The sequence below is a fragment of the Pseudooceanicola sp. NS-SX9 genome (assembly GCF_057380705.1).
The window spans coordinates 1,689,550-1,745,262 of record NZ_CM170818.1; the positions used below are offsets into that span (position 1 = coordinate 1,689,550).

At 65.2% G+C, this 55,713-nt stretch carries 53 protein-coding genes and 3 pseudogenes (1 of these 56 only partly in view); 41 read left to right on the forward strand and 15 right to left on the reverse strand.

The genetic code is table 11. From position 1 onward, the window contains the following. The 24 genes from AC2ITM_RS08060 to AC2ITM_RS08175 form a co-directional block, all read left to right on the forward strand. Positions 1–917, forward strand: the end of a protein-coding gene (locus tag AC2ITM_RS08060; protein ID WP_486469299.1) for a head maturation protease, ClpP-related. Its footprint begins 1,177 nt before the window's first position; only the last 917 of its 2,094 coding nucleotides appear in the window; its start codon lies beyond the left edge, outside the window; its stop codon occupies positions 915–917. An 85-nt stretch (positions 918–1,002) separates the two neighbouring features. Then, positions 1,003–1,335, forward strand: coding sequence for a DUF2190 family protein (locus AC2ITM_RS08065; protein WP_486469300.1), 333 nt, complete (start codon positions 1,003–1,005; stop codon positions 1,333–1,335). Beyond that, positions 1,335–1,661, forward strand: coding sequence for a head-tail joining protein (locus tag AC2ITM_RS08070; protein WP_486469301.1), 327 nt, complete (start codon positions 1,335–1,337; stop codon positions 1,659–1,661). Before AC2ITM_RS08065 ends, AC2ITM_RS08070 begins: the two co-directional genes overlap by 1 nt. Continuing rightward, positions 1,658–2,071 carry a hypothetical protein gene (locus tag AC2ITM_RS08075; RefSeq protein WP_486469302.1) on the forward strand — a complete coding sequence of 138 codons (414 nt, stop codon included), beginning with the start codon at positions 1,658–1,660 and terminating at the stop codon, positions 2,069–2,071. Before AC2ITM_RS08070 ends, AC2ITM_RS08075 begins: the two co-directional genes overlap by 4 nt. 15 nt (positions 2,072–2,086) lie before the next feature. Then, complete coding sequence (locus tag AC2ITM_RS08080) at positions 2,087–2,533, forward strand: phage tail tube protein (RefSeq protein WP_486469303.1); 447 nt, start codon at positions 2,087–2,089, stop codon at positions 2,531–2,533. After that, complete coding sequence (locus AC2ITM_RS08085; RefSeq protein WP_486469304.1) at positions 2,530–2,889, forward strand: hypothetical protein; 360 nt, start codon at positions 2,530–2,532, stop codon at positions 2,887–2,889. Before AC2ITM_RS08080 ends, AC2ITM_RS08085 begins: the two co-directional genes overlap by 4 nt. Positions 2,890–2,912: 23 nt before the next feature. Continuing rightward, the gene (locus AC2ITM_RS08090; RefSeq protein ID WP_486469305.1) at positions 2,913–3,203 is read left to right on the forward strand and encodes a hypothetical protein; all 291 of its coding nucleotides are present in this window, start codon (positions 2,913–2,915) and stop codon (positions 3,201–3,203) included. Beyond that, positions 3,185–5,659, forward strand: a complete 2,475-nt coding sequence (locus AC2ITM_RS08095) for a hypothetical protein (protein ID WP_486469306.1) — start codon at positions 3,185–3,187, stop codon at positions 5,657–5,659. Before AC2ITM_RS08090 ends, AC2ITM_RS08095 begins: the two co-directional genes overlap by 19 nt. Next, complete coding sequence (locus AC2ITM_RS08100; protein ID WP_486469307.1) at positions 5,656–6,309, forward strand: hypothetical protein; 654 nt, start codon at positions 5,656–5,658, stop codon at positions 6,307–6,309. Before AC2ITM_RS08095 ends, AC2ITM_RS08100 begins: the two co-directional genes overlap by 4 nt. Beyond that, positions 6,306–6,893, forward strand: coding sequence for a hypothetical protein (locus tag AC2ITM_RS08105; protein ID WP_486469308.1), 588 nt, complete (start codon positions 6,306–6,308; stop codon positions 6,891–6,893). The genes AC2ITM_RS08100 and AC2ITM_RS08105 overlap by 4 nt, the downstream gene beginning before the upstream one ends. Before the next feature lies 1 nt (position 6,894). After that, positions 6,895–7,341 (forward strand): DUF6950 family protein, encoded by a 447-nt coding sequence (locus AC2ITM_RS08110; RefSeq protein ID WP_486469309.1) that lies wholly within the window; start codon positions 6,895–6,897, stop codon positions 7,339–7,341. Beyond that, entirely contained in the window at positions 7,328–9,436 is a 2,109-nt protein-coding gene (locus AC2ITM_RS08115) for a phage tail protein (RefSeq protein ID WP_486469310.1), read from the forward strand. The genes AC2ITM_RS08110 and AC2ITM_RS08115 overlap by 14 nt, the downstream gene beginning before the upstream one ends. Before the next feature lie 12 nt (positions 9,437–9,448). Next, a complete protein-coding gene (locus AC2ITM_RS08120; protein WP_486469311.1) occupies positions 9,449–11,926 on the forward strand; it encodes a hypothetical protein in 2,478 nt (825 codons plus the stop codon). A gap of 9 nt (positions 11,927–11,935) precedes the next feature. Then, the gene (locus AC2ITM_RS08125) at positions 11,936–12,286 is read left to right on the forward strand and encodes a hypothetical protein (protein ID WP_486469312.1); all 351 of its coding nucleotides are present in this window, start codon (positions 11,936–11,938) and stop codon (positions 12,284–12,286) included. A gap of 2 nt (positions 12,287–12,288) precedes the next feature. Then, complete coding sequence (locus AC2ITM_RS08130; protein ID WP_486469313.1) at positions 12,289–12,549, forward strand: hypothetical protein; 261 nt, start codon at positions 12,289–12,291, stop codon at positions 12,547–12,549. A 453-nt stretch (positions 12,550–13,002) separates the two neighbouring features. After that, a complete protein-coding gene (locus tag AC2ITM_RS08135; protein ID WP_486469314.1) occupies positions 13,003–13,701 on the forward strand; it encodes a peptidoglycan-binding protein in 699 nt (232 codons plus the stop codon). 35 nt (positions 13,702–13,736) lie between these two features. Next, positions 13,737–14,093, forward strand: a complete 357-nt coding sequence (locus AC2ITM_RS08140; RefSeq protein WP_486469315.1) for a hypothetical protein — start codon at positions 13,737–13,739, stop codon at positions 14,091–14,093. Between the two features lie 178 nt (positions 14,094–14,271). Beyond that, positions 14,272–15,078: a DNA adenine methylase gene (locus AC2ITM_RS08145; protein ID WP_486469408.1), complete on the forward strand. Its 807-nt coding sequence runs from the start codon at positions 14,272–14,274 to the stop codon at positions 15,076–15,078. A gap of 237 nt (positions 15,079–15,315) precedes the next feature. Further along, positions 15,316–16,242 (forward strand): DUF4365 domain-containing protein, encoded by a 927-nt coding sequence (locus tag AC2ITM_RS08150; RefSeq protein WP_486469316.1) that lies wholly within the window; start codon positions 15,316–15,318, stop codon positions 16,240–16,242. A 296-nt stretch (positions 16,243–16,538) separates the two neighbouring features. After that, positions 16,539–17,909, forward strand: coding sequence for a hypothetical protein (locus AC2ITM_RS08155; protein ID WP_486469317.1), 1,371 nt, complete (start codon positions 16,539–16,541; stop codon positions 17,907–17,909). Between the two features lie 8 nt (positions 17,910–17,917). Continuing rightward, the gene (locus AC2ITM_RS08160; RefSeq protein WP_486469318.1) at positions 17,918–18,301 is read left to right on the forward strand and encodes a hypothetical protein; all 384 of its coding nucleotides are present in this window, start codon (positions 17,918–17,920) and stop codon (positions 18,299–18,301) included. Continuing rightward, a complete protein-coding gene (locus AC2ITM_RS08165) occupies positions 18,301–18,738 on the forward strand; it encodes a hypothetical protein (RefSeq protein WP_486469319.1) in 438 nt (145 codons plus the stop codon). The genes AC2ITM_RS08160 and AC2ITM_RS08165 overlap by 1 nt, the downstream gene beginning before the upstream one ends. 312 nt (positions 18,739–19,050) lie before the next feature. Continuing rightward, the gene (locus AC2ITM_RS08170) at positions 19,051–19,401 is read left to right on the forward strand and encodes a hypothetical protein (RefSeq protein WP_486469320.1); all 351 of its coding nucleotides are present in this window, start codon (positions 19,051–19,053) and stop codon (positions 19,399–19,401) included. Positions 19,402–19,510: 109 nt separating this feature from the next. After that, entirely contained in the window at positions 19,511–20,902 is a 1,392-nt protein-coding gene (locus AC2ITM_RS08175; RefSeq protein ID WP_486469321.1) for a PepSY-associated TM helix domain-containing protein, read from the forward strand. A 524-nt stretch (positions 20,903–21,426) separates the two neighbouring features. Here the strand turns inward: AC2ITM_RS08175 and AC2ITM_RS08180 are convergent. Further along, positions 21,427–21,861, reverse strand: a complete 435-nt coding sequence (locus AC2ITM_RS08180; RefSeq protein WP_486469322.1) for a toll/interleukin-1 receptor domain-containing protein — start codon at positions 21,859–21,861, stop codon at positions 21,427–21,429. A 2,392-nt stretch (positions 21,862–24,253) separates the two neighbouring features. On the opposite strand from AC2ITM_RS08180, the gene AC2ITM_RS08185 reads away from it, so the two are divergent. Both AC2ITM_RS08185 and AC2ITM_RS08190 read left to right on the forward strand, forming a co-directional pair. Then, positions 24,254–24,811: a hypothetical protein gene (locus AC2ITM_RS08185; RefSeq protein ID WP_486469323.1), complete on the forward strand. Its 558-nt coding sequence runs from the start codon at positions 24,254–24,256 to the stop codon at positions 24,809–24,811. Between the two features lie 508 nt (positions 24,812–25,319). Next, entirely contained in the window at positions 25,320–26,357 is a 1,038-nt protein-coding gene (locus AC2ITM_RS08190; RefSeq protein ID WP_486469324.1) for a PIN domain-containing protein, read from the forward strand. A 483-nt stretch (positions 26,358–26,840) separates the two neighbouring features. Here AC2ITM_RS08190 and AC2ITM_RS08195 read toward each other — a convergent pair whose 3' ends face one another. Then, positions 26,841–27,773 carry an IS5 family transposase gene (locus AC2ITM_RS08195; RefSeq protein WP_486468664.1) on the reverse strand — a complete coding sequence of 311 codons (933 nt, stop codon included), beginning with the start codon at positions 27,771–27,773 and terminating at the stop codon, positions 26,841–26,843. Positions 27,774–27,889: 116 nt separating this feature from the next. Then, positions 27,890–28,546 (reverse strand): type VI secretion system-associated protein TagO, encoded by a 657-nt coding sequence (locus AC2ITM_RS08200; protein WP_486469325.1) that lies wholly within the window; start codon positions 28,544–28,546, stop codon positions 27,890–27,892. Positions 28,547–30,357: 1,811 nt separating this feature from the next. Between AC2ITM_RS08200 and AC2ITM_RS08205 the strand changes: the two genes are divergently transcribed. From AC2ITM_RS08205 to tnpC, 3 genes and pseudogenes are all read left to right on the forward strand, one after another. Next, a complete protein-coding gene (locus AC2ITM_RS08205) occupies positions 30,358–30,780 on the forward strand; it encodes a transposase (protein WP_486466498.1) in 423 nt (140 codons plus the stop codon). After that, on the forward strand, positions 30,780–31,127 hold the full coding sequence (gene tnpB, locus AC2ITM_RS08210) for an IS66 family insertion sequence element accessory protein TnpB (RefSeq protein ID WP_486469385.1): 348 nt from the start codon (positions 30,780–30,782) through the stop codon (positions 31,125–31,127). The genes AC2ITM_RS08205 and tnpB (AC2ITM_RS08210) overlap by 1 nt, the downstream gene beginning before the upstream one ends. 54 nt (positions 31,128–31,181) lie before the next feature. Continuing rightward, positions 31,182–32,733 (forward strand): annotated as a pseudogene (gene tnpC, locus AC2ITM_RS08215) (IS66 family transposase). Positions 32,734–32,953: 220 nt separating this feature from the next. On the opposite strand, the pseudogene AC2ITM_RS08220 reads toward tnpC, so the two are convergent. The 6 genes and pseudogenes from AC2ITM_RS08220 to AC2ITM_RS08245 form a co-directional block, all read right to left on the reverse strand. Then, positions 32,954–33,292 (reverse strand): annotated as a pseudogene (locus AC2ITM_RS08220) (transposase domain-containing protein); the annotation flags it as partial. Positions 33,293–33,407: 115 nt separating this feature from the next. Beyond that, positions 33,408–33,761 carry an IS66 family insertion sequence element accessory protein TnpB gene (gene tnpB, locus AC2ITM_RS08225; protein ID WP_486469326.1) on the reverse strand — a complete coding sequence of 118 codons (354 nt, stop codon included), beginning with the start codon at positions 33,759–33,761 and terminating at the stop codon, positions 33,408–33,410. Next, positions 33,755–34,108: a transposase gene (locus tag AC2ITM_RS08230; protein ID WP_486469327.1), complete on the reverse strand. Its 354-nt coding sequence runs from the start codon at positions 34,106–34,108 to the stop codon at positions 33,755–33,757. Before AC2ITM_RS08230 ends, tnpB (AC2ITM_RS08225) begins: the two co-directional genes overlap by 7 nt. Before the next feature lie 930 nt (positions 34,109–35,038). Further along, entirely contained in the window at positions 35,039–35,239 is a 201-nt protein-coding gene (locus AC2ITM_RS08235; protein ID WP_486469328.1) for a hypothetical protein, read from the reverse strand. A gap of 621 nt (positions 35,240–35,860) precedes the next feature. Next, positions 35,861–36,361, reverse strand: a complete 501-nt coding sequence (locus AC2ITM_RS08240; protein ID WP_486469329.1) for a hypothetical protein — start codon at positions 36,359–36,361, stop codon at positions 35,861–35,863. A gap of 297 nt (positions 36,362–36,658) precedes the next feature. Beyond that, entirely contained in the window at positions 36,659–37,093 is a 435-nt protein-coding gene (locus AC2ITM_RS08245; RefSeq protein WP_486469330.1) for a MarR family winged helix-turn-helix transcriptional regulator, read from the reverse strand. Positions 37,094–37,192: 99 nt separating this feature from the next. Between AC2ITM_RS08245 and AC2ITM_RS08250 the strand changes: the two genes are divergently transcribed. The 3 genes from AC2ITM_RS08250 to AC2ITM_RS08260 all read left to right on the forward strand — a co-directional run bounded on the left by AC2ITM_RS08250 (position 37,193) and on the right by AC2ITM_RS08260 (position 40,339). Next, complete coding sequence (locus tag AC2ITM_RS08250; RefSeq protein WP_486469331.1) at positions 37,193–37,621, forward strand: ester cyclase; 429 nt, start codon at positions 37,193–37,195, stop codon at positions 37,619–37,621. A gap of 257 nt (positions 37,622–37,878) precedes the next feature. Next, positions 37,879–39,390 carry an N-6 DNA methylase gene (locus tag AC2ITM_RS08255; protein WP_486469332.1) on the forward strand — a complete coding sequence of 504 codons (1,512 nt, stop codon included), beginning with the start codon at positions 37,879–37,881 and terminating at the stop codon, positions 39,388–39,390. A gap of 10 nt (positions 39,391–39,400) precedes the next feature. Then, positions 39,401–40,339 carry a hypothetical protein gene (locus AC2ITM_RS08260; RefSeq protein ID WP_486469333.1) on the forward strand — a complete coding sequence of 313 codons (939 nt, stop codon included), beginning with the start codon at positions 39,401–39,403 and terminating at the stop codon, positions 40,337–40,339. An 18-nt stretch (positions 40,340–40,357) separates the two neighbouring features. Here AC2ITM_RS08260 and AC2ITM_RS08265 read toward each other — a convergent pair whose 3' ends face one another. Next, positions 40,358–40,888 carry a hypothetical protein gene (locus AC2ITM_RS08265; protein ID WP_486469334.1) on the reverse strand — a complete coding sequence of 177 codons (531 nt, stop codon included), beginning with the start codon at positions 40,886–40,888 and terminating at the stop codon, positions 40,358–40,360. A 478-nt stretch (positions 40,889–41,366) separates the two neighbouring features. On the opposite strand from AC2ITM_RS08265, the gene AC2ITM_RS08270 reads away from it, so the two are divergent. Continuing rightward, positions 41,367–43,778 carry a putative bifunctional diguanylate cyclase/phosphodiesterase gene (locus AC2ITM_RS08270; protein WP_486469335.1) on the forward strand — a complete coding sequence of 804 codons (2,412 nt, stop codon included), beginning with the start codon at positions 41,367–41,369 and terminating at the stop codon, positions 43,776–43,778. A 353-nt stretch (positions 43,779–44,131) separates the two neighbouring features. On the opposite strand, the pseudogene AC2ITM_RS08275 reads toward AC2ITM_RS08270, so the two are convergent. The 4 genes and pseudogenes from AC2ITM_RS08275 to AC2ITM_RS08290 all read right to left on the reverse strand — a co-directional run. Further along, positions 44,132–44,422: pseudogene (locus AC2ITM_RS08275) on the reverse strand (transposase); the annotation flags it as partial. A gap of 82 nt (positions 44,423–44,504) precedes the next feature. Beyond that, complete coding sequence (locus AC2ITM_RS08280; protein ID WP_486469336.1) at positions 44,505–45,830, reverse strand: TRAP transporter large permease; 1,326 nt, start codon at positions 45,828–45,830, stop codon at positions 44,505–44,507. After that, the gene (locus AC2ITM_RS08285; protein WP_486469337.1) at positions 45,823–46,338 is read right to left on the reverse strand and encodes a TRAP transporter small permease; all 516 of its coding nucleotides are present in this window, start codon (positions 46,336–46,338) and stop codon (positions 45,823–45,825) included. The genes AC2ITM_RS08280 and AC2ITM_RS08285 overlap by 8 nt, the downstream gene beginning before the upstream one ends. An 85-nt stretch (positions 46,339–46,423) precedes the next feature. Then, positions 46,424–47,431 (reverse strand): DctP family TRAP transporter solute-binding subunit, encoded by a 1,008-nt coding sequence (locus tag AC2ITM_RS08290; RefSeq protein WP_486469338.1) that lies wholly within the window; start codon positions 47,429–47,431, stop codon positions 46,424–46,426. 284 nt (positions 47,432–47,715) lie between these two features. Here AC2ITM_RS08290 and AC2ITM_RS08295 point away from each other — a divergent pair, with 284 nt between their 5' ends. The 8 genes from AC2ITM_RS08295 (at position 47,716) to AC2ITM_RS08330 (ending at position 54,741) form a co-directional block, all read left to right on the forward strand. Next, entirely contained in the window at positions 47,716–48,558 is an 843-nt protein-coding gene (locus AC2ITM_RS08295) for an IclR family transcriptional regulator (RefSeq protein ID WP_486469339.1), read from the forward strand. 62 nt (positions 48,559–48,620) lie between these two features. Continuing rightward, on the forward strand, positions 48,621–49,793 hold the full coding sequence (locus AC2ITM_RS08300; RefSeq protein ID WP_486469340.1) for an acetyl-CoA acetyltransferase: 1,173 nt from the start codon (positions 48,621–48,623) through the stop codon (positions 49,791–49,793). After that, entirely contained in the window at positions 49,790–51,403 is a 1,614-nt protein-coding gene (locus tag AC2ITM_RS08305) for an acyl-CoA synthetase (RefSeq protein WP_486469341.1), read from the forward strand. The genes AC2ITM_RS08300 and AC2ITM_RS08305 overlap by 4 nt, the downstream gene beginning before the upstream one ends. After that, positions 51,400–52,371 carry a PPC domain-containing DNA-binding protein gene (locus tag AC2ITM_RS08310; protein WP_486469342.1) on the forward strand — a complete coding sequence of 324 codons (972 nt, stop codon included), beginning with the start codon at positions 51,400–51,402 and terminating at the stop codon, positions 52,369–52,371. Before AC2ITM_RS08305 ends, AC2ITM_RS08310 begins: the two co-directional genes overlap by 4 nt. Positions 52,372–52,409: 38 nt before the next feature. Beyond that, positions 52,410–53,216 carry an SDR family NAD(P)-dependent oxidoreductase gene (locus AC2ITM_RS08315; RefSeq protein ID WP_486469343.1) on the forward strand — a complete coding sequence of 269 codons (807 nt, stop codon included), beginning with the start codon at positions 52,410–52,412 and terminating at the stop codon, positions 53,214–53,216. After that, positions 53,216–53,779: a gamma carbonic anhydrase family protein gene (locus AC2ITM_RS08320; RefSeq protein ID WP_486469344.1), complete on the forward strand. Its 564-nt coding sequence runs from the start codon at positions 53,216–53,218 to the stop codon at positions 53,777–53,779. The genes AC2ITM_RS08315 and AC2ITM_RS08320 overlap by 1 nt, the downstream gene beginning before the upstream one ends. A gap of 7 nt (positions 53,780–53,786) precedes the next feature. Further along, positions 53,787–54,353, forward strand: coding sequence for a PPC domain-containing DNA-binding protein (locus AC2ITM_RS08325; RefSeq protein WP_486469345.1), 567 nt, complete (start codon positions 53,787–53,789; stop codon positions 54,351–54,353). Then, complete coding sequence (locus tag AC2ITM_RS08330) at positions 54,334–54,741, forward strand: PPC domain-containing DNA-binding protein (RefSeq protein ID WP_486469346.1); 408 nt, start codon at positions 54,334–54,336, stop codon at positions 54,739–54,741. The genes AC2ITM_RS08325 and AC2ITM_RS08330 overlap by 20 nt, the downstream gene beginning before the upstream one ends. On the opposite strand, the gene AC2ITM_RS08335 is transcribed toward AC2ITM_RS08330, so the two are convergent. Further along, complete coding sequence (locus AC2ITM_RS08335) at positions 54,713–55,627, reverse strand: LysR family transcriptional regulator (RefSeq protein ID WP_486469347.1); 915 nt, start codon at positions 55,625–55,627, stop codon at positions 54,713–54,715. The genes AC2ITM_RS08330 and AC2ITM_RS08335 overlap by 29 nt on opposite strands. Positions 55,628–55,713 lie beyond the last annotated feature (86 nt).

Below are 55,713 nucleotides of genomic sequence, written 5' to 3' on the forward strand. Positions count from 1 at the left end.
CCGCCATGGGCGGCTATGCGCAGCGCGAGGACATCCTCATGCAGGCGATGCAGACCACCAGCGATTTCCCCAACATCCTGTCGACCTCGGTCAACCGCATCCTGGCCTCGACCTACGACCTGGTCGAGCCCACCTTCACCGCCGTCTCGCGCGAGATGTCGTTCAACGATTTCCGCGAACATGACGTGGTGCGCGCCGATGAATTCCCGACGCTGCAGAAGGTGACCGAGGCGGGCGAGATCAAGTTCGGCGCCATCGGCGACAGTGCCGAGGTGGTGGCCCTTGGCGCCTATGCCACGGGGCTCGCGATCTCGCGCCAGGCGCTGGTGAACGACGACCTGGGCGCCATCCAGGCGGTGATCGACAGCGCCGGTGCCATCGTGCCCGAGTTTGAGGAAGCGACCTTCTGGTCCTATTTCCTGTCGAACGCCAAGCTCTCGGACGGCAAGGCGATGTTCCATGCCGATCACGGCAACCTCGGCACCGCCGCCGCGATCAGCGTGACCTCGGTCGGGGCGGGCTACAAGGCGCTGCGCACGATGAAGGCGGCGGATGGCAAGCGCAACATCCTGTCGAACGCGCCCTCGATCCTGCTGGTGGGCCCGGCGCAGGAAATGGCGGCCAAGCAGTTCCTGTCGCAGAACCTGCTGGCGACGAAGAATGCCGACATCAACATCTTCTCGGGCGAGCTGCGCCCCGTGGTGACAGAGCAGATCGAGGACAATTCCTGGTATCTGCTGGTCGATCCTCAGAAGCGCACCCACAACTTCAAGCATGGCTATCTGGCGGGCCGTTCGGCGCCGCGGGTGCGGGTGGATGAACCTTTCGGCACGCAAGGTATGCGCATGACGCTGGAACACGACTTCGGCGTCGGCGGCGTGAACTATCGCGGCGGCTACAAGAACGCCGGCGCCTGATCCGGGCATCGCAATCCTGACCTGACGAACGGGCGGCCCTGGGCCGCCCGTCGTCGTTTCCGCATCCCTTGCAAGGAGATCCAAGATGAAGACCTTCATCCAGCCGGGCCATGCCCTGACGCTTGCCGCCCCCTATGATGTCGCCTCTGGCGGCGGCGTGCTGGTCGGCGGCCTCTTCGGCTTTGCCCAGCACGACGCGCTGTCGGGCGAGGCCGTCACCATCGAACGCCGCGGCGTCTTCACCCATGCCAAGACCTCGGCCGAGGCTTGGACCCTGGGCGCCAAGGTCTATTGGGACGACACCGCCAAGGTGCTGACCACCACCGCGACCGACAACACCCTGGTCGGCGCGGCCACCGCCACCGCCGCCAACCCCTCGGACACCGGCGAGGTCCTGCTGGACGGCACGGTGCGCTGATGGCGCCGGTCTTCGACGGGGTGGCCGGGGTCATGAACAACCTCTTCGGCGATGCGGTCACCTACCTGCCGCAGGGCGGGAGCTCGCGGGTGGTGCAGTCGATCTTCCGCCGGATGCCGGTCGAGGCCATCGACCCCGATCACCACCCGGTTCTGGTCACCAGCCCAAGCTGGTCGGTGCCCCGCGACCTGGTGCCCGAACTGAAGCGCGGCGACCAGATCCGGCCTGGCGACGGGCGCACCTACGAGGTGCAGAACGTCTGGCCCTCGGGGTCGCCCGCGACCGACGCGCGGGTCATGTGCGAACTGTTCGAGGTGGACGGATGAGCCATTACCGCGCCGATTACCGCGCGGCGGCGCTGGCGGCGCTGCAGGCGGCGCCGGGGTTGCCCGGCATCACCGCGCTGTCGGCCTGGGCCGAGAACATCGACGCCGCGACCCTGCCGGTGATCGGCGTCGCCACCCCCTCGGAACGCAGCACCCGCAGCGGCCATGGCGGCACGCTGGAAAAAGCGACGCTGCTGCAGGTGGTGCTGAAGCGGCGGGGCGATGCCGACATCGAGGACCAGCTCGACGCCGACACCGCCGCGATCGAGGCGGCGATCACCGCCGCGCTGAGCAGCCCGACCGTCCAGTGCCTGCTGGAAGAGGTCACCACCACCGTCAACGGCGAGGGCGCCCGCCGCATCGGCACCGCCACCGCCAGTTTCCGCGTGACCAGCTGGCGCGCGGCCTGAACCTAGGAGAACGACATGAGCACCACGGGCGTAGGTCTTGGCTATGGCGCCAAGATCCGGATCGGGCGCGGCGCGACGCCCGCCTGGACCGCATTGACGGGCATCGGCGATTTCGACCTGCCCACGGGCGAGGCGGATGAGGTCGATGTGACCTCGCATTCCTCGCCGAACCGGACGAAGGAATATATCCCCGGGCTTCTGGACAACGGCACCCTGTCGGCGCCGCTCGACTACATCCCGGAAAGCCCCCAGGACATGCTGCTGCGCTACCTGCGCGCGGTGGGCGAGCTGATCCAGATCGAGATCACCGCCGCCGGTGCCACCACCCCCGAGGTCTACGCGGGCTTCGTCAAGTCCTACGGCCGCTCGGCGCCGGTGCAGGGCAAGGCGACCGCGACGGCGGTCTTCCGCATCAACGGCATCGTCTCGGGCGAAGCCACCGATCCGGGGGCCAGCGCATGACCTCGATGAACGGCGACTATACCTTCGAAGCCCTCGGCCGCAGCTGGACGATGCGCATCGACTTCAACGCGCTGGCGGATTTCGAACAGCACTCGGGCCGCACGGCCGGGGCCTTCCTGGCCGAGATCGACCGCGACCCCGAGGCGCTGAGCCTGTCGGACATGCGCATGATGATCTGGGCGGGGCTGCTGCAGCACCACCCCGAGGCCACCCTGCGCGACGCAGGCCAGATCATCGGCGAAGCCCCCGAGGCGATGATGCTTGCCCTGGGCGCCGCCATGCCGGAGCCATCGAAGGACGGCCCGAAGGCCCTGCCGGGAAAGCCCAAACGCCGGAAGCGTCGCCGCTCGGGCTGAGCGGCCTGCAGCGCGCCTGGGTGATGGCGGGCTTTGCCCCCGAGGCCTTCGGGCGCCAGACCCCGCGTGCCTTCGCGCTGCAGATGGAAGCGGTGGCCGCGCGCCGCCGCGCGGCCCGCCAGCACCTGATCGAACAGGCCTGGCTGACCGCCATGCTGGGCCGCGCCGACAAGATCGTGCCCCTGCACGAGCTGCTGGCCGATGTCCATCCCCGTGACCCCGCAGAGGTCGCGGCGGAACAGCGCGCCCGGCTGCGCACCCTCTCTGCAACCCTTCAGAAACGGAGCTGGTCGGAATGGCTGGAACACTCGTAGGCCGGATGCAGGCGGTCCTCGGACTGGATGCCGCGGGCTTTAAACGCTCGTTGGAAGAGGTCCGCGGCAAGACCTCGGGGTTTTCCCGCGAGCTGATCAGCACCTCCGTCAAGGTGGCGGCGGGGCTCGCCGGGGTCGTGGGCGCCGTTGGCGGGATCACTGTGGCGACGGTATCGGCTGCGACCGAGATTTCGCGGCTGTCGCAGGTGGCCAATGCGACGCCCGCCATCTTCCAGAAATGGGCGGCCGCAGCGCAGACGGTCGGCGTTGAGCAGGACCAGCTGGCGGACATGCTGAAGGATATGAATGACCGGGTGGGAGATTTCCTGATCACCGGCGGCGGGCCGATGGCGGATTTCTTCCAGCAGATCGCGCCGCGGGTGGGCGTGACGGCGGACCAGTTCCGCCGCCTGTCCGGTCCCGAGGCGCTGCAGCTTTACGTCTCAAGCCTGCAGAAGGCGGGCGTCAACCAGCAGCAGATGACCTTCTTCATGGAGGCTCTTTCGTCCGAGGCGACGAAGCTGGTGCCGCTGCTGCAGGACGGCGGTGCCGAGATGAAACGCCTGGGCGAGCGGGCCGAGGCGGTGGGCGCGGTTCTGGATGACAAGACCATCGCCGCCATGGCCGACACCCGCAAGGCGCTGACCGAGATCCAGATGTCGATGACCGGCCTCAGGAATCGCATCGCCACGGCGGCGCTGCCCTCGTTGCAGATGTTCGCCGACATGCTGGCGCGGAACAGCGGGCAGGGCGGGGTGCTGACGCAGGTCGTCACGCTGCTGGCCGGGAACCTCGACCGGATCGTGGCCTATGCGGGGGCGGCGGCGGTGGCCGTTGGCACCTACCTGGCGGGCGCCTTCGTGGTGGCGCGGGTGGGTGCGCTGTCGCTCGGCCTGTCGATCACCCGGCTGAGGGCGGCGCTGGTCGCCACGGGGATCGGAGCCGCCGTCGTTGCAGCCGGAGAGCTGGCCCTGCAGTTCACCCGGCTGGTGCAGGGCGCGGGCAGTGTCAGCGGGGCGCTGGCGCTGCTGAAGGATCTGGGCACCGAGGCGCTGCAGCGGCTGGGCCTTGCGGGGCAGGCGCTGTGGTCCGAGCTGAAGGCGGTCTGGCTGGGGATCAAGGCGGCTGGCCTCGATGTCTTTGCGGCCATCGTCAGCGGTGGCGTGACCTTCGCGAACCGCTACATCGGCATCTACCGGGGGGCCTTCGGGGCCATCAAGGCGCTTTGGGGCGGGCTGCCGGCTGTCCTGGGGTCTGTCGCCTACAGCGCCGCCGATGCCATCATCGGCGGGGTCGAGGTGCTGCTGAACGGCGTGGTCGACCGCATCAACGGCTTCCTCGGGGCGGTGAACGACAAGATCCCCGACAGCCTGAAGGAGCGGTTCTCGATCGGGCTGGTGGGCCAGGTCGAGCTGGGCGGCATCGCCAATCCCTATGCCGGCGCCCTGGGTAAGGCCGGGGCGGCGGCGAAGGGGGCGTTCCTCGACGGCTTCAATACCGACACGATCCCGCAGCTCGATACCTCGGGCCTGACGGGGGCGGCGGATGCGGCGCGGGACGCGGCCGGCAATGCCGGGCTGGCCGCAGGCGCGATGGGGGCGCTGGCCACGGCGCCGCTGGCCTCCTGGGCGAAGCTGAAAGAGGCCATGGCGGGCGGCCGGGCCGAGGTCGATGCCACGACCGATGCGGCCGGGCAGCTGAACACGACCTTCCAGACCGCGGGCACCGCAGGCGCCGCGGCGGGCGCCAAGGCGGCCGAGGGCGCGGCGAAGGTGCTGAAGGGTCTGAAAGACCAGCTGGCCGAGCTGAAGGCGACGGCCGGCATGACCGATGCGCAGACGCTGGCCTGGCAGAAGATGCACGAGGCGGGGGTCTCGGCGACCTCGGCCATCGGTCAGGAAATCGGCGGCCTGGCCGAGGGGATTACCCAGATGCAGAAGCTGAAGGCTGCCACCGACAGCGTGAAGGACGCGGGCCGCAGCGCCTTTGCCAGCCTGGTCACCGGCGCCCAGAGCCTCAAGGGGGCGCTGGCGAGCCTGCTGAGCAGCGCGGCGAACTTCTTTGCCAACAAGGCCTTCAACAGCCTGTGGAACACCGCGGCCAGCAGCAGCTTGGGGGCCAGCCTCGGCGGGCTCTTCAAGTCGCTGGTGGGCGCCAACGCGAATGGCACCAGCGACTGGGCCGGGGGCTGGACCACCGTCAACGAACGCGGCGGCGAGATCATGAACCTGCCGAAGGGGACGCAGATCATCCCGAACGACATCTCGAAGCGGATGGCGGACGGGGCGGCGCGGCAGGGGGCGGGGCAGACCTCGATCCAGGTCGAGGCCTCGCCCTGGTTTGATGTGCGGGTGGCGCAGACCTCGGGGCAGGTGGCGAGTGTCTATACCAAGCGCAGCGCGCGGTCGCTGGACCGGGCGTCGCGCAGCTATGATGCCCGGGGGACCACGGTATGAGCCGCGCCATCATCGACATCCCGCGCTTCCTGCTGCGGGCAAGCCTGGTCGACTGGGACATCGACTGGCGCGGCCAGTCGGCGGGCGGCGATACTGCGGGGGGTGAACAGGTGGTCTACAACGCCTTTCCCCGTTGGGTGGGGTCTCCGACGATCCTCCTGCCGGGGCCGATGATCGGGGTCTGGCGGGCGATCCGCGCCCAGGCCGAGGGGCGGGTCAATGCCTATCGGGTGCCGATGGTCGATCCGGTCTCGGTCCGGCCGCAGGCGCGGGACTGGCGGGCGGATCTGCAGGCGTATCAGCGCGGGATCTACCGGCCGCACCGGCCGGTGGTCACCTGCACCGCGGCCGTGGCGGCAGGCGCGACCTCGATCACCGTGAACGAGGCGGTCGCGGGCCAGCCGGTGCGGGTGGGCGCGTACCTCAGCTACGACGACTGGCCCTTCGTGGTGACGGGGCGCGCGGGCGCGGGGGCGGCGGTGACGCTGCAGGTCAAGATGCTGCGCACCGCCATCCCGGCGGGCGCGGCCATCGATTTGGCGGCCTCGGGGGTGTTCCTCGGGACCTCCGACACGATGGGCAACCCCGCCTACGACCTGAGCGGGGTGGCCTCGGTGGATCTCGACTTCAGGGAATGGATCGGACGATGAGCTTCTTTCCGGCGGGGTTCGACCCCCGCGCACCGGCCGCCCGGGTGCTGCGGCTGGCCAATCTCAGCACGCCTGACGGCGACTTCGGCTTTATCGTGGGCACCGAGGGGCGCTTCACGGATATCAACGGCAAGGCGTGGGTCGGCTCTACGCTGATCACCGCAGGCGATACCGAGATGTCGCTGAACGGCACCGCGCCCAGCGGGTCGGTCACGCTGTCGTTCCTGCAGGACCCGGAGGCGCCGGACCTGGGGGCGCAGATCCGCGCGCTTGGCCCCGACTACGTGGCGGGGCGGGCGATTACCTTCTGGATCCAGCCCTTCGCGACCCTGGAAGAGATGTATGCGCCGGTCTTCGCCCCCTGCCTCTATGCGACGAGGGTGATGCGCAAGATCAGTATCACCGCCTCGGGGGCGCAGGACCGCGCGATCAGCCTGTCGTTTGAAGGCCCGTTCGAGTTCAGGAAGGGCGCCCGGCGCATGATCTACAACACCACCGACCACGGCCAGCTCTTGGGCGCGGCCAACCCGAGCCTGACCTACATCCCGACCGACAACCGGCGGGACGAGAAGATCTGGGGATGACATGACACCACTTTACCGTTTCCTGCACCGGCAATTGTCGGTGCCCTTCGTCTGGGGCGGCTTCGGCGGCGGATCGGACTGCATGCTGATGTTGGCCGACTGGTTCGCGGACCGCCATGGCTATGACCCGGCCGAAGAGCTGCGGTTCAGCTACGACAGCGCCCCGACCTGTCAGCGCGCGACGCGGTTCTTCTCTGATCCCGTGGCCGTGGTGGCCCATGTCGCGGAACGCCGCGGGGGGCTCGCCCGGGTGGCCGCGCCGCAGAAGGGCGACATCGCCGTGCTGCGCTTTGTCGATGCGGGGCGGGCGGTCTCGGTCGGCGGGATCTGCCTTGGCGCCGCCTGGGCGATGAAGACGGAAGGGGCGCGCGGCGGCGGGGTGCACACCCGCGACGCGGCGCTGGTCGAGGTTATCGCAGCATGGGGTATGAACTATGTCGATCCGTAAGGGGTTGATCCTGGCCGCGCTTCTGAGCAGCACCGCACTGCCCGCCCGCGCGGATCCGGTGACGGGCTTCGTGGCCCTGGCCTATGCGGCCTCCAGCGCGGCGACGCTCTATGCGGGCTATATCGGCAGCGCGGCGCTGGCGACGGCGGCCATCGCCACGACGAACTTTCTGGGCCAGGCGCTGCTGGCCCAGGGGCTGGCCTATGTGGCGGGCAAGCTGACCTCGAAGACCAGCAATCCCTATGCCAGCACCCTGCAGAACTATGCCCAGCCGATCAGCTACATGCAGCGCGGCTACGGCACCGTACGGGCGGGCGGGGTCTTTGGCTTCACCGGGTTCGTGGACAACCGGCGGCATTACACCATCCTGGTCGCGGCGCATTCCACGGCGGGGCCGGTGACGCATTATCTCTCGGCCCGCGAGGTCGAGATCGACGCCGAGGGCAATGTCACGACCGACAGCATGGACGGCTACGGCAACATCCGCCCCTTCACCGGCCAGGCCGGGCAGGCGGTCGATGCAGTGCTGATGGACGCCTTCCCCGAGATCACGTCGGACTTCGACTTTGCGCAGCTTTCCGGCGCGCATCTCTGGGCGAAGCGGGTGAAGGTGTCGGACCTGACCACGGTCTATCCCGATGGCGACATCTGGGCCTATGCGCCGGTCTGGAAGATGAACGACCAGATCCTTGATCCGCGAACGGACGCCACCGGATGGACGGACAACCTTGCGCTCTGCTTCGCGCATGAGATCGTCCATTACCTGGGCGCCGGGGTGGACTGGGATGAGGTGGCCGAGGAAGCAGACGCCTGCGACGTGACTGTGACGAACGCCGAAGGTACCACGCAGCGCAAATGGACCTTCAACCGCAGCTATACCGACGATGCGGCCTGGGACGACATCTGCGCCGAGTTCATCGCGGCCGGGGATTGCTTTGTCTATGAGCGGCCCGACGGCAAGGTGGGCTTCAAGGTCGGCCGCTGGCTGGACCCGCAGGTGACGCTGGAAGCGGATGACTTCATTAGTCTTTCGCTGGATATGGGCGAGGATCTGGGGGCCAACAGCCAATATACGATCAAGTATGTCGAGCCGCTGAACCGCTACCAGGAAACGCCCTCGGGCGTCTGGGTGCAGGATGACACCGTGAAGCGCGTGGCCTCGGAGCTGCAGGTCTACCCGATCACCTCGCACAACCAGGCGTCGCGCATCAACAAGCGCCGGGCCCTGGCCGAGCATGCGCAATGGTCGCTGAGCGGCACGGTCAAGCTGATTGGCTTCGAGCTGATCGGCCAGCGATTCTTCCGCGTGGTGCACCCCGAGTTGGAGCTGGATGCCCTGTTCGAGATCGGCAAGCTGCAGATCAATGCCGATGGGCTGACCTTCGACATCGAGGCGCGGTCTGTGACCGAGGCCGACTTTGCCTTCGATGCCGCGACCGAGGAACCGGAGCGGCCCGCCTATGCCGAGGTCCAGAGCGATGACAGCGTGGATGATCAGACCGGCTTCGCGGGCGCGGTGCTGTCAACCTCGAACGGGGCGGCGGCGATCACCTGGAGCTGGGACGCCGCCGACGGCAGCCTGCACCAGCAGGTGCGGATCATGTCCTCGGATGCCGGGGTGGACTGGCAGACCTACACCTTCACGGAAGGCCAGACGAGCTGGGTGGCGACGGGGTTGGTGGATGGCGCGCAGTACCAGGCGCAGGTGCGCAACCAGACCGGGGCGGGCCGCGTCGGGGACTGGTTCCCCGAGGTGCCCGTGGCGGTGACGGCCATTGCCAACACCACCGCGCCGGGGGCGCTGTCGGGCTTCGATGCGGTCGCGGACGGGTCTGACGTGGCGCTGTCCTGGACGGCGCCGAACGATGCCAATTACTTCGCCACCCGGATCTGGCGCGCGAGCTACGACGACGCGACCACGCCGGACTTTGCCGATGCCTCGGCCATCCACGTGGAATACGGCACGGCCAGCGTGGCCGATGCCTTCACCGATCCCGGCCCCGGCGCCGGGGCACAGTATTACTGGGCCGAGGCGATCAACCGCTCGGGGCTGGCGGGGACGCGCGCCGGGCCGGTCCAGGTCCTCATCTCGTAAACGGAGGCCGTCATGGCTGTATCGCAAACCCGGATCACCGGCCCCGTCGTGCTGCCTGATGGCAGCGCGGCGACCACGGGGCAGGTGGTCTTTACCCTGCGCGGCTGGGACAAGGAGGGCGCCGCGCTGGTGATGCATGGCCCCGTCGTGGCCGAGATCTCGGATGGGGCCATCGACGTGACGCTGTTCCGCACCGGCGCGGGCGCGGCCGGCACGCCCTATGACGTCTCTTACGTCTGGTGGGATGAGCTGGGGGAACTGCGGGGGCTCTCGATCGGCCCAATCGCACTGTCAGGCGCGGGGCCCTTCAGCCTGGCCGAGCTGCTGGCGACCTCCTACGTGCCCTCGACCCAGCCCGATGCGCTGGCCCAGGCGCTGGCGGCGGCGGTCGCGGCGGCAGCGGACCGGACGGCGGCGGGTGACAGCGCCAGCAGCGCTGCGGCCTCGGCCTATCAGGCGGCGCTTTACGACGGGCCCTGGTTCAACAGCATGAAGCTGATGATCGCGGATACGACGCTGAGCTATGCCAACACCCAGGCCGGGGCGATCCTGCGCACCCGGGAACGGGGCTGGGCCTACCTGGTGCTGAGCGCTGACGCCGGTGAATTCGGCACCATCGGTATCGAGGACGATGACCCCGATTTCCCGGGCTACATGCTGGTCACCGGCGGCGGGCTGAAGCTGCTGCCGATGACGCAATGCTACAACTCGGCCATGCTGGGCGCCACGCAAAGCGGTGTCAGCGAACCGGTGGGTGAGACCTTCGCTGCCTCCTTTTCGTGGCTGCGGGAGACCGACAGCTGGGACTATTTTGCGCTGGAGATCGCGGCCCGCCGCCCGGACCTGTTCCCGGTGTCGCTGGATCTCGACCCCGGCACGATGATCATCACCGGGCCCATCGGCAAGGGCTACGTCAGTTATCTGACGACCATCGCCGGCAATGCGGCCAAGGCCACCTATATCAAGCCCGACAAGACCTCGGACCGCTGGGTCACGGGTGCCTGGGTAGATGGCACCTTCGCGAATGACACGCTTGGCGACTTCATGCTGGATTTCAGCGATGACGGCGACAGCCTGATCCGCCGCAGCTTCCGGCATTTTACCATCGACACCGACGGCATGTCGGGGATCGGCTGCCTGGACACCAGCTATACTACCAAGGCCGGGGCAGGGGCCGAGCACCTTCTCGAAGACCTGAAGGTGATCACCTATGACCACCTGGGATGGCTGGCCCAGAACAATGACGAGGCGACCTTCCTGTCCTGCCATTTCATCGCGCGCACGCCCGAGGGTGCAGCCTTTCGGCCCGTCTCGGCCTTCCGCTGTTTTGCCCCGGGCGGGCCGGTCGATCTGACCCGCTGCCAGAGCCAGGGCGCCCGGGTCGATATCGGTGCCCAGGGCATCCGGCCGTTTGGCTGCAGCCTGATGGATGGCATCGGCATCGTGAAGGACCCCGGGGCGGGCAGCGCCACCAACCACCTGGAGATGAAGGGCGGGCAGCTCGGGACCTGGAAGAATGGCGAGGACGCGACCGCGACACCGATTGGGATCTTCCTCGACGCGGGGGTGATCAGCACCGGCATCGGGATCTCGGGCGCCGAGATCTTTGCCAATGAGAAATGGCCCGATCCCGATATCGACACCGAGGGCCCCTATGCGACGCAATACCTGCTGGGTGGGCGGGGCGGTTCGATGCTGGGCGAGATCGAGATCCAGCGCGCCCAGGGTGCCGTGCCGCCCGAGCTGGAGCCGAACCCCGAGTTCCCCTTCAAGCTGATCCAGGACTATGACGACAGCGACCCCGACAACATCATCGGCGTGAAGTCCGGCGGGGATGATCCGCACAAGGTCATCATCAATGTCGGCTATTGGGGCGATTGCGATATGTCCGACACGGCGGACTTCATGGTTGAGGTCCACAATCTGCGTGGTTCTGGCGGCAACACCGCCGTGCCGGCGCTGGAACGGCTGTGGCGGGTGCAGAACAGCAATGGCATCGGCGTGCGGGGCAGTGATGGCAACGCGCCCTCGATGGCGATGCGCACCGGGGTGGACAATACGACGGATGGCAGCGGCAGCTACACGGCGCTGCCTGCCGGGTCCTATGTCGCGACGACGACCGATGGCAACATGCTTGCGGTGCCTCAGGCCAGCGGCCTGAAGAGCTTTACCATCGGGGCGTCTGACAGCAGCAGCAACCGCTTCCCCGTGGCCCGGTTCCGTGGCGACGGCAGCGCGATCCTGCTGCAGGCGGGGGCGCCCCTGGTCCTGAAGACGCCCGCCGGGGTCGAGGTGGCGCTGACGATGGACAGCTTCGGCCGCCTGGCGGTCGATGGCCATGCGGTGATGCGGCGGGTCGATGCCCCGGCCAGCGCGACGGCGGCCGGGGTGCCGGGCGATGTCGCCTGGGATGGCAGCTACATCTACACCTATGTCGGCGACGGCGCGTCCCATGCCTGGGACCGCCGCGCCTGGTCCACCAGCTGGTAAGGGCGCGCGATGACCGATCCGACGAAAGACCCGACCGCGCTGGTCGGGCTGGCCGAGGTCCTGCGCGCCTGGCGGGCCGGTCTGCCCGAACAGTTCTTCGCGCTGCTGTTGTCCGGCGTCGCCGGGGCCTATGTGCGCGCCGTCTTCGTGCCCGAAGTCAGCCTGGGGCGGCGGGTGCTGGAAGGAGTGGCGGGGGTGTTCTCGGCGATGACGCTGGGCTGGCTGCTGGGCAGTATCATCGACGGCATGTTCAGCGCCGGCATGTCGGCCTATTGCGCCGCGGCCTTCCTGATGGGCGAGGGCGGCATCGCCGCGGTGCGGGGTCTGCGCAAGGCCCTGCTGAAACGGGTGGAGGGCTGACCATGCTGCTGATCTGCAACCACTTAACTTCGGCCCTGGTGGTCATTGCCTGCTGGTGGCTGGCGCATCAGAACGCCCGGGCGCGGCCGCCGGGGCGGTGGATCTCGGCCGGCTATGCCGCGCTTGGCTTCAGCGTGTTGCTGACCGCGATCGTCCGCCAGCTGGGCGTGCCTCCCGAGGCGCTCTTCATCCTGTCGAAGGCGATCCTGGCGGTCACCCTGCTGCTGGTCATCCTGCGCCGCACAAGGCGCGGGTTGCCCTGAGGGGTGGGGCCGACACAGTGCTGAAGAGGGCAGGTGAACGACCTCAGCAAGCGCATTGGATGGAAGGTCAGCCCCGCGCTCAGGAAAGCCGTTCCCCGCCTGGCCGTCAATGCCGAACCCAGGGGGCGCCCTGCCATGGGGTGGGGGGTGAGGCTGGCGCAACTCGTTACGACGGATAACAAGTCGGTAGGGGTGCCTTGGTAGAGGGAAACCGCCAGCCTCCTCTATATGAAATATCTAAAATACACCTTAACGCAATCTTAAGTTGCATCCGGGGCGGGATTTTGCCCCCGGATCGGCGGATCTGGCCCCGCGGCACGCCCGGCGGCAGGCCGAGGCCCGCCTGCGCCGCCTCGCCCCCCTCCTGAAACATCCCAACACCGACCTGCCGGCGAGGGCGCCGACAGGTCTTCACAGCCCCGCTCTCGCGGGGTTTTTGCATTGGAGAGACCCATGCCTGACATGACCCTCGGCCTGACCGCCGAGATCCTTGCCGCGGCCGAAGCCTACGGCTGCACGCCCGCGCAGACGGCCTACATCCTGGCGACCGCCGCCTGGGAAACCGCCGCCAGCCTGCAGCCCGTGCGCGAGGCCTATTACCTGGGCAACAAGGCCGAGGCCTATCGACAGGGCCTGCGTTATTACCCGTGGTACGGGCGCGGGCTGGTGCAGCTGACCTGGCAGAAGAACTACCTGATGGCCGGCCAGAAGCTGGGCGCCGACTTCCTGACCGACCCCGATGCGGTGATGGCGCCCGAGGCCGCCGCCCAGATCCTGGTGCAGGGCTCGATGGAAGGCTGGTTCACCGGCAAGGCGCTGACGGATTACGTCTCGGCCACGCGCTGCGACTTCCCGGGCGCACGGGCGGTCATCAACGGCACCGACCGCGCCGCCGACATCGCGGCGCTGGCGGTCGAGTACCTGAGCGCGCTGCAGCCCGACACCCGCCGCACCCTGCGCCGTGGCGCCTCCGGGGCGCCGGTGCCCGAGCTGCAATCCCTTCTGGCGGCCGCTGGCTTTGACCCGGGCCCGGCCGACGGCCGCTTCGGCCTGCGCACCGAAACCGCGGTGACGGCCTTCCAGACCGCCCACCGCCTGCAGCCCGACGGCATCGCGGGGCCCGCCACCTGGGGCGTCCTGCGGGCCGCCTGATTACCACCACATCACACGCATTCGGAGGACCTATCATGAATGCCATTGCACTGAACCTGGCCATGCCGCTGATTCTGTCGATCCTCGGCGCGGTGCTCACCGCGTTTCTTGGCTATACCGCCAAGCAGGTGCGGGACTTCCTTGGCATCACCCTGCAGGCCAAGGCCCAGGCCGATCTGCATTCCGCCATCCTGAGCGGGGTGAAAGCCGCCCTGGTCGACTATGCCAAGGACGGCAAGATCGACAATCCATCGGCGATCTACGGCCCCGTGCTGGCCTATGTGAAGGAAAGCGTCCCCGATGCGCTGGCCACCCTGCAGCCCAGCGACGGCCTGCTGCAGCAGCTGATCCGCGCGAAGCTGTCGCAGGTGCTGGGAACCGCCACGGCCTGATCCCGCGAGGGGGCGCTCGCGCCCCTTCCTCCCCGCTCCGGGCGGGGGCAGCGGTGCGTCAACACCGCCACCATGCAGCCCAGGTTCGCACACCAGCTGCACCGACGACCCCTACGGATCCCGTCGCCCGACTCTCGCGAGAGTGCGGGCGTTGTGACCGGAACCTACCATGAACACAATGCAAAAAGTTGCGCCGGCCGCGCCGGTTGCCCCCTGGCTTGGCGGCAAGAAGGCGCTGCACCGGCGCCTCATCGCGCGCATCGAGGCGATCCCGCACCAGACCTATGCCGAGCCCTTCGTCGGCATGGGCGGGGTCTTCCTGCGCCGCGGCTGGCGGCCGCGCTGCGAGGTGGCGAACGACCTGAACGGCGAGATCACCAACCTCTTCCGCATCCTGCAGCGCCACTATCCGCAGCTGATGGAGGTGATGCGCTACCAGATCACCTCGCGCCGCGAGTTCGAACGCCTGCGTGCCACGGATCCGGCGACCCTCACGGACCTGGAACGCGCCGCGCGCTTCCTCTACCTGCAGCGCCTGGCCTTCGGAGGCAAGCTGGGCGGGGTGTTCGGCGTGTCCCGCGACCATCCCAGCCGCTTCAGCCTGTCGCGCCTGGAGCCGCTGCTGGCCGAGGCCCACGAGCGCCTCGACGGCGTGGTCTTCGAAAACCTCGACTGGAAGGAGCTGATCGCGCGCTATGACGGGGCAGGGACGCTGTTCTACCTGGACCCGCCGTACTGGGGCGGTGAGGCTGACTATGGCCGCGGCTTGTTCTCGCGCGACCAGTTCACGCAGATGGCCGAGGTCCTGGCGGGCCTCAAAGGCGCCTTCATCCTGTCGATCAACGACCGCCCCGAGGTGCGAGAGCTGTTCTCGGGCTTCCTGTGCGAAGAGGTCGGGCTGACCTATACCGTCGCCCAGGGCGGCGCGACCGAGGCGCGGGAACTGATCCTGAGCAACCGAGAGGTGCGGACCGGGCTGCTGTAGCGCCATGACGCGTGACCTGAGCCCAGTGGGGCTCGGGTCGCCATGATGGGGCAGTCCGGCCCTCTCCTGCCGTTCGCCAAGCTGGCTCCTCTGCATCGCAGCTTCCCCAAACCGGCCATCCGTGGCATCCTGCAGCACGGTCTGGCACGCCAAAGTCAGCAGTGCGGACGGAGCGGACATTGGAAAAGGCCTGTGCTAATCGTGACATATGAGGACAAGAAGCGCGGCGGGGGATAAATGGCACTACCGGTTGTTACAGACAAGGCAGACCTCGGAGCCATGGGTGTGCGCATCGTCGATGCTACCGTGCATGAAGCTCTTCATCATGTATTCAGACCCCGCGAGAGGCTCGACCTGGGCATCGATGGAGAAATTGAACTCGTTGAGACTACCGACGAAAAGCGCCGTGGTACTGGGCGGCTTATAGCAGTCCAGATCAAATGCGGCCTGAGCTTTTTCAATGAGACGGATGGTGATGCCTTTGTTTACAGAGGCGAAAGCAAGCATTTAGAGTACTGGTCAGATTTTTCTTTGCCCGTCCTCATCGTCATTTGCCACCCTGACACCAAGGAAGCTTACTGGACGGAGTTTAGCCACGCTGCTGTCGAGCGGCTCAAGAAGGGGTGGAAAATACGTGTTCCCAAGCAGAACCGCTTGCATGAGGCCAGATTTGACTTGGAACGGATCGCCCGCAGAAACCACGTGGATGGCGTTCTGAATCTCGCAGTTCAAGCTTGGATTCATGCAAGTCACGCCGAACGCGTGGAGTTCTGCGGCATCTTCGAGATGCCCCGCGATTACCATTGGTACCATCACCTCATTAAGATCGAGAACGAACAAGTAATGGTCCATTGGCTATATGCGAGGTACGGTCGGTTCGAGGCAGATGAAATCAGCGATGTCTTGCGCTACCTCCCCGGGAACAAGGCATACGGTTCCCGGCTGCTTCTTTGCCTCGTTGGTGAGTCCGCTGAGAGCTTCAATCTAAGCACAAGCGCCATCCAGATGCTAAGCGAAGCTGAGGATATTAAGTTGATAAAGCTGATTTATTACAAAGATTCGCACTCGGTCGGCGAGTACGAAGCTGATGGCAACGTAACCTTGGAGTATAGCCGCGGAAAGCCAGTCTATCGCGAGACCCCTTCCGGTGACTGGACATCGTAGACCCCAAGGTAGAGGTGCGTTACTGAATGACAGCTTCGGGCTCGAACCGGTCATGCGGCGGCGCGGCATGCTGGACGCCCAGGCGAATGAGTCTGCCCGGCAAAGACGGCCCCTTAGCGAACTTTCCTGCCTGCCGCAACGAATGACCGCTCCCAAGGCAAAGCAGACGATCAAAACGTAGGACAGGTCCCAAAGAGGGACAGATCGAACAACACACACCGGCACCCCCCCGGTTGCCAAATACACACAGCATTTGGTATCGGTAGAGCAACCTAACCCAGCATACGGCTGTATCGTTGCTTATTCGTCCTCGTCTGACAGATTATCATGGGATTCACGCCGCACAGGCTGATCTCGACTTTGCTATTCCGTTTCTTGACGAGGACATTCCCCTCTACCTTGACCCCTTCATGCTCTGGCGGTCGCCCTCTCAGCAGGATCATGGGCTACACATAGGCCTAATCAACGCCTTCAATCACCTTGGAGTTCTTGCCGCGCAAGGCAAAGAAGCGCAGGCAATCGAGACTTTGATTATCGCCTCCGAGTGCGACGAAGTCGGCTTGGGCACGTCCCTTACCCGAAAGGGAAAGCGGATTGGGGCAAGTAAGGCTCGCGAGATAATTGACCTATTCAAAGTGATTCCGCGCTATCAGCAGAGCGGCTTCAGACACTTCGAGGAGATTCAGTTCTTCATTGAAGGAGTATCAAAGGACCGCATTTCTGATATTGGCTGCAACTTCCTGAAGTCGTTCTTGATCGACTTCACGATTGAGCAATGCCACAAGCTCGGCATTCCAACTCATGATTGCACTGTCGAGCATATTTACGATGCTCGCTCAGGCATGTTTAAACGTGAACTTGGCGTTCCATTACCTGTGAACCCTGAAAAAGGCTCACCGATTATCTTCGTGCCAAAGCGGTGGCTCCGGTTTGCCCCGTGGATTAGTTACGACGATTACTTTGAAAAGCACTGCCCGCAGGACGAGATTTCGCACAAGCCAGAGGAACTGACGCGAGTTAAGGTTCTAGGCTTTAATCGGCAAAACTACGGCGTCATTGATCAATATATCCAGTTAAAGGAACGCACGGCAGACGATTGTGCGAGCGATCCACTATTCTCGCAAATCCCCGTCACTTCGGCAAAGCGGGTCTTTGCTGAGATAAAGAAGCTGCCGACAGGGAAAACTAACGGCGCAGATGTGAAGTATGAGCAGTTGGTCGGAAGGTTGTTGCCCTCGCTGTTCTATCCGAACCTTGACTTTGCAAAGGAGCAGGCGCGCACGGATGACGGCGTTTCCATCCGCGACTTGATCTTCTACAACACCCGCTCGACGCCCCTCCTGCAAGAGTTAATGGATGACTACGGGTCGCGGCAAATCACCTTCGAGATGAAAAACGTGGCGGCGATTGAGCGAACCCACATCGACCAGATCAACCGCTACTTGACAGACGAGCTTGGCAAGTTCGGGGTGTTTGTGACCCGAAAGCCGCTCAAGCGTGCTGAGTTTCAGCGCACGATCAATCTATGGGCTGGTCAGCGAAAGGCCGCTATCACACTCACCGATGCGGACTTAGAGCAGATGGTCGAGGTCTTTGACAGTAAACAACGCGCGCCGCTTGACATTTTGAACAAAAAATACGTCGAGTTTCGGCGAGCTTGCCCATAGGAGAGATCATGGACAGCAAAGAAGATGTAGAGCGGCTGGAAAAGCTAGTTGGTCAATTGCAAGGCCTATATGCGGAAATCGGCACGCTCGCCAAGAAGAGCCCGAATGATGCGGTGAATACATTCAAGCTCAAGTTTATCAATCGCGTCCTAGCGATGGGAAACGAAGTGCTTGGCCAGAAATACAAACCATTTGAGGAGTTCGATCAATTCGAGCCTGACGACGCGCCTTCTACGAGTGACGTTACGATGGTCATTTCTCAGTATATGGAAGAAGCGGAGAGGTTTCGCTCCGACAATGTTCGGTTCGCGAATGGTGTGTGGAAGTATGTTGTGAATGGGGAGCCGAGCGAGATTCGATCTGGCCCACCGACAAAGATCGGGAGAAAATAATGGCATTTGAAGACGACTACTATTTCTCCTATATCACGACAGATGCCAAAGTCGCTGAGTATGAAGCAAGCCACGATGTGTTCTCGTCCTTGCTCGACGAAGTGAAAGAGCTTTCAAAGAAAAAGCCCGACGCTTCTATGAGTGCAGGCAAAGTCAAGATCGTGAACCGCGTTCTTGAAAACCTGTTGGTCGTGCTCGAAGGTCAACCCGACGCAAAATATCTTGAGGCTCTAGACGACGACGACTTGCCGCAGGTCAGCGATGCCGTTCTTGTCATGGTTCAATTTAAGTCGGCCCTCGCCTCATTCAAGGCAAGGCACTATCGGAGCGTTTCGCGGATGGGCTACCAATGGATAACCGAAGAACTGATTGATCAACTCAAGGCCGATTACGCAGAAGACCTTGATGATGCTGAGGAAGAAGACGAGACATCATAGGACGTCAGCGAAGGCGAACGGGACTTGCACCCCCTTCAAGTATGCGCCAACACGACCACTTTTGTAAGTCTGCTTGCATCGCATAGCTGCCGTTCGTTCAGACAGCAGCGAACTTCCGCTATCCGCCCCAAGCGGTACTTCGAGCACAGCGCCCCCACCTCCTCTCAGGGCTTAACCCTTGGGCGCCTTAGACCACAGTGCCTAGGAGTGGATTTGCGAGCACATCAACAGCTGCCCGTGGCTTCGCCCCAAGAAAACTCCGCGTAAAAATCGCCCCTTCCTGCCTCCATGAATTCGTGGCAGGTGACCTTCATGACGTTCCGAATGCCGATACTCTGTGCTTTGACGCTGGGCTTTTGCCTTGCGATTTCGAGCATCGTTTCGGCAAAGATGATGGCGCCTGACCGAGCAAGTTCCGAGCGCGAAGTCTACGAACTGACCTTTGGCGCGCTGCCAACCGATCTTTGCGGCGACAGCCACAACGGGCACGGGCATCATTGCCCCTTCTGTCACGCGTTGCCCGACGCCTCGCCCGTGGTCTTCGCGCTGCTAACGCGCGCCTTCATCCCCCAGGACGACTGGAGCGCAAGGGAAGCGCTGCAACGCGCGACACAGGGGCGCAACGTCCGCCATTCCACCAGGGCGCCTCCACAGTTCACTTGAGAGCCTGTCATCAAATCCCGCGCGGGATCGCGCGGGGCGCACTTTCATGCCCGTCTTGCGGGACATGCCTCTGACGGCATGCCCGGCGGGCCAGGTGGACTTTACCGAAATGACTGAAACGACCTCCCGTGCGGCCAGTTCCGCACTCTATCGCGCTGTCTGGCGCTGGCACTTCATCGCAGGGCTGCTGGTCCTGCCATTCGTCCTGATCCTCGCGGTGACCGGCGGCATCTATCTCTTCAAGGATGAGATCAACAACACCACCCACCACGCGTTGCGCTTTGTCAAAACCAGCGGGGAGACCTTGCTGCCGTCGCAGATCGTCGCGGCCGCGCTGGAGGAGCACCCCGGCACGCTCAAGGCCTATTCACCGCCCTCTGCCCCGAACCGCAGCGCAGAGGTCGACATCCTCGGGTCGGACGGGCTGCGCGACACGATCTACGTGGACCCTCATGATGGCACGGTGCTGGGCACTCTCTGGGATGGCGGCGCGGCTGGCAGCCCCGCGATGTATGTCGTGCGCAAGCTGCATTCGCTGGAATATGTCGGCTGGTTTGGCAACCGGCTGATCGAAGCGGCCGCGGGTTGGATGATCCTCCTTGTGGGCACCGGGATCTACCTCTGGCTGCCCCGGGGCCGCAGGCACGTGGGGACCATCCGGATCAAGGCCACACGCGGCCGGCCCTGGTGGCGTGACCTGCATGCGGTGACCGGGATCTACACCGGCGTCTTCATCGTCTTCCTCGCCCTGACCGGCCTGCCCTGGTCCGGCGTCTGGGGGGCTAAGTTCTACGACACCGCCTATGCGCTCGGCATTGGCATGCCTGACGGATACTGGTCCGGCGTTCCCCTCTCCACGATTCCGACCCAGGACGTCGTGGATCGCGCGCCCTGGATCATGGAGCGTCAGCCGATCCCGGAGTCGGACGGAGGTCTTCACGCAGGCCATGACGCCGCCATGGACGCGGGGCCGGCTGGCGTGCCGGCAATGCTCGACGCAGCCGTTGCAAAGGTCGAAGCCCTCGGTATCGTGCCGGGGTACGCGCTATCCATGCCGAACGGGCCGAAGGGAGTCTTCACCGCCTCGGTTTATCCAGACGACATCACCTATGAACGGGTGATCCACCTTGACCAGTACAGCGGCGCGGTGCTGTACGACGCCGGCCTCGAAGATCTCGGGACCTTTGGTCGGTGGGCCGAATGGGGGATCAGTGTTCACATGGGGCAGGAATGGGGTCTGGCGAACCAGATCGTGCTGCTGATGGCCTGTGCTGCCATGGTCCTGCTTTGCTTGTCGGCAGCAGTGATGTGGTGGAAACGACGGCCCAAGGGCGCACTCGGCGTGCCGACCATGCCGTCGGACTGGCGCATCCCCCGCGCCCTCCTGGTAATGGCCGTGGCCGCAGGGATCTTCTTCCCGCTGGTTGGGCTGTCGATGGTGATCCTTGCGGCGGTCGAAGTGCTTGTTGCCGTCAGCCGGAAACGCAAGGCGACCAGCTGACAACGCGCGTTAGCGTCAAGAGAACTGGCGGCCGAGCTATTGGCCGTCAGTTGACCTCTGCCATACAGCCGATACTCCATGCCGCCCTTCCTGCTCGCCGCAGCAAGACACCAGGCATCGACAAGATGGGCGGTTAGCAGACTTGCGGCGCAGCAGCATGGCGGCTGCAGCATTAAGCCAAAGCTGCCATCCACTCACCCCGGGGGAACTCTGCCCAAAAAACGACCAGAAGGGCGGGGAGCCGACCTTCGCTGCGCCCAGATCGAATGGCAGCGATGAGCATCAAAGCCAGCGAAGAAGTGGACAGATTAGGTGACAATACCCAGGCACTTTCCCTCGCCATCAAGCATTCATCCCAACATCAGAGAACGAAGTTAGGTCAACTTTTCCAACACGACGAGGCCGCGCTGGTCTCAAAGCAATAGGTGCGCTGCAGAGATGATACGACCATATTGGGCCTCTAATGGTTCGCAAGGCCTTAGTGCAAAGAAGTGGTGTAGGCGCTATTTGCCCAGTCTGGTTTACTAAACAGATACCAGTTCGGAGATTTTCATTGCGATTTCTGCCATGCTATCTTCGGCAGTATTCATGCCAGCCCTGGAAGCCAGCAGCAAACTTACCTTTTCAAGCTCTTCGTAGGTAGTCCCGTGAACGACTGGGATTAGGCGCTCGCGCCGTAGAAGAGCGGACAGCTCTTTGTCTGCGACACCTTCAGCGGGAAGGCGCAGCAGCATTGCAGGGGTAACTAAAACGATACCAATGCGTGAGTTTGTCAGCCCCTTATCAATTGCCCGCATCATTGGGACGCCAAGACCGAGATCTTTCTCACTGAACCAAACTCGTACGCCTTGTGCTTCAAGAAGATCGTGTAGCTCTTTGGCTGCCTCGCGTCGATCATCCCACGCATGGCATAGAAAAACATCCCGCAGATCAGGCTGGGAAACAGAGAGCTGTTCCACATTTTCCCTTACGGGAGTAAGCGCTTGCACCTGCTCTGGAGTATACCAGACAGACGATCCAGTCGCAGACCAGCGCGGCTTAGAGGTCTTTCGTGCTGATCTACCACCGCCACTGCCTCTCCCTGAAGAACTGACGGCCCCTAAGGAGGGGTTTGAGCGGAAAGACTGCGAACTGTAGTCACCGTACCCGCCATATCCACTGCTTCTATAACCCCAGCGACTGCCGCCTCTTCCGCACGCAGGGCAGTTTGCTGCAGCCGCCGCAGATTTATGTCCCCGAACTGGTGCAGTGCATCTCGCCATATCTATCTCCACGGGGCCATTGCATGCAAGGACATGAACAGCGGCCACCTTCGTGCATTCATGCCAAGGAATATAAATTTGCCCCTGAAAATTTTCCGAATCCGATCCAAAAAATTTACAATGAGCGATTCTGATGCAGGTATTGAAGAGTTTTGAGCTTGGTGAGTCGAGGGGTTTTCGTGTGCTACCGTGGATGATGCGCAATTTTTTTTTAGAAAATCAGCCGAAATCAAAGCCACGCACCCACCTTGGCCTTGTAAAAGTGGCTGTGAACGGTCATCCAGCGCGCTGCCCTTAGGTCCGGTAAGGGCCGGCCAATACGTTCGTCTCGCTTGGTGCGCATATTCCCTTGGCTCACGCGGAGGCGTGATAGTAGTTCGCGGTGACGGGAGGCGTTCACCGTTGACCTGATGAGCGGAACATGGAAAGTCTTTTCAGACACTTGATGTGCCTGACTTGGAGAACGGTGATGGAAAAAATTAAGCTGACTCTGGGCTTGGTTGGGCTTCTTAGCTGTTCGGCCTGTGGTTCCTTTGCTCCAAACACGAACGCAAGCGCTCCAATCAATGTAGTAGGCACGTCCGGGATGGACACCTCTGGAGTTGAGGTTGTGGATTATGCACCCAAATCGGCAATCTTGATGACCGGAATAGATTGCCGAAACAAGATGTGGGATCCGGTCCCGACTGCTAGTCGTGCTATAGAAGTGCTGAAGGCGCAGGCCAGGTCGGCAGGAAAGAGCAAGGTGATGGTCAGAAGCGTTCAAGGCCATTCATCACCAATTTCAATCAACTGTTGGAGCGCAATGGAGGCTACCGGCTTAGCCTTCTAGCGTGACTGATCAGCGAACATTACTGAAGTCCGATAACCGCAAGTCATGGCATATCGCTCGTTGACTGACTGCCACGCTAAGATGCAACTGATGCCTACGTCTACCTCGGGACTGGAGCGGCCATCCGCTGCGTAAGGCCCGAAGGTCCGCAGGGGGCCGCGAATGCCAAGCCGCCCGCCTTGAGACTGGTCTCGGCCGGTTCCTTCGCGGCCTGACCGGACCTGGCTCCGAGCGACGAATGCTGCGCTTCTCCGGATATCTGCTCAGCTGCATGACTTCACCGCGCATCTTGCAGGCTGAGAGGCGCTCAGCAACAAATTTTCAGAATATCTGAAAATAGATGCCGCAGATTCCGAGAGAGCAACCTAACGCAACCAGAGCCGTCGCGAACCGGGTCTGATAGAAGAAGGCGTAGCTGCTTCGCGTGACAACAAATGGCGCAACGAGCCAATATCCAAGGGCGAGCGCGACCAAAGGCCACCACCAGTCAAATAGTAAGAAGCTGATTATGAAGCCGGCTATCCCAGAAATAGTTCCGACTAGGTCAAAAATGACCATCCCAGTCGACTTTCTGGCCTGATCTTGCAAGAACCATCCTCCCCGATGGCTCAAGAGCGTAACGCGGGCGGAGATTCCACTGGCGATCATGCCTATGAAAATAAGTATCAAGCTTCTTACTCTCTGCTTATGCTGGTTGTTCAATTCATAGAAAAGGCAGAGATGAAAAATGTCGACCCATTTTAATCCATAGGTTCATCAAGGCCAAATCTTTATGCACGAGCCGCGAAAGACAGAAAAGTGCGCACTGGGGAGCCTGGGCTGGAGTACGTTGCTGCACGTTGCCACGAAGGACTGGTTCGCGGATGCTGTGACGCAGAAGTGCCAGCTTGGCCAACGACGGCATAGGGCCGTCTCTACCGGACGGGCCGCCTCACCTGGGTGTTCAACACGCAGTACCGCCGCAGGTCCGCTCCGAGCCCTTCCTGCTCATTCGACGAACTACAGCGAACGGTCGCTCTCGCGAGCAGCTAATAACGTGCTAAAATCACATGTTTTTTTGCCTTGGGGTTTCGTCCAGGCTAACCTTCTGTAGACGCAACCCCCTTAGGGAGGGACAGAAGCGACCGTCTTTGACCGCACAATCTTGTCCATGGGTTCGTGAGACGAACTTCATTCATTGGTGGACCGCCCTCTGTCTTCAGCCTTGACGAAAATCATACTACACCATAGGCTACGTAATATGATTACGGAGGGGACATGAAGGATAAGACCGCTAGCGCCCGAGTTAAGAAGCAACGAGAGGCGCGCACTAGCGAAGGGTGGCAGCTCGTTGCAGTGTGGGTTCCTACGGTGGCCGATGCAGCCCAAGTCCGGAAAATTGCTTCAGAGATGCGCGATCGGGCAGAAAGGCTCGGTGGCCTAAGTCAGGAGGTTAAGACCGTGTCTATCGAGACCGAAGCCCGGATCGGTCGGGCAATCGCCGAGCATGGCTCGGAAGCCTACATGACTCCCTCCGGGGCAGTGCTTGAGCTTATGAGCCAGTTGGCGGACGAGGACGATCTTATTGGCTTTTCGCAAGCTGTGGTCTTCTTGGCACGCGCAAAACCAAGCAATTCCTCCTACGTAATCGCGGCTGTGCCGGCTAAAATCTCCAACTTCTTTTTCAAACACCGAGATGTTTCCGTGGACGAATTCATCGCGTGGGAACGTACCAACCCCGATTGGCCCGAGCGCCTGAAGCAAACAGTTCGGCAACCGAATGAGTTTGCGGCAACCGTCGAAGAAATGATCAAAGACATCCGGAGTTCTCGCTGACGCCCATCTTCCGCCCGACTCTGACTTAGGGTCAATGTCCGAACAGTCTGCACCGCGGCCGCCGGAACTGGCCAGTACTCATACGTTTCTGTCACTGGCGGCAACGACCGTTTCTGTCCCGGATCGATAGCTGCCTTTCATCGAAGGTATACTCAGTCCGCGGAGCCGACCTTCATCCTCCGAAAATGCTGCGCGATGGCCGAATGGCAGGTCTGGTGAAGCTGCACCGCGGCGGTCGGCCAGGGACTGAACGGCAGGTTAGGGCCGTCCACGCCCCGAGGACCCGGCTTACCTGGGCGAGGAACCTGCCGCGCTGCCGCATGGCCGCTTGGAGCCCAAATCGTCGGATGCCGCGTTATGTTTGAATGACGGCTTTCCACTACGTGCGACCGCTCGCTATACTGAACTTGCCTGAAACCCAGGTCTGCGATCGAAAAGGCGTCCGATGAAGAAGCTCACCACTGCACCCGTGCTGACAAGCCAACGGTTGGTTTAGGGGGCAATGAGAATGCCAGTATCGCTCTACAGGGTGCTGATCGACACCAGCGTTTGGCTGGACATGGCGGGGAGCTATCGAGCTGCGCCACTGGTCCGCGCTCTGCACGAGATGTGTGACAACGCTCAACTCGAAATAATTGTGCCTGATATCGTTCGCGAAGAATTCTCCCGAAACAAGGATAGGGTGGCAACGCAATCCACGAAGGCCCTGCAATCCCACCTGAAATCGCTCCGTTACGCTCTGACAGGACATGCAGACCAAGACATCGCTCAGCAGGCTCTGGACGTCCTGCGGGGCATAGATTTTTCGAACGCTACTCAAGAGATTAGCATCGTGGATCAGGTGCAGGAACTGATGGATCACGGCGAGAACATCAATGTCGAAACTTCCATTTTCCACCGAGCAAGGGCGGCAAGTCGCTCCCTGTATGGCGAAGCACCTTGCCATCGTGACAAAGGCAGTATCGCCGATGCAATCCTCTTCGAGGTCTATGACGAAATGCGACAGGAGCCTGTCAGGGATCACATCGCGTTCGGTTTCGCGACAACCAATCATACCGATTTTAGTGACCCCCGAGGTGACAACCGCACGCCGCATCCCGAACTGGCTTACGCCTTCGGTGATCGGTCCCAATACATTTTGGACATTGGCAGGTTCGTCGAAGAGACAGACCCCGGCGCACTTGAATTGGGGGATTTCGAACTGGGCTATAGCCCTGAATTCCGCACCTTGACGGAACTGACCGAGGCGGAGAACCTTCTTTTCCGACAAGTCTGGTATAACCGACACATGAACCTTCGCTACCGCGTGGAGCAGGGACTTACGAAGGTGGTGCCTGAGCCTCACTATTCTCGAGGCCCATACAGATCGGACCAGATACTTGATACCGTCTGGGAGAAGGCACTTGCTGCTGGCGAACGAACTCGTCAGGAGGTCGGAATAGAAAACCTCGGGCCGTGGGATGATTTTGAATGGGGTATGCTGAATGGCAAGCTCTCCGCTCTGCGTTGGGTCTTGGGAGACGAATGGGACATGCTCGACACTTGATTATACGGCGAAGTTCTGCGCCGTCCTGCCTGTTCAGGGCAGCGCGCTAAACCTCTGCTTCCTGCGCACTACTGCCGTTCGTCCTGGGCGCCGCGAAAGCTCACTTCGGTCCGCGGAGCGGACCTTGGCGTGCCAGACCTTGCTGCACGATGCCACGGATGGCTGGTTTGGGGAAGCTGCGTCGCGGCAAAGTCGAACCTGGAGAAGGTCAGCTTCGGGGCCGTCCACGTCCCGCGGACCCGGCTCACCTGGGCGAGGAGCCTGCCGCATGGCCGCTTGGAGTCCCATTTGCGACATTCGTGCAGATGCAGTTCTAAAATACGCACCGCTTGCATTTAAATGAGCCCGATTCTGGGCAGGCGATGCATACTCTTCTCGGATGGATGAGGGCGTCGCCCAATTTCTATGCGGTCCTCGGGCGTTCCCGGTGGCGTTGTTGCAGAAAGGCGGCCTGAGACGTGAGTGCCCCTTTCCCGTTCAGGCTCAGGCCACGCGAACAACCTCGGCGGTGCCGAGCGCGTTGAAGCGATTGATAAGAGCGACGCGGATGTGGATTTCGGCGGTTTGGCGATCGGGGTCCCTTGCAGCGATGCGCTCGCCGAAGGACTTGATGCAGCGCATCTTGGCCTCCACGCGGCTGCGAGCGTGGTATCCGGTCCACCGTTTCCAGAACGCCCGGCCGTAGTGACGTGTGGCGCGCAGGGGTTCGTTGCGCGCCTTGGCAGCCGGGCAGTCCTCTTTCCAAGCCCGACCGTTCCTTCGGATCGGTATGATTGCCGAGCCGCCGCGTGCGATGATGGCGCTGTGACATCGGCGGGTATCGTAGGCGCCATCCGCAGTCACGGTGCCGATGTCCTCGTCCTCGGGGATCTGGCCCAACAGGTCTGGCAGGATGGGGCTGTCGCCTTCCCGGCTGGGGGTGAACTCAACGGCCCGGATATCCGAAGTGGTAGTGTCCATTGCCAGATGCACCTTGCGCCATTGGCGACGACCCTGAACACCATGCTTGCGGGCCTGCCATTCGCCGTCGCCAAGAAACTTGATGCCGGTGCTGTCCACCAGCAGATTCAGCGGCCCGTCGGCACGACGATAGGGGATCTGCACCTTGAGGGTCTTCTGCCTACGGCACAGCGTCGAGTAGTCGGGAATGGGCCAGTCCAGTCCTGCGAGCCGCAGGAGGCTCGCGACCATCCCGGCTGTCTGTCTGAGCGGCAGTTTGAACAGCACCTTGATCGACAGGCAGAACTGGATCGCGGCATCCAAGAAAACTGGCGGGCGCCCTGGGCGTCCCTCATGCGGCGCGTGCCAGGCCATCTCCTTGTTCAGCCAGATCAGCAGTGACCCGCGCTTCCTGAGCGCATCGTTGTAGGTAGACCAGTTTGTCGTGTGGTAGCGGGCGGGCTTGGGCTTGCTCATGCAGCGCGTCTAACCGCATGGATTCCCGATGTGAATCCTTCACCGGCTGAGTTCTGCAACAACGCCGTTCCCGGTACTAAACACCACTGTTGGGCGGTGGTAGTGGTCTAGTCAGATCAGGGTTTCCACTGGCAACTGTCGGCAAGGGGATCAATTCTCGCCCTCAGCCCCGATACATCGAAAGTGAATTCGAGATTATTGCTGCTGTATGATGAATAACCTAGCACGAGTTTATCTTTTCCGAAAATGCTCTTGATTAGCGGGATCGCTCGGCCACCGGACCAAACGCCAATGCCATCTCCACCAGTCATGGTTTGCATCCAAACCGTCTTCATTCCCTCTTCGTCAAGGCGATAGCGTACGGTCTGGTTTTCCGTTGTGTAATTATTGAATGATATGAATATATTAGTGCTGTTCTTCATGCACCGAATCCACAGTCTGGCTTTCTCCGGTCGATTGATTTGGTTCCCTTGGGTATTCTCACTTAAAACACTGAGCCAAACATCCTTGCGACCGTCGAGCGCGCTTTCTTCGTCCGAATAGATCCACTGTCCACCCTGCGGTGATGTATCGTCAGTTTTTGCGACTTCCGGCGCCAGTTCCTCGGCAGGTTTTTGCGGCATGTACCCGGTGGTTTCATCGTAGCATGTCAGCCTGTCCTGAGCGCCAGACAAAGTGTGACAGTTCTTTGGCTCATCAGACTGCGCGTGGCCAGCCTGTGCGGACAGGACCAAAAAGAGAGCGACCAGTGTGTCTTTTCTTCTAGGAAGCATCGGTGACTATTTCTCCTTTAACAGTATGGTAATGCTAAAGGCTGACTTCCGTTTCGAGAATATAAATTCAGCTTGCGTATGATTTCGTTTCAGTTTGTAGCCTCCATGCACCCTTGGCATTCACAGCTAACTGCCATGGTGGTTGCTGCGTACCCGTTGGTCGGTGACGATAGGAAAGTGGTCGAATTGCTTCGGGCAAGCCCATTGGTACCGATTCGATGGCTGATGACCGCGCGGGCGATCCCGTTGCGAAGATGGAGGAGCGACTTCACTGAGCTAAGCACGCCGTTCCTCCTTCCAAGCGATAAAGAATTGCAACTCAATTTGAATGCGAAGTCCCTCTAGCTCGGCTAGTGCTGCCACGTACATGCTGCGCTTGTCGTCTGCCAAGAACACCTAATGGTCGGTCCGCTAGCTGCGCATTGCGGACGCACGACCCGCCGCAGGCTGCACGTGCGGCGAACGGCAGAAGGTCCGCCCTGCCGATCTTCATCTTCCGAAAATGCTGCGCGATGGACGAATGGCCGGTCTGGTGAAGCTGCACCGCGGCGGTTGGCCAGGGACTGAACGGCAGGTCTGGGCCGGACTTGATCTGAGAGCATCCGCGTCGTCAAGGGCAGACAGCCGTCAGTCGCTGTGGGCTTGAGTAGCGGCAGTAGGTGGGTATGAACGCTGCGGTTCGCCAAGCTGATTTTGGTCACCTCATGTCCAGGAAGACCATCGAATTGCCCGGGGACGATTTGCGGATAGGGATTGTCCTAGATCGGGGTGAACGTGACAAGCACCGGACCTACTCTCCTACAGTAGCGCAGGTCCGGCAGGCTTGAACCTAGTTCTTGCAACCATTCTTGTCGCACGTAATTTTCTCGTGCGAATTCACCCAGTGGTCTGGGTTGGCTTTCGTATCGAAGCCGCATCCAGTCTTGCCGCCTTTTGTCCCGCTATGGACCTCATTTGTCGGGGTATGTTTCACTGCCATCTTCCAACTCCCTCTTAGATATCATTTTTGCCATATCCATTGATTGTGCCAATTCGAATCAGCACAACTAAAAAGAGTACACCAAGAGTGGAATAGGTATCCAAAATTTTTGACGTATTTGCTACAGGTAGAGATTGGGAGACGACTTACCGCTGCCAGTCGGATCAAGTGGAAAGCCGGCGTAGGGGGGGGCGAAACCGGCCCTTTTTTGGCGCCGGTTCTCAGCTGCCCGTAGAGCACCGTCCTTAACCACGCTTAGCCTGACCGTCCAATTCGGGGCTGACACCGGTCATCTGCCGTGCCTCGCACGAAGGTCGGCTCTGGGCCGCCTGCGCGCCTTCCCTTGCACGCCTGCAACAGTCGGGGCATAATCTGGCATCGGCCAACAGAAGGGGGACCGGGCGACAGACGCCGCCCGATCCTCACGGCCCGGCGCCTTCTGTGATCGGGCACGGCCTTCCGGCACATCACAACATTAATTCCTAAGGGGCTGATATTAAATCCACATTCGGAAAGGTTCTGGATTTGGGTACAGGGGGTCGTGAGTTCGAATCTCGCCGCCCCGACCACTTAATCAAGCACTGGCGGGCTTCTTCGTTGTAAGAAGATTTCGCGTTGTGTTGATGTTGTGTCGGGCGTCCTGGCTGCTGTAATCGGACATAATTAAGGGGTCCAAAGAGGACACCAGCCGGCAGTATCCGTCGCTAGGCGTCGTCAGGTGTCGCAAGGCGTCTTTTGACGTTGTGTCCGGGCCTTACAGTAACCGGTGTCTGTAGCCCACGTTGCCGTGTGTGGCGTCGATTGCGAAGTGATACGCATCTCATGATGGGGAGTGCGTTTCGCAATGTGCGCGATCAGATCGTTTCTCAATTCTCTGGGCGTCGAGGTCCATGCCTCGGGTCATCGGCGCTGGCCGGATGGGGCCAAGGCCCGTGCGGTTTCGGAAACGCTGAAGCCCGGCGTGACTGTGAACTCCGTGGCCGAGCGGTACGGCATCCGTCCCAATCAGCTTTCGGCATGGCGACGGCTTGCGAAGGACGGCAAGCTGGTGCTGCCCGCCGCTGCTCCCGACGAACCGGTCTTCTCGCCTCTCGTGGTCTGCGATCCTGCCGAAGATGTTGGGACGCATGAGGCAGGGCCTGTTCTGTCCCCGATCCAGATTGCCCATGGCGGCGTCGTGATCGAGTTGGCGCATGACACGCCTGCGGTCCGCATCGCGGAGATTGTTCATGCCCTCGGGATGACGCCGTGCTGATGCCGTCTCAGGGCGTGCGGATCCTGGTGGCGACGAAGCCGGTAGACTTTCGGAAAGGCCATGACGGGCTCGCAGCGCTGGTCCAGTCCACGCTGGCCGAAGATCCTTTCACGGGGACGGTATTTGTCTTCCGCTCAAAGCGGGCTGACCGGTTGAAGATCCTGTTCTGGGACGGCAGCGGTCTGGTCATGGCTTACAAGCGCCTGGAGGAAAGCACCTTCACCTGGCCTGCCATCCGCGACGGCGCCATGACGCTGAACCGGGCGCAGTTCGAGGCCCTGTTCGCAGGCCTGGACTGGCGCCGGGTGCGATCGCTGGAAGTGCGCCGTCCGGCTGTGGCAGAGTGACTCGGCCTGGGGAATATCCGCGCAGTACGGCCTGAAGCGCGGTATCATCCGGCCATGTCCAGCGCCTCGCCCATCGACCTGTCCGCGATCCCCGAGAGCCAGCGCGCCGCTGTTCTGGCGCTGCTGCAGGAGCGTGATGCGCTGAAGGACGCGAGACCTGTGGCTGGAGCATCTCGTGGCCGAGCTGAACCATGTCGTGCATGGCAAACGCTCCGAGAAGCTGAGTGAGGACGACCGGCAGCTGGCCTTCGAGGACCTGGAAACGGCCATCGCCGAGACCGAGACCCGCAAGGAGCAGGCTGCGCCGTCCACCACGACGCCGCGCCGAACGCGTCAGCGCAACCTCGGCCATCTGCCTGCGGATCTGCCGCGCATTGAGCGCGTCATCGAACCGGCGAGCCTCGATTGCCCTTGTGGCTGCGGTCGCATGCACCGGGTCGGCGAAGATCGTACAGAGCGCCTCGACATCGTCCCGGCGCAGCTCCGCGTGCTGGTCGACATCCGGCCGAAGTATGCCTGTCGGATCTGCACGGACGGGGTCACTCAGGCTGTCGCAGCGCCCTGGCTGATCGAAGGCGGGATGCCGACCGAGGGCGCCATCGCGCACGTCCTGGTGTCCAAGTTCGCGGACCACCTGCCATTTTACAGGCAAAGCCAGATCCTTGCCCGCTCCGACATCCAGATCGACCGCAGCACCTTGGCGGACTGGGCGGGCACAGCCGCGTTCCACCTCGGCCCCGTGGTCGACCGGCTGACCGAACACCTGAAAGGATCGACCAAGCTGTTCATGGACGAAACCACCGCCCCAGTGCTGGACCCCGGTCGGGGCAAGACCAAGACCGGCTACCTCTGGGCTCTGGCGCGTGATGACCGCGGTTGGGGCGGAGAGGATCCGCCCGGTGTCGTCTTCACCTACCATCCCAGCCGCGCAGGCGCGCACGCGGAACAGATCCTGCAGGGCTTCGACGGAATCCTGCAATTGGACGGCTACACCGGTTACGATCGGTTGACGCGCCCCTCCCGCAAGGGCGGCGCGCCGATCACGGTCGCGCATTGCTGGGCACACGGTCGCCGGAAGCTGAAGGAGGTCTTCGACCGGGATGGATCCGAGATCGCTGCCGAGGGACTGCGCCGGATTGCCGAGCTCTACCGCATCGAGGCCGAGATCCGCGGCATGGGCCCCGGTCAGCGCCTGTCGGCCCGCCAGACCCGCAGCGTGCCCCTCGTGGCCGAGTTCGGTGATTGGCTGCAGGCACAACGCCTGCGTATCTCGGCCAAGTCGCGGCTGGGTGAAAAGCTGACCTACATCCATCGCCACTGGGGCGGACTGCAGACCTTCCTCCACGACGGTCGCATCGAAATCGACTCAAACGCCATCGAGAACCTGATCCGGCCGATCGCCTTGACGAGAAAGAATGCCCTCTTTGCAGGACATGACGAGGGCGGTCGTACCTGGGCCCGCATCGCCTCCCTGATCGCCACCGCGAAGGTCAATGGCGTGGAACCCTTCGCTTATCTGAAGGCGACCCTCGAAGCGATCGCCGCCGGTCATCCGGCCAGACGGATCGACGAGCTCCTGCCATGGAACTTCACCCCGTCAAGCTGAACACGCGTGGGGCGGAAACACCGGTTACGCCTTACAGGCGTCGTGCGACGGCAAAGAAGAGCCCAGGACGGGCGTCACCGGAGCAGTCGATTTCCCTCGTGCGGACAAAATTAGCGGGCCAGGGCCTCTCTGAGGCGATTTCCGCCCTCTTACGCTCCATCTGCCGTTCATCCCCTCAGATCCAGGAAAAACGTAAGCGCTGTCTTCGCCCCATGGGGGATCAGGTTGACTTGCTGAAGTTCCAGGGAAGGAGCTCATCGATCCTGGAGTTCGGGTGGCCAGCTGCGATCGCCTCCAGGGTCGCTTTGAGATAAGCGAATGGCTCCACGCCGTTGATCTTCGCGGTCGCGATCAGGGAGGCGATGCGGGCCCAGGTGCGGCCGCCCTCGTCGTGGCCGGCGAAGAGCGCATTCTTTCGCGTCAGGTCAATCGGACGGATCAAGTTCTCGATGGAATTGGAGGCCATCTCGACACGGCCGTCGTGGAGAAAGGTCTGCAGCCCGCCCCACTGGCGGTGGATGTAGGTCAGCTTCTCGCCAAGGCGCGACTTGGCTGAGACGCACAGCGGCGCGCTGGCTCTCGGGGATCGCGGACAGGTCGATAGGCGGGGCGCTGGACATGGGCGGGTTATACCGCGCCCGGGGTGCCGATGTCCGGCTATTCAGCGCGGTGAGTCACTCTGCCACAGCCGGACGGCGGACCTCCAGTGACCGCACCCGGCGCCAGTCCAGCCCGGCGAACATGGCCTCGAACTGTGCTCTATTCAACGTCATCGCCCCGTCGCGGACCGCCGGCCAGGTGAAGCTGCTTTCCTCCAACCGTTTGTAAGCCATGACCAAACCGCTGCCGTCCCAGAACAGGATCTTTAACCTGTCGGCGCGCTTCGAGCGGAACACGAAGACCGTTCCGGTGCATGGGTCCTCGGCCAGCGTCGACTGGACCAAGGCTGCGAGACCGTCATGGCCTTTCCGGAAGTCCACCGGCTTCGTCGCCACCAGGATCCGAACGCCCTGCGAGGGCATCAACATGGATGCGCCTCCAAGGCGTGGACGACCTCGGCGATCCGGGACACAGGCACATCCTGCGCGAGCTCGATGACGACCGTACCCCGTACAATCCTGAGCGGTGCCCCGGCGCAGGGCAGTTCGGGCTCAGAGGCAGCCGCGATCTCATCGCGGATGACAAGAGGCGCGAAAACCGCCTCGTCGATCTCGACCGCAGGCAAAATGAGCTTGCCGTCCTTTGCGAGCCGTCGCCACGCCGTCAGCTGGCTCGGCATGATCTCATAGCGCGCAGCGACACCCGACACCGTCGCCCCGGGCTCCAGCGTCTCGGCTACCGCCTGCGCCTTCAGCCGAGGGGCGCTGCTCGGCAATCACGGCTGCCGTCTGGGCGCTGATCGTCCGGGTCAGGCCGGTCGCTGCATTGCGGGCAGAGAGCATTGCCGTGTCCGAGCTTGACATGCTGGCGGCCAGAGCGGTGAACGCCTGCGTGTTCGCCTGGGTCGCGGTTGCCAGGACCGTGAGGGGCTGCTGGGCCCCGGCGGTGGCGATGGCATTTCGGCCGATTTGCGCGGTGGCGTTGGCCGCCTCGTTGGCCAGGGAGGCCATGGACGCGCCTGCGCCCGCCACCCCGAGGGCGGCACCCTGGGCGGCGGCACCGGCCTGCTCGATGGCCTTGCCCGCCAGGCCCGCCTCGTGGTTGGTGGCCTCGGCCGAGGCGCCCAGCGTCTTGAACTCGGCGCCGACGGTGCCGAGTTGCCGGCGGGCCTCAGCCGGTCGAACATCCGAGAGACTTAGCCGTCGTTGCGCCCCTTCGCTCTCGCTGAGGATGTCGCGAAGGTTGCATGTGGCGCCGGACCGGAAAGCGACAGGTCCTTCGCTGCCCGCGTCTGCCAGCGCTTGCCGCCCGGGCCGCAGCCGTCGTTGCGCCTTTGCCGGGGTGGGCCGGCGGTCGTCCTGCTGCCGGACCTGCGTGATCGGGAAAATGCGGCCCGGGCGGGATCTGGATGTGCCGACCCGCCGGGCGATAGCGTTTTCCGCGGCGGATCATAAGGCCTCTGGCCCGCGGATCGCAGGACGGGCCGGCCGGGGCCGCCGCCTATCGGGAAGGTCAACTGCCGGAGGGGCGCACAGGGCGGCACCCGGCCGGGCCTTTGGATAAGCGGATCGGCGCAACCGGCCTGCAGGGGGCGGGAACGGGGCATGTCCTGCCGTCGCCCTGTACGGAAGGGACATCTTCGGGCGTTGGTCCGGGCTCTGCGACACGACCTGTTGCGGATGCGGCCGGGCAGGTCCCGCAGGCGTCAGGATACCAGGTAGATATGCGGCCGCCCGCCCAGCCCGTGGATCAGGTTTTCGGCCTCCTCCTCGACCGTATCGCCGATCTCGTCGCGGCGGCGCACGATGGCCAGGGCCAGGCAATCCACCAGCAGGTCCTCGGCGCAGGGGCCGAGCCGCCTTCGAAGGTAGATCTTCACTGCCTCGGGTGGGCCGTTCAGGGGCATGCCGGGCTCTCTGCCTGCGCTGATGAAAACCGCGCGATGGTGGAAGCGTCCGCGCCGGCAGACAAGGCCAAAATAATGGAACCGGGCCGGAAAATCACGGCAAGGTGAAGACCCCGCCGGAGAAAGCCGCGCCAGGCGCCGGGAACGCAGGCAGCCCCGGGGCTCGGGTCCATGGCGCACGCGTGGGACGCGGCCGCAAGGCGCCAGCAGCCCCGGCGCGTCGCGGCGGCCGATATCGGGCGCGGGCTGTCAGGGAAAGGCGGGATTGGCCGAACGCGGTGCCAGGTCAAGAGCCGGCCGCGCGTCGCCCGGTCACAGGGGCAACCGAGGGCCTGCATGTGGACGATCCAATGTCCTGCAGGAACAGCCCGGCGCTGGCTGGGGGCGGCCCATCCGATCCGGGGAGCCTGGGCTGAGACCGGGCCAGCACCGTTCCGCCGGTGAGGGATCCCGAACGGCGCAGGGAATGGTGCCCGGCCTCGGGATCAGGGTGCGGGGCGGGTCGGATGCCGTCAATCGGCGGGCCGGGCCCGGGCCGGGTTCCAAGGCGCGATGACGAGGTTTTGGGCAGACCCGCGCGCCCCCATGGGCATTCTCCAGACGGGTGGCGTGCGGGGCGTCTTATCGCCTGTGCTTTTGTTTCAGCTGGGCCTCGCGGACGCAATTATCGACCAGCGGCACGCAATAGGCGTAAAGCTCGGTATGGGTGTTGCTGTCGCCGGCGAAATCGACCTCGGCCACCTTGTCGTCGACAAAGCGCACCTGCATCGAACAGGTCGCGCCGCCACTGACCGAAACCGTCCCGGCCGACCCTTCCAGCGGTCCGGCATCGACCGAGGGCAGCGAGACAGCGACGCCGCTGCGCGTGCCGCTCTTGGCATAGGTCCAGATGTCGGTGTCGTCGTCCATCTGGACGGTGGCGGTGGGAAAGCCCGCGCACATCCGCATGCGGGTCTTGCTGAAACCGGTCAGGGCATGGCGGGCCTTGCGGACGACCTCGGCCTGGGGAACCACCGTCGAGGTATCGTCGGGCGGCCCGCAGCTGCCGAGCGGCAAAAGCAGCAGGCCCGCAGCAAGGCAGGCAAGGAGTGGGCGCAGCGCGAGAGGTATGGTCTGGCTCATGCCCACAAGGATTCAGCGGCCCAGCCGGAAATCAACATCCGGGCGGGGGGTCGGCGAAAGCTTGCGGGATCGCAGGGCGGACCGGCGGCTTGCTGCTTCGGGCCGGGTGCCCCGGCGTGATCCTGCCAGTTGAGCGGGGGCGTCTGGCTGGGCGGGGGTGTTGGGTTGCGCGGAGTCGACCGGTTGTGCGGGGGCGTCGGGTTGAGTGGCGGCGTCCGGTTGGGCTGGGGCGCCCGGTTGCGCGGGAACGTCCGATTGCGCGGGGGGGCGTCCGGTAGGACGGGCGGGACCGGCCGGTCAATCGGGCTGGGCGGTGAAGCGGGCGATCACCTGGCTGGCGGCGCGCAGCACCGCCTTGTCCTGCTCTGTCAGCCCCGAGATCCACAGATCCGCCATCCAGCCCGCCCGGGCCGCGCGGGCGTGGTGCAGCAGGCTCTGGCCGGCCTCGGTCACCGCAAAACGCACCGCCCGGGCATCGGCCGGATCCGGGGCTCCGGTGATCAGCCCCCCGGCCGAGAGATCGGCCAGCAGCACCCGCATGGTCTGATGGGTCACGCCGCGCAGCCGGGCCAGCTGGGCCGTGGTCAGCGGGCGCTCGGCGCGGTCCAGGTGGCCAAGGGTCGCCAGACGCGCATCCGACGGTGTTCCGGCGTGCAGGCGCACCTTGCGGACCAGCGCGCCGGTGGCCTGTCGGATCTGCTCGGCCAGCTCAAGATCATGCGGTTCGGTCATCGGGTCCTCCGGTCCTGACCAGGGGGTAGCGGTTTGAGGTGCATGGGATCAAGAGATAATCTATACAGTATATCTGTATAGATTCGAAAGGAGTTGACGATGGACGATGCAGCAACTGTGGTGCGCCGGTTCAACCGCGAAGTCATCGAACAGGGTGATCGCCGGGCCTTCGAGGCGTTGATGGCGGCGGATTTCGTCAATCATGCCGCTCTGCCGGGGACGCCGACGGGCGCCGAAGGGATGTGGACCACCTTCGAGCAGGTGCTGCGGCCGGCGATCTCGGGGCTGCGGGTGGTGATCCATGACCAGCTGAGCGACGGGGCCAAGGTCACCACCCGGAAATCCATCGAGGGGCTGCATACGGGGCCGCTGCTGGGGGCCGCTGCTGGGGGCCGCGCCGACGGGGGCGCCGATCCGCATCGACGTGATCGACATCGTGCGCGTCGCCGGGGGGCGTTATGCCGAACATTGGGGGCTGAACACGCTGGCGGCGGTGGTGGCAAGGGGGCAGGACCAGGCATGACGTGACCGGGTCCGCCGCACTGGCGGGGCGCCCGGCCTTCCGGGGGGGCGCATCCCGGCGCGGTGCCGGGGGCGTTCGTTCCGGTCAGGGCGCGGATGCCGAGCAGCCGCCCGAAGGGGGACACGTGCGACAGGCCGGATCTGGCGGTGTCATGCCGGTGCGCGCAATGCGCCGGGGGCCGTTGCGTCTTTCGGTTGGCACCGGGCTTTGTTCCGCGTATGTTCCAGTTACAATTCTGACCTGCCCCTGACAATGTGCCTGCATGACGATCCCCCCCGTAGACCCCTCCAGCTATGTCCCCGAGGACGCCAAGGCGAACGGCGCCTATTACACGCCGGATGCCGTGGTGCGCTCTCTGGTGTCCTGGGCCGTGCGGGACGAGACGGACGTGATGCTGGACCCGTCCTGCGGCGACGGGCGCTTTCTGATGGGGCATGTCAATGCCGTGGGCGTCGAACAGGATCCGCGCTCGGCTGCGGTGGCCAAGGCCAAGGCCCCGGGGGCGCTGGTGCACGAAGGGGATTTCTTTCGCTGGGCCGCCCATACCGAGGCGCGCTTTGACTGCGCGGCGGGCAACCCGCCCTTCATCCGCTACCAGCGCTTCAAGGGCGAGGCCCGGCGTGCCGCGCTGGAGCTTTGCGCCCGCCATGGCGCGCAGTTCAGCGGGCTGGCCTCGTCCTGGGCGCCGTTTCTGGTGGCGGCGGGCAGCCTGGTCAGGCCGGGTGGCCGCATGGCCTTTGTCGTGCCCGCCGAGATCGGCCATGCCCCCTATGCGGCACCGCTGATCGAATGGCTGTGCGACCGCTTTGCCCATGTCCAGGTGGTGGCGGTGCGCGAAAAGCTGTTCCCCGATCTGTCCGAGGACTGCTGGCTGCTTTATGCCGAAGGGGCGGGCGGGCGAACCGGACGGATCGGCATGACGGTGCTGGAGCGTTTCACCGCCTCGAACGCGCCGCCCGAGGTCTCGGTGCAGGTGCCGCTGGAGGACTGGCGCACGACCTGGAACCGCCGTTTGCGCCCGTTCCTGTTCTCGGCCCGGGCGCGTGCCCTTTATGTCGATCTGGCCGAACGTCCGACGACCCGGCGGCTGGGCGCGCTGGGGTCGGTCGGGATCGGCTATGTCAGCGGCGCGAACGACTTTTTCCACCTGCGCCCCTCTGATGTGGCCCGCTGGCGCATTCCGGCAAAGCTGCTGCAACCGGCGATCCGCAATGGCCGCATGCTGCCCACCGAGGTCCTGAGCCGCGCGACGCTGACCCGCCTGATCAAGGCCGATGCGCCGATCCATCTGCTGCGGCTGCACCGCGGCCAGGATGTGCCGGCGGCGGTGCAGCGCTATCTTGACAGCCCCGCCGGCCAGGAGGCCCGCATGGCCTACAAGTGCCGCATGCGCGATCCCTGGTATGCGGTGCCGGATGTGAAGGTGCCGCATTTCTTCCTCAGCTACATGTCCGGCCGGGCGGTCGGGCTGGTGCGCAACGAGGCCCGGGCGACCTGTCCGAACACGTTGCACTGCCTGACGCTGAGCGATCCTGCCGACATGGCCGCCATCGGTGCCGCGCGGGCGACGCCGTTCTTCCAGCTGTCCTGCGAGATCGAGGGGCATCCGCTGGGCGGTGGCATGCTGAAGCTTGAGCCGCGCGAGGCCGCCCGGATTGCCATCCCGGACCCGGACGCGCTGGCGGATCTGGATGTCGAACTGGCGCGCCAAAGCGTCACCGAGCTGCAGCACTGGCGCCACTACACCGCCGATCCGCGCCCCCAGGGGCGCTGAAGGGGGCCTTATGGCGACTGATATCTCGTTGAAATCCCGGGCCTGGCCGCTGTTCGACCATATCGTGGCGATGGCTGCCCCCGGGGGGGAACACAGCAACCCCTGGCAGCGCCCCCCCGAGGGCCCGCTGCGCTTCGTCCCCGATTTCGAGGTGCTGAAACGGCTGCTGGGCGTGCCACTGTATCTTGGGGCGGCGACGCAATCGGGCATCCCGGCGCTGGCGCTTGATGTCTGGCTCAGTTACGAGCTGCGCCGGGCGGGGTTCGGCCCCGATCAGGTCTGGCCGCGTCCCGAACATCCGCGCATCCTGCCGATGCCGGTGGCGAACCTGCTGAACGCGCTGCCCCGCCAGGAGCGCGCCAGCCTTCTGGCCCGGCTGGCGAAAGCCGGCGCGATCCCGGGGGTCACGGCCTCCAGCGCGTCGATCCTGGGCAAGAACTACCTTAAGCAGGTCGATGTGATCATGACGGACTGGGCCACCGGCCCCGAGTTGCTGATCTCGACCAAGCGGATGGATTCCTCGTTCGGCAAGAATGCTCCGAACCGGATCGAGGAATCCTATGGCGATGCCAAGAACCTGCGCCTGCGCCATCCGATTGCGGCGCTGGGCTTTCTGTTCGGCCTTCGCGCGACGATCCTGCAGAAGGAACCCGAGACCGCGGAATGGCTGTTCGACCAGATCGCCAAGCTGGGGCGCGAGGATGACGCCTATCATGCCACCTGCGTCCTGCTGATCGACTATGCCGATGCGGCGGGGCCGGATGCCGCCGCCGGGCCAGAGGACCCGGAGGCGGTGCTGGCGCGCCTGCCGGCGGTGCAGATCCTGCCGGACCGCGTGCCCGAGGGGCTGGATCCGGCCGGTTTCCTGGACCGGCTGGTGATGCATGTGCTGCGCAACACGCCGGTCAACATGCATGTGCGGGCGCGGCGGCTGCGCACTGCGGCCTGAGGCGGCGCGGCGCGGGGATCAGCCGCGCCAGGCCTCCATGAGCTCTGCCGGCAGGCAATCGCGCAGCGCGTGGAAGAACAGGTCGATCTCCAGCGCCAGCTCGACCTCAAAGTCGTTCAGCTCGGGGCCGCTCCAGCGGTGCCGTTCCAGCCGGTCGAGGAATTCCCGGCGCCTCTGGTCGTCGCGTGGCGTCAGCGGCAGGGTTTCGGCGGCGCGCAGCAGGTCGATGCGCCTGTGGACCTCGCGCATGGCGGAAAAGGCTTCCATCATCGGGCGGGTGAGGCGCGGATCGCTCTGCCAGGAGCGCCCGGCGAAGACCTCCTGCACGACCCGGTTGCCGGCGCCCAGGCAATCATAGGCGACGCAGCCGGCAAAGCCGTCCTGGGCCAGCCGGTCGTGGATCGAACAGCCATGCCCCGAGAGGTTGCGGCAGGGTTCGGCGGGGTTCTTGTCGAAGGCAAAGTCCTTGCCCTTGTCGAAGGCCAGCGCCAGGCAGCACAGCGCGGCGCATTTCGAACAGTCGGTCTTCAGGTGGTCGGTCTTTGGCATGGGGCTATGGATCGTTCCGGGGGGCATGCGCGGGGGTATCCCGCGAACCCCCCCTGAATGCAAGATCCGCGCCCCGGGGGGCTGCGGACAGGCGGGCAGGGCGCGGTGCAGGGGGCGCAGGTCGCCCGATGCTTACCGGCGGGCGATGCGCGTCCGGCGCGGGGGCTGTCGACAGGGGGGGATCCTTGCGATGGCGAGGCGGGGGATACCACGCCGCTGCCCGCGGTCCTGTCCTTGGGGTCTGCGCCGGTCTTGCCGCAGGGCGGCTGGCCCCCCCCTATGTCGCAGGTGGCCCTCCGGCGGGCACGGGTGAGGCGCCGGGGGCGCAGGTCCCTTGGGGAAGCCCGGTGGCAGGGCCCAAAAGGTTGGACCCGGCAGGGGCCGGAGGCTAGCGTGCCGGCCAGGGGGCGCCCGGGTCAGGCAGGACCCGCAGGGCAGGTGACTGGCCCCGTCTTCAGGATGATCGCGAAGGGGCACAATGTCGGCATTGTTTCTGGGGCACGTGGTGCTGTTCTCGGCGTTTCCACTGTATTTCTCGACGCTTGAGCCTCTGGTGCGCAGGGTGCATTTCTACCTGTATCTGTCCCTTTTGCTGCTGATCGGCGGCTTTCTGGGCAATGCCTACGGGCTGCCCCTGGCGCCGGGGCTGGCGGTGTCGGGGGGCAACCTGTGCTACGGCGCCTTCATGATGACGGCGGTGCTGTTCGTGCTGAGCGAGCGCGACATTTTCATCCTGCGCCACCTGATCCGGCTGGTGATCGTGGTGGACCTGTTCAACATCGCCTTCTCGGGTCTGGCCAGCGCCGCTCTTTCGGATCCGGGGATCAGCAATCCCAACGGCACGCCGGCGGCGCTGTTCCGCCAGTCGGTGCCGCAGATCCTGCTGGGCGGAGGGCTGATCCTGACCGAGCTTCTGGCCCTGTTCTTCTGGTTCGAGCGGCTGAAGCGCTGGCATCTGCGCGCGCCCTGGATCGAACTGGCCTATCTGGCGGGCTTTGTGGCGGTGCTTTGTGCCGATGGCATCGCCTTCCCGCTGATCGCCTTCGGCGTCTCGCCCGAGGTGGTGGCGGTGGTCTGGGGCGGGCTGGGCGGCAAGGTGCTGTCCGCGACGGCCTTCTCGGTGCCGCTGGTGCTGTTCATGACGCTCTGGCGGCAGCGCTTTGTCAGCTACCTCGGGGCGGATGTCTTCAGCTGGCGGGTCTTCGTGTCGACCTCCAGTGATCTGATCCGCGAACTGAGCGAAAGCGCGCGGGCCCTGCGCCAGGCCGAGACGGTGTTCCGCAGCGCCAAGGAAGGGCTGGCGGTGCTGGGGGCGGATGGCAGGCTGCGGCGCGCCAACGAGGCCTTCCTGCGGCTGACCGGGGCGGGCGGGCCCACGCCCGACGGCTGGTTCGAACATGGCGGCCGGCGGCTGGCGCTGCCGCCCGGCGATGGCACCGCCTGGCGTGGCGAGGTCCGCTTTGGTGCCGGGCGGCAGGCTCAGGGTCTTCTGTCGGTGACCCCGGTGCCGGTCAGCGGCAGCGACGAGGCGACCTTTGTCTGTTCGCTGACCGATATCTCGGAACAAAAGCGCGTCCAGGCCGAGCTTGACCACCTGGCGATGCATGACGCGCTGACGGGCCTGCCGAACCGGCGTGCGCTGGATGCGGCGCTGCGTGGGCTGCAGGGCGCCGCGGCGCTGGCGATCCTGGACCTGGACCGGTTCAAGGATGTGAACGACAGCTTCGGGCATCTGCTGGGGGATGCGCTGTTGCGGCAGGTGGCAGAGCGGCTGCAGGAGGCGCCGGTGCCCGGCGACGGGCCCGCGCTGTTCCGCATTGGCGGTGACGAATTCGCATTGCTGCTGCCGGGGGCCGATGCGGCGGGTCTGCAGGCGGCGGTCGCGGCGCGCAATGCGCTGCTGGAGGCGCCCTTTCGGCTGCAGAACGGTGCGGCGGTGGCACTGAGCGCGACCTGGGGCGGCAGCCTGGGTGCAGAAGAGACGGGCGAGGCGCTCTTTGCCCGTGCCGATGCGGCGCTTTACGATGTCAAGCAGCGCGCCCGGGGCACGCTGGGGGTCTATCATGCCGGGCTGACCCGGGCGGCGCAGCGGCGCCTGGCCCTGGGGCTGCGGCTGCGCGAGGCGCTGAGCGCCCAGATGGCCGGGGATGGCGTGCTGCGGGCCGGGGCGGTGACGGTGGCCTATCAGCCGCAGATCGGCCGCGACGGGCAGGTCTTTGGCCTGGAGGCCCTGGCACGCTGGCGCGACCCGGAGCTGGGGCCGATCTCGCCTTCTGAATTCATCCCGCTGGCCGAAGAGCACGGGTTGATCGGCGCCCTGGGGCGTTTCGTGCTGTGGCAGGCCTGCCGCGACGGGGCGGCCTGGCTGGCGGCCGGGGTGCCGGTGGGCAAGCTGGCGGTCAATGTCTCGGCGCTGCAACTGCGCGAGGCGGATATGGTGGGGCAGGTGGCCGAGGCGCTGCGGGCCACCGGCCTGCCGCCCGGGCGCCTGCAGGTCGAGCTGACCGAGACCGTTTTCCTGGGCCGCGAGAGCGAGGTGCTGCCGGTCTTCGAACGGCTGAAGGCGTTGGGGGTGCAGCTGGCGGTGGATGATTTCGGCACCGGCTATTCGTCGCTGTCGTTCCTGCCGGTGCTGCCCTGGGACACGCTGAAGATCGACCGGGGCTTCGTGGCGCCGGCGGCCGCGGATCCGCGGCGCCGGGCGCTGGTGGCGGCGATCACCGCCATGGCGCAGGGGCTGAAGCTGTCGGTCATTGCCGAGGGCGTCGAAACCCCCGAGCAACACGCCCTGCTGGCCGAGATCGGCTGCGATGCCTTCCAGGGCTTCCTGTTCTCGCGGCCGCTGCCGACGGGTGCCGTGGCCGCGTACTGCCGTGGCCGGGCGGCCTGAGGCCCGCAATGGGATTGGGGGGGCGGGTGGCGTCGTGACCGGGCCAGCAGGACGAGGTTGCAATAGCGCAGCGCCGTGCCGGTGTGCGGGGCCGCCCTGTCCGATGGCGCGGCGTCCGGCTGCGGCGGGGGCATCCAGTGCAGACTGGTGGCGGGCCGGACAGCGGGCGTGATGCCGGGGTTCTCTGGATGTTCTGCGTTCAGCGGATGGGCAATATCCAAACGGCCCCTCTGGGCGGATGTAGTTGAAAAGGTCGGCTGAGAACGCCGATTTTGAGGCTCGTCGTCGCTGAGCCAGGCCGTTGCATTCGGGCGATCGCCCGTTCCTCCGCCTCAAGGCGGTATGATGGCCGTTCAGCTCATGCTGCGGCCTCCTGTTTGATGCTTCGCGAGCTTTCGGAGGTTCTTGGCGATGGCGGCGAGCAGGAAGTCGTCCCTGGTGCCATTTGGTCCGCGTAGCCGCGGCCGTGTCAGACCAAGGATGCGCTTGAGGTGCGCAAAGAGCATCTCGACCGTTTTCCGCTTGTCGCGTGACACCTTGCAGGCCCTGGCCTTGCGGCACTCCCTCGCGAACTCGCGCGCCTCTTCACGGGGCTCGTGCGTGACATATTGGGCATCGGCTTTCGGGCAGAAGATCTTTTTGGATGAGCGTCCTGTGGCTGGCGCCCTTGGCTGACGGGCGGCCTGGCCTGAGGCCGGGCCGCCCGCTGTCCCCCCGAGGCTGGGGCTATTTCATCCAGTTCAGCAGGTACCCTGTCAGGTCCTGCCAGCCACCGATCACCGCGATGCCCACAAGGCTGGTGATCAGGAACGGCAGCGCAGCGGCGGCGATGCGCTCCAGCGTCAGGCCGGTGATGTTGGCGGCGACGAACAGGTTGATCCCGACCGGCGGGGTGAACAGGCCAATGGCCAGGTTGATCGACAGGAAGATGCCGAACCAGACCGGATCCCAGCCCATCTGGTGCACCACCGGCAGGAAGATCGGCAGGCAGATGAACATGATGGTGATGGCATCCATGAACATGCCCGCCACCAGCAGCACCACCGCGATCACCAGCAGGATCACCATCGGCTGGTTCGAGAAATGCAGCAGTGCCTCGGAATAGCGGCCCACCACGTCATCGACGGTGATCACCCAGCCGAAAAGCCCAGCAAAGCACACCACCATCAGCACCACCGCCGAGGAGCGCGCGGCATCCTGCACCGTCTCCATCAACCGCCGCAGCGACAGCGAGCGGTAGACGAACAGCCCCAGCACCATGGCATAGACGGCGGCGACGATGGCGGCCTCGGTGGGGGTGAAGATACCCACATAGATGCCGCCCAGGATCACCACCGGGGTCAGCAGACCCCAGAAGGCCTCGCGGAAGCTGTGCCACAGCTGGACGCGCCAGGGGGCATCGCTCCAGTTGACCTCGGCGGCCTGGCGCTGTGCCAGGACCTCGGGGACCTGGGGGCTGCCGCGCCGGGCGAAGGGCAGGGTGGCCAGCATCATGACCCCCATCATCACCCCCGGCAGGATGGCGGCGATGAACAGGCTGCCGATCGAGACCTCGGCGATGACGCCGTAGATCACCAGCCCGATCGAGGGCGGGATGACGATCGAAAGGGCCGCGCCGGTGCAGACCAGGGCTGCGGCATAGGCACGGGAATAGCCGTCCTCGACCATGCCGCGCATGATCATCGGCCCGATGGCCGCGACCGAGGCCGGGCCGGATCCGGACACTGCGCCCCAGAACAGGCTGACCACGACACCGACCACCCCCATGCCGCCGGGCAGAGAGCCGATGGCGATGCGGAAAAAGCGGATCATCCGGTCCGCCAGCCCGGCGCTGCCCATCAGCATGCCCGCCAGGATGAAGAACGGGATCGCCAGCAACGAGAACTTGGTGATCCCGGACGAGATCAGATCCCCCACCATGTCGAGGCCAAAGCCCATCTGCCACATCGCATAAAGCGACGACAGTCCCAGCGAGAAGGCCACCGGAACCCGTACCGCCAGCAGAACGGCGAAGAGGATCAGCATTTGCGTGCCCGCGGTCAGCTCAGGCATCGAGATACTCCGCGCCTTCGATGTTCACATCCTGTTCCTGTCCGCTGCGGTATCGCGCCAGATCCGACAGGGCGAATTGCAGCGTGCGCAGCGCGGTCAGCAGAAAGCCCAGCGGCAGGCCGGCCGAATAGTACCATGCCGGCACCTGCAACCCGGGAGAGGTGACGCCAGAGCGGATCTGATTGTCCACCAGCTGCAGGCAGAACCAGGCGGTGAACAGCAAGAGCGCAACGCCACAGGCGGCCGAGAACAGCTTGAACGCCATTTCAGCGCGGCGGCCGAACAGCCCGGCAAAGAAGGTCACCGCCAGATGCTGGCCTTTCTGCGCGGCACTGGAGGCGCCGAAGACGGTCAGCAGCAGGAAGCCGGTCAGCAGCAGCTCCTGCGAGGCGGCAAAGGAATAGCTGGTCAGGTAGCGGACCACCACATTGGCAAAGCCGACGGCCGTCATCGCCAGAAGCAGGGCGCAGCAGACGTAGGCTTCGAAATTGTCTAAGAGCCGTTTCATGGATCCCTCCGGAACGGATGGCGGAGGGAGGCCCCTCCGGGACAGGCAGGGGAAGCGGCGCGCCACCGGGGCGCGCCTGCGGCGGTCATTGCAGCGCCGCCTGGTCGCTGGTGGCGATGGTGTCCTGGAACAGCTTCACCAGATCCGGGCCGACCTTGGCCGACCAGGTGCCGAAGGCGGTGGTGGTCGCGGCCCTGAAGGCCTTCAGCTCGTCCTCGGTCGGCTCGTGGATCTGCATGCCCTTCTGCGCCAGCACCTCAAGCCCCTGTGCGGTGGCCTCGCGGGTGATCTGCTTTTGGTAGGTCATGGCCTGCTGCGCGGCATCGGTGACCATGGCTTGGGTCTTGGCATCCCAGCCCGACCAGCGCTTTTCGCTGACCGCGATGAAGATCGGATCGTAGGAATAGTGCCAGGGCGTGATGTACTTCTGCACCTCATAGACGCGCTGGGGGATGATCACGGCACCGATCGGGTTCTCCTGGCCATCGACCACGCCCTGCTGCAGCGCGGAATAGGTCTCGGTCCACTGCATCTGCTGGGGGTTGGCGCCCAGTTCGTTCATCACGTCGATGTACATCGGCCCGGCGACACGGATCTTCAGCCCCTTCAGATCCTCGGGGCGGGTGATCGGATGGACGTTGTTGGTGATCTCGCGAAAGCCGTTCTCGCCCCAGGCCAGAAGATGCAGCCCGTGCCCCTCCAGGATCTCGCCCATCTTGCGGCCGGGATCGCCTTCGGTCGTGGCATCGACCTCGTTGTAATTGGCATAGAGATAGGGCAGCGAGAACACGGCCATCTCGGGCACCAGAGGCGTCACGTTGATCGCCGAGGTGACAACGAAATCGATCGAGCCGCGGCCGACCATCTCGGCCTGCTTCATCTGGTCACCGCCGGTCAGCTGCGCATTGGGGAAGATCCGCACGGTCATCTTGCCGCCGGTGTCCTCCTTGACCAGCTCGGCAAAGCGCTCGGCGCCCTTCTGCCAGGTCGTCGTTTCGCTGGTGTTGTGCGACAGGCGCAGCGTCTCGGCGCCGGCCACATGGCCAAAGGCCACGGCAAAGATGGCCGTGGCGGCCAGTTTCGTGAAATGCATCACGCAGTCCTCCCTGTGAAAATGGCCGTCCTCCAACAGCCGCCCCAAAGCGGCCATAATGTGGACGTCATTGCAAGAGGAAATTCTACAAAGGTGGAAATCGCATACCCATTCTTGTGGGATATGCCAGGCCTGCGCTGGGAAAAAAGGGTTTGACGCCGGACTGTCCCGTCCCGCATCCTATACATGTGTCCATATTGTGGACATGGAGGCGACTCGTTTGGTCGCTCCGCAGCCCTCCGGGGCGGCCCCGTTCGTTCCCGGATCGAGAATTGGACCTGTTGATGAAGCAACCCAGACTAAGCCTGCCCGAAGCCGAGGGTGCCGTGGCCGGGGCGCAAAGCGTCGCCCGCGCGCTGGGCCTGCTGCCGCTGATCGGGCGCAACCCGGATGGCGGGCTGGGGCTGGGCGAGATCGTCGAGGAAACCGGCCTCAGCCGGCCGACGGCGCGGCGGCTGCTGCTGTCGCTGATCCATGCCGGCATGGTCGAGCAGGATCCCCGCACGCGCTGCTACCTGCTGGGCGAGGAAACCTATGTGCTGGGCACGCTGGCGGCGCGGCGGTTCGGGCTGGTGGACGTGGCCCATGGCAGCGTCGAGCAGCTGGCCAAGCGCACCGAGGACACCGCCTTCCTGTCGCTGCGCCGCGATGCGTTTTCGCTTTGCGTGCACAAGGCCGAGGGCAGCTTTCCGATCCGCGTGCAGGCGCTGCAGGTGGGCTACCGGCATCCGCTGGGGGTCGGGGCGGGGTCGCTGTCGATGCTGGCGGCGCTGGAGGATGACGAGATCGACGAGATCCTGGAACAGAACGATGCGCTGATGCAGGCGGAATATCCGCGGGTCTCGCCGGCGCTGCTGCGCGCGGCGGTGGATCAGACGCGCACGCGCGGCTGGGCGCTGAACCCCGGCATGGTGCTGGCCAACAGCTGGGCGGTGGGCCAGGTGATCCGAATGCCCGACGGCAGCATCGGCGGCGCGCTCAGCGTGGCGGCGATCGACAGCCGGCTGGATCCGCTGCGCCAGCAGGAGGTGGCGGGCCAGATCGCCGAGGCGGTGACCCAGGTCGAGGCGCGCCTGGCCAAGGTCTTTGCCCGGATGCGGCCGAAGGAGGGCACCCCGGCGCGTTAGCGACGACGGCCGGCGCGGGGCAGGAGGGCCCTTCGCCGGTGGCAACACAGGAGGAGAGAAAAATGGTTACGGCACGGATCACCGGCTGGGCGCACACGCGCTTTGGCCGCTCGGAGGCGCCGGACACGGCCGGCCTGATGGCCGAGGTCGCGCTGCCCGCGCTGGAACATGCGGGCCTGCCCGCATCCCAGGTCGACGGCATCTTCGTGGGCTGCATGAACAACGGCTTTTCGCGGCAGGATTTCCAGGCGGCGCTGCCGGGCATGGTGGCCTCTGAACTGGCCCATGTGCCCGCCACCCGCTACGAGAACGCCTGTGCCACCGGTTCGGCCGCGCTCTATGCGGCGCTGGATTTCATCGAGGCCGGCCGCGGCGAGGTGGCGCTGGTGATCGGGGTCGAGAAGATGACGGCCCTGCCCACGGCCGAGGTCGGAGAGATCCTGCTGGGCGCCAGCTGGTGCCCCGAGGAAGCCGGGGTGGCAGGCGGTTTCGCCGGGTTGTTCGGGCGCATCGCCGCCAGCTATTTCCAGGCCCATGGCGACCAGTCCGAGGCGCTGGCGATGATCGCGGCGAAAAACCATGCCAACGGCGCCCACAACCCCTATGCGCATATGCAAAAGGCCTTCAGCGTGGCGCAGTGCAACGAGGTCTCGGAGCGCAACCCCTATGTCGCCCGGCCGTTGCGGCGCACCGACTGCTCGCTGATCTCGGACGGGGCGGCGGCGCTGGTGGTGGTGTCGGCGCGGGTGGCGGCGGATCTGCCGCGCGCCGTGGCCTTCCGGGCCACCACCCACACCAACGACGTGCTGGCGCTGTCGCGGCGCGATCCCATCGCCTTTGACGGCCCGCGCCGCGCCTGGGCGGGATCGCTGGCGGCGGCGGGGCTGACGCTCGATGATCTCGATCTGGTCGAGACCCATGACTGCTTCACCATCGCCGAGCTGATCGAATACGAGGCCATGGGCCTTGCGGCGCCCGGGCGCGGCGCCGACGTGATCCGCGACGGCATCACCCAGCCCGGCGGCCGCCTGCCGGTGAACCTGTCGGGCGGTCTGAAATCCAAGGGCCATCCGATCGGCGCCACCGGCGTGTCGATGCATGTCATGGCGGCGATGCAGCTGGCGGGCGAGGCCCCCGAGGGGCTGCAGGCGGCCAATGCCAACATCGCCGGTGTCTTCAACATGGGCGGGGCGGCCGTGGCCAACTACTGCTCGATCCTGGAGCGCGTGAAATGAGCTTTGCATCCACCTCGCCCGATCCGCTGGGCGGCCTGGCGCCGCGGTCGACCCGGGTGTCGAACCTGGCGCATTTCCTGACCCGCAATGCCCGCCGCCATCCCGACCGCATCGCCCTGAGCTGGCAGGGCCAAGACTGGAGCTGGGCCGAGCTGGACGCCCGCGTCTCGGCGCTGGCCGCCGCCATGCAGGCGCGGTTCGGCATCCGCAAGGGCAGCCGCGTGCTGGTGCAGTCGCAGAACTGCAACCAGATGTTCGAGACCATGCTGGCCTGTTTCCGGCTGGGGGCGGTCTGGGTGCCGACGAATTTCCGGCAGAGCCCGGAGGAGGTCGCCTGGCTGGCGCAGTCCTCGGGGGCCGAGCTGATGATCTGCGGGTCGGAATTCCCCGATCATGTCGCCGCCTGCGGCATCGGCCAGGTGATCCGCATCGGCGGCGGCGGACCCGACAGCCACGACGCGCTGGTGGCGGCCTTCCTGGGGCAGACGGTGGCGAATGCGGCGGTGGATCGCGACGATCCGTGCTGGTTCTTCTTCACCTCGGGCACCACCGGGCGGCCGAAGGCGGCGGTGCTGACCCATGGGCAGATGTCCTTCGTGGTGCTCAACCACCTCAATGACCTGATGCCGGGATCGGGGCCGCATGACGTGTCGCTGGTGGTGGCGCCGCTGTCGCATGGCGCGGGCATCCACCAGCTGGTCAAGCTGGCGGCGGGCGGGCGCACCGTTCTGATGCCGGCCGGGCGCTTCGAGGTGGCCGAGGCCTGGCGCCTGGTCGAGACCTGCGGCGTCACCAACATGTTCACCGTGCCCACCATCGTGAAGATGCTGGTCGAGGACCCCTCGGTCGCCCGGTTCGACCGCTCCAGCCTGCGGCACGTGATCTATGCCGGGGCGCCGATGTACCGCGCCGACCAGGTGCGGGCGCTGCAGGTGCTGGGGCCGGTGCTGGTGCAGTATTTCGGCCTGGGCGAGGTGACCGGCAACATCACCGTGCTGCCACCGTCGGACCATCACATCGAGGACGCGGCGATGCGCCTTGGCTCTTGCGGGGTCGAGCGCACGGGGATGCAGGTCTCGATCCAGGACGAGGCCGGACAGGAGCTGCAGCCCTTCGAGACCGGCGAGATCTGCGTCTGCGGCCCGGCGGTCTTTGCCGGCTATTACAACAACCCCGAGGCCAATGCGAAATCCTTCCGCAACGGCTGGTTCCGCACCGGCGACCTGGGGCATCTGGATGCCGAGGGCTACCTTTACATCACCGGGCGCAGCTCGGACATGTACATCTCGGGCGGCTCGAACGTCTACCCGCGCGAGATCGAGGAAAAGCTGCTGACCCACGAGGCGCTGACCGAGGTGGCGATCCTGGGCGTGCCGGATCCGAAATGGGGCGAGGTCGGCGTGGCGGTCTGCGTCACCCGCCCCGGCACCCGGATGAGCGCCGAAGAGGTGACGGCCTTCCTGCAGGGCAAGGTCAGCAGCTACAAGCTGCCCCGGCAGGTGTTCTTCTTCGACGAGATGCCGAAGACCAGCTACGGCAAGATCACCAAGAAGCTGATCCGGGACACGCTGGTGGAACGCGGCCTGCTGGTGATCGGGGAACCGGCATGACCGCGCCGGTTGCCGGTGCCCCGGTGCCAGATCCCGCCCGGCCCGAGCCGGATCTGCGGGCCGAAAGCCCCGGCCGGGCGCGATCCGATCCGCCACCGCCGGCAGATGCAGGGGGCGCGCGGCCCGGGGTGCGGCCGCCGCTGCGGCATCCCGGACCGCTGCAGCAGCCGCGTTTCGACGCGGTGACGACCCGGCTGGAGGCCTTCGACATCGCGCTTGACGGCCGCCAGCCCTTCGAAACCGCGATCACCCAGGCCTTTGCGCAGCGTCAGCTGGCGGCGGGCTGCCTGACGATCGGGGAACTGGCCTTCGACCGGATGGACTACGTGATCCCGGCGACCTCGGAATTCCCCGACCGGCTGGCCTGGTATTCGGCGCCGCGCAGCCCGCAGGGGCCGGTCAGGATGCTGTGCGGGCATGTCTCGGTCGGGCGCAGCGGCGGGGCGGGGGCGATCCATTGCCACGGCACCTGGCGCCTGGCCGACGGCCGCCCGGCCATGGGCCATCTGCTGGGCGATCGCAGCTGGCCCGCCGCCGGTCAGCGGCTGCGGGCCCTGGGGTTCCGCGATGCCCGGCTGGAACGCCGCGCCGACCCGGAAACCCGCTTCGATCTGTTTCGCGCCGAAGGCCCGGGGGCCCCGGCCGGTTCACCCCCCGAGGCCATCGTGGTCACCGCCCGCCCGAACGAGGACCTGCCCGCCCTGTGCATGGCGCTGTGCCGGGCGCATGGGCTGCGGCGGGCCCGGGTGCTGGGCCTGGGCAGCCTGAACGGCGCGGGCTTTGCCGGATTTGCGACCATGCAGGATCCGGTCAGCGAATTCCTGCTGCGGCAGGGAACGGCAGGGCCAGAGGAGGCCCTGCTGGAGATCGCGGTGATCGACAGCGCCGCGAACTGCTTCGAAGGCGTGCTGGCCCCCGGCTGCGGGCGCGTCTCGGTCACCTCGGAACTGGTGCTGCTGGCCGCCTGAGGCCCGCCGCGTCATCGCATGGACAGGAGGAGTGTTCCATGAAGACATCCAGACCCATTCTGATCACCGGCGGCGCCTCGGGCATCGGGCTTGCCGTGGCCCGCTGCTGCCTGCGGGCGGGCTTTCCGGTCGTGCTGCTCGACATGAATGCGGCGACGCTGGAGGCGGCCCGGACCGCGCTAGGCCAACCCGGGCAGGTGCTGACGGGGGTGGCCTCGGTCACCGACGAAGCCGCGGTCGAGGCCCTGTGTGACCAGGCCGAGGCGCAGTTCGGGCCGCTTTACGGGGTGGTCAATTCTGCCGGCATCGGCGTTGATGCCCGGGCGCTTGACACCAGCGTCGAGGATTTCCGCCGCGTGGTCGAGGTCAACCTGATCGGATCGTTCACGGTCGCCCGGGCGGTGGCGCGGCGGATGCTGCCGCAGCAGGCGGGCAGCATCGTCAACATCGCCTCGGTTTCGGGAATGCGGGGCAATGTGGGGCGCGCGGCCTATGGCGCGACGAAGGGTGCGGTGATCACCCTGACCAAGGTCATGGCGGTCGAACTGGGAGAGCTGGGCCTGCGGGTGAATGCCGTGGCCCCGGGCCCGGTCGAGACGCCGATGGTGCGCGACATGCACACGCCCGAGATGCGCCAGGGCTGGATCGACACCGTGCCGCAGCGCCGCTACGGCCAGCCCGAGGAGATCGCCGAGGCGGTGCTGTTCCTGCTGGATGGCGACCGCGCGGGCTATATCACCGGCCAGGTGCTGGCGGTGGATGGCGGCTTTACCATAGGCGGGGTGCTGACCGGGGTGGCACCGCGCGACACCGCGTCCGACGCCCGGCTACGGGAGGCGGTATGATGGCGGATCCCCTTTATATTGCGCTGGACCTGCTGCAGCCGCGCGGTCCGGCGGCAGGCACGGCCTGGGTGGCGCCCGGGGCGGTGCTGATCGGAGATGTGCGCCTGGCGGCCGAGGCCAGCATCTGGTTCGGCGCGGTGCTGCGTGCCGATGACGGCCCGATCCTGGTGGGCGAGGGATCGAACGTGCAGGACAATGCGGTACTGCATGTCGATCCCGGCGACCGGCTGGAGATCGGCCGCGACTGCACGATCGGCCACCGCGCCATGCTGCATGGCTGCCGGATCGGTGACGGCAGCCTGGTGGGCATGGGGGCGACGGTGCTGAACGGGGCGCGGATCGGCCAGGGCTGCCTGATCGGTGCCGGCGCCCTGGTGCCCGAGGGCCGCGAGATCCCCGATGGCGCGCTGGTCATGGGCGCGCCGGGCCGGGTGGTGCGGATGCTCGATACGGCGGCGCGCGCCGGGCTGCTGGAGGGCGCGGCGACCTATCGCCGCCGCTGGCGTCGTTACCGGGACCAGATGCGGCAGGCGTCGCAGCTGGCCGGTCCGCTTCCGGTCTGAGGTGCCCATGCCCATGGAACGCCAGATCGCCCGCCACCGGCCCCGCATCCTGCGCCATCCCGGCGGCTTCAACCCCGTGCGCATCCAGTCCGACCGCGACCAGATGGGCCGACACCTGCGGCTTAGCCTCGCCCCCGGTCAAAGCCTGCATGACGCCATCACCCTGCCGCTGCGCGCGGCCGGGGTGGGCAGCGCCTCGATGACCATCCTTGGGGGGCGCTTCAGTGCCCTCAGCTACTGCGTCGCGCCCCCCGATCCCTCGGGGCGGGCGGTGATCGCCTATTCGGCCCCGATGGCGGTGGGCGAGACCTGCATGATCTTCGGCAATGCCACGCTGGGCGTGTCCTCGGCAGGGCGGCCACTGGTGCATTGCCATGCCGCCATCCGCGGCGCCGACGGGCAGTATCGCGGCGGCCACATCCTGCCCGAGGACAGCATCGTCGGGCCGCGCCCGATCCCCGTTCTGGTCGTCGCCTTCGAGGGCTTCGGCCTGCGCCAGACCTTCGACCCGGAAACCAACATTCCCCTGCTGCAACCCTATCGGGAGACCCGACATGACGCTTCTGATGCCTGACACCCCCGGCACCTGTGTCGAAAGCGGCCGTATGGGCCGCGTCGCCTATGCCCGCATCGCCCCGAACGAGGACCTGGTGCGCGGCATCGAAAAGCTGTGCCTGGCCGAGGGGTTCCAGAACGCCTTCGTGCGGGGGGCCCTGGGCAGCCTGGTCGACGCCTGCGTCGAGGCCAATGACGGCACCGAGATCCACGTCCGCGGTCCCGCGGTCGAGATCGTCAGCCTGGCGGGCGAGGTGCGCACCCTGGCGGGCGGCGCAGTCGAGGCCTCGCTCTCCGGGGTGGTGGCCGATCCCGAGGGGCGCATCCACGGTGGCCCCTTCGTGGCCGGAGGCAACCCGATCTGCATGACCTTCGAGGTCACGCTGGAGGAATGGCTGCCGGACTGACGGCGGCGCGGGCCTGGGCTTCGGGGGCCAGCAGCTGCCAGACGCGCTCCAGCGCCGGTTCGCCGGATGTGGCGCGGCGCACCAGGGCGCAGTCCATTGCGGCCTCGACCTCGGGGCAGGTGTCGAACCGGCACCCGAGCGAGGTCGCCATGCCGGCCCAGAGCGACGGCAGGAAGGAAATCCCCGCGCCGGTGCCCACCAGCGCCATCACCATTTGCGGGCTGCTGGTCAGCACCACCCGGCGCGGCACAAAGCCGATCAGGCTGCGGAAACCGTCGATGCCGTCGGCCTCGGTCGCGGCATAAAGCACGATGGTTTCCGACAAGAGCGCCGCGCGCGGCACCGGCCCGCGGGCCGGATGATCCTGCGGCAGCACCAGGCGGAACGGCCATTGCGCCAGCGGCAGCATCTGCAGACCCTCGGGCGTCACCCCGATCCGGGTCGGCGACAGCGCCAGATCCAGCCGGCCGTCGCGCACCTGCAGCAGCAGGCTGACCGGATCGGCCTCTTTCAGCACGATCTCGATTTCGGGGGCAGCCTGACGCAGCCGCCGGCAGGCCCACGCCAGCAGTCCCGAAAAGGCCGCCATGGCGGAATAGCCGATGCTGACCCGGCCGCGATCCCCGGCCAGGGCCGCGCGCACCAGGGTTTCGGCGGCCGCCGCACGCTCCAGGATCTCGCGGGCTTCGCGCAGCAGCAGCGTGCCCGCGGCGGTCAGCTGCACCTGGCGGGGGGCGCGCAGGAACAGGGCGCCGCCCAGCTCGTCCTCCAGCTTGCGGATCTGGATGCTGAGCGCGGGCTGCGCCAGCCGCAGCCGGGTGGCGGCGCGGCCAAAGTGCAGCTCTTCGGCCAGCACCAGAAAGTATCTGAGTCTGCGCAGGTCCATTTTGATATCGAAACGATATGACGGGATGAATTGCAATATATTGGCCATATGAAACCCGCCTCTCTAGCCTGCAAAGCCACATGCTT

Bases quoted from the DNA above. Each gene is read 5' to 3' on its own strand.
- AC2ITM_RS08065 (WP_486469300.1), top strand. From the start codon at position 1,003: ATGAAGACCTTCATCCAGCCGGGCCATGCCCTGACGCTTGCCGCCCCC.
- AC2ITM_RS08070 (WP_486469301.1), top strand. From the start codon at position 1,335: ATGGCGCCGGTCTTCGACGGGGTGGCCGGGGTCATGAACAACCTCTTC.
- AC2ITM_RS08075 (WP_486469302.1), top strand. From the start codon at position 1,658: ATGAGCCATTACCGCGCCGATTACCGCGCGGCGGCGCTGGCGGCGCTG.
- AC2ITM_RS08080 (WP_486469303.1), top strand. From the start codon at position 2,087: ATGAGCACCACGGGCGTAGGTCTTGGCTATGGCGCCAAGATCCGGATC.
- AC2ITM_RS08085 (WP_486469304.1), top strand. From the start codon at position 2,530: ATGACCTCGATGAACGGCGACTATACCTTCGAAGCCCTCGGCCGCAGC.
- AC2ITM_RS08090 (WP_486469305.1), top strand. From the start codon at position 2,913: ATGGCGGGCTTTGCCCCCGAGGCCTTCGGGCGCCAGACCCCGCGTGCC.
- AC2ITM_RS08095 (WP_486469306.1), top strand. From the start codon at position 3,185: ATGGCTGGAACACTCGTAGGCCGGATGCAGGCGGTCCTCGGACTGGAT.
- AC2ITM_RS08100 (WP_486469307.1), top strand. From the start codon at position 5,656: ATGAGCCGCGCCATCATCGACATCCCGCGCTTCCTGCTGCGGGCAAGC.
- AC2ITM_RS08105 (WP_486469308.1), top strand. From the start codon at position 6,306: ATGAGCTTCTTTCCGGCGGGGTTCGACCCCCGCGCACCGGCCGCCCGG.
- AC2ITM_RS08110 (WP_486469309.1), top strand. From the start codon at position 6,895: ATGACACCACTTTACCGTTTCCTGCACCGGCAATTGTCGGTGCCCTTC.
- AC2ITM_RS08115 (WP_486469310.1), top strand. From the start codon at position 7,328: ATGTCGATCCGTAAGGGGTTGATCCTGGCCGCGCTTCTGAGCAGCACC.
- AC2ITM_RS08120 (WP_486469311.1), top strand. From the start codon at position 9,449: ATGGCTGTATCGCAAACCCGGATCACCGGCCCCGTCGTGCTGCCTGAT.
- AC2ITM_RS08125 (WP_486469312.1), top strand. From the start codon at position 11,936: ATGACCGATCCGACGAAAGACCCGACCGCGCTGGTCGGGCTGGCCGAG.
- AC2ITM_RS08130 (WP_486469313.1), top strand. From the start codon at position 12,289: ATGCTGCTGATCTGCAACCACTTAACTTCGGCCCTGGTGGTCATTGCC.
- AC2ITM_RS08135 (WP_486469314.1), top strand. From the start codon at position 13,003: ATGCCTGACATGACCCTCGGCCTGACCGCCGAGATCCTTGCCGCGGCC.
- AC2ITM_RS08140 (WP_486469315.1), top strand. From the start codon at position 13,737: ATGAATGCCATTGCACTGAACCTGGCCATGCCGCTGATTCTGTCGATC.
- AC2ITM_RS08145 (WP_486469408.1), top strand. From the start codon at position 14,272: ATGCAAAAAGTTGCGCCGGCCGCGCCGGTTGCCCCCTGGCTTGGCGGC.
- AC2ITM_RS08150 (WP_486469316.1), top strand. From the start codon at position 15,316: ATGGCACTACCGGTTGTTACAGACAAGGCAGACCTCGGAGCCATGGGT.
- AC2ITM_RS08160 (WP_486469318.1), top strand. From the start codon at position 17,918: ATGGACAGCAAAGAAGATGTAGAGCGGCTGGAAAAGCTAGTTGGTCAA.
- AC2ITM_RS08165 (WP_486469319.1), top strand. From the start codon at position 18,301: ATGGCATTTGAAGACGACTACTATTTCTCCTATATCACGACAGATGCC.
- AC2ITM_RS08170 (WP_486469320.1), top strand. From the start codon at position 19,051: ATGACGTTCCGAATGCCGATACTCTGTGCTTTGACGCTGGGCTTTTGC.
- AC2ITM_RS08175 (WP_486469321.1), top strand. From the start codon at position 19,511: ATGACTGAAACGACCTCCCGTGCGGCCAGTTCCGCACTCTATCGCGCT.
- AC2ITM_RS08185 (WP_486469323.1), top strand. From the start codon at position 24,254: ATGAAGGATAAGACCGCTAGCGCCCGAGTTAAGAAGCAACGAGAGGCG.
- AC2ITM_RS08190 (WP_486469324.1), top strand. From the start codon at position 25,320: ATGCCAGTATCGCTCTACAGGGTGCTGATCGACACCAGCGTTTGGCTG.
- AC2ITM_RS08195 (WP_486468664.1), bottom strand. From the start codon at position 27,773: ATGAGCAAGCCCAAGCCCGCCCGCTACCACACGACAAACTGGTCTACC.
- AC2ITM_RS08200 (WP_486469325.1), bottom strand. From the start codon at position 28,546: ATGCTTCCTAGAAGAAAAGACACACTGGTCGCTCTCTTTTTGGTCCTG.
- tnpB (WP_486469385.1), top strand. From the start codon at position 30,780: ATGCCGTCTCAGGGCGTGCGGATCCTGGTGGCGACGAAGCCGGTAGAC.
- tnpB (WP_486469326.1), bottom strand. From the start codon at position 33,761: ATGTTGATGCCCTCGCAGGGCGTTCGGATCCTGGTGGCGACGAAGCCG.
- AC2ITM_RS08235 (WP_486469328.1), bottom strand. From the start codon at position 35,239: ATGCCCCTGAACGGCCCACCCGAGGCAGTGAAGATCTACCTTCGAAGG.
- AC2ITM_RS08240 (WP_486469329.1), bottom strand. From the start codon at position 36,361: ATGAGCCAGACCATACCTCTCGCGCTGCGCCCACTCCTTGCCTGCCTT.
- AC2ITM_RS08245 (WP_486469330.1), bottom strand. From the start codon at position 37,093: ATGACCGAACCGCATGATCTTGAGCTGGCCGAGCAGATCCGACAGGCC.
- AC2ITM_RS08250 (WP_486469331.1), top strand. From the start codon at position 37,193: ATGGACGATGCAGCAACTGTGGTGCGCCGGTTCAACCGCGAAGTCATC.
- AC2ITM_RS08255 (WP_486469332.1), top strand. From the start codon at position 37,879: ATGACGATCCCCCCCGTAGACCCCTCCAGCTATGTCCCCGAGGACGCC.
- AC2ITM_RS08260 (WP_486469333.1), top strand. From the start codon at position 39,401: ATGGCGACTGATATCTCGTTGAAATCCCGGGCCTGGCCGCTGTTCGAC.
- AC2ITM_RS08265 (WP_486469334.1), bottom strand. From the start codon at position 40,888: ATGCCAAAGACCGACCACCTGAAGACCGACTGTTCGAAATGCGCCGCG.
- AC2ITM_RS08270 (WP_486469335.1), top strand. From the start codon at position 41,367: ATGTCGGCATTGTTTCTGGGGCACGTGGTGCTGTTCTCGGCGTTTCCA.
- AC2ITM_RS08280 (WP_486469336.1), bottom strand. From the start codon at position 45,830: ATGCCTGAGCTGACCGCGGGCACGCAAATGCTGATCCTCTTCGCCGTT.
- AC2ITM_RS08285 (WP_486469337.1), bottom strand. From the start codon at position 46,338: ATGAAACGGCTCTTAGACAATTTCGAAGCCTACGTCTGCTGCGCCCTG.
- AC2ITM_RS08290 (WP_486469338.1), bottom strand. From the start codon at position 47,431: ATGCATTTCACGAAACTGGCCGCCACGGCCATCTTTGCCGTGGCCTTT.
- AC2ITM_RS08295 (WP_486469339.1), top strand. From the start codon at position 47,716: ATGAAGCAACCCAGACTAAGCCTGCCCGAAGCCGAGGGTGCCGTGGCC.
- AC2ITM_RS08300 (WP_486469340.1), top strand. From the start codon at position 48,621: ATGGTTACGGCACGGATCACCGGCTGGGCGCACACGCGCTTTGGCCGC.
- AC2ITM_RS08305 (WP_486469341.1), top strand. From the start codon at position 49,790: ATGAGCTTTGCATCCACCTCGCCCGATCCGCTGGGCGGCCTGGCGCCG.
- AC2ITM_RS08310 (WP_486469342.1), top strand. From the start codon at position 51,400: ATGACCGCGCCGGTTGCCGGTGCCCCGGTGCCAGATCCCGCCCGGCCC.
- AC2ITM_RS08315 (WP_486469343.1), top strand. From the start codon at position 52,410: ATGAAGACATCCAGACCCATTCTGATCACCGGCGGCGCCTCGGGCATC.
- AC2ITM_RS08320 (WP_486469344.1), top strand. From the start codon at position 53,216: ATGGCGGATCCCCTTTATATTGCGCTGGACCTGCTGCAGCCGCGCGGT.
- AC2ITM_RS08325 (WP_486469345.1), top strand. From the start codon at position 53,787: ATGCCCATGGAACGCCAGATCGCCCGCCACCGGCCCCGCATCCTGCGC.
- AC2ITM_RS08330 (WP_486469346.1), top strand. From the start codon at position 54,334: ATGACGCTTCTGATGCCTGACACCCCCGGCACCTGTGTCGAAAGCGGC.
- AC2ITM_RS08335 (WP_486469347.1), bottom strand. From the start codon at position 55,627: ATGGACCTGCGCAGACTCAGATACTTTCTGGTGCTGGCCGAAGAGCTG.